Origin of the sequence: Sediminibacillus sp. JSM 1682029, from assembly GCF_041366435.1 — a bacterium.
Taxonomy (GTDB): domain Bacteria; phylum Bacillota; class Bacilli; order Bacillales; family Amphibacillaceae; genus Sediminibacillus; species Sediminibacillus terrae.
Map to the genome: position 1 here is coordinate 57672 of NZ_JBEWYY010000012.1, position 55978 is coordinate 113649.

Annotated in this window: 52 protein-coding genes (1 of these 52 running past the window's edge); all 52 read left to right on the top strand. The window is 46.9% G+C overall.

The window, feature by feature from the left end:
- On the top strand, positions 1-2439 hold the 3' portion of the coding sequence (gene icmF, locus ABVF09_RS16940) for a fused isobutyryl-CoA mutase/GTPase IcmF (RefSeq protein ID WP_371069710.1). Its footprint begins 801 nt before the window's first position; the window shows 2439 of its 3240 coding nt (coding positions 802-3240); its start codon lies off the left edge, out of view; it ends in the stop codon at positions 2437-2439.
- Between the two features lie 570 nt (positions 2440-3009).
- Complete coding sequence (gene rpoE, locus ABVF09_RS16945; RefSeq protein ID WP_153463534.1) at positions 3010-3621, top strand: DNA-directed RNA polymerase subunit delta; 612 nt, start codon at positions 3010-3012, stop codon at positions 3619-3621.
- A 509-nt stretch (positions 3622-4130) separates the two neighbouring features.
- Positions 4131-5741 carry a CTP synthase gene (locus ABVF09_RS16950; RefSeq protein ID WP_026570795.1) on the top strand — a complete coding sequence of 537 codons (1611 nt, stop codon included), beginning with the start codon at positions 4131-4133 and terminating at the stop codon, positions 5739-5741.
- Positions 5742-6409: 668 nt separating this feature from the next.
- Positions 6410-6784, top strand: coding sequence for a response regulator (locus ABVF09_RS16955; protein ID WP_153463532.1), 375 nt, complete (start codon positions 6410-6412; stop codon positions 6782-6784).
- Positions 6785-6947: 163 nt separating this feature from the next.
- On the top strand, positions 6948-7811 hold the full coding sequence (gene fba, locus ABVF09_RS16960; protein WP_026570793.1) for a class II fructose-1,6-bisphosphate aldolase: 864 nt from the start codon (positions 6948-6950) through the stop codon (positions 7809-7811).
- Positions 7812-8269: 458 nt separating this feature from the next.
- Entirely contained in the window at positions 8270-9556 is a 1287-nt protein-coding gene (locus ABVF09_RS16965) for a UDP-N-acetylglucosamine 1-carboxyvinyltransferase (RefSeq protein WP_026771888.1), read from the top strand.
- A gap of 713 nt (positions 9557-10269) precedes the next feature.
- Entirely contained in the window at positions 10270-11556 is a 1287-nt protein-coding gene (gene rho, locus ABVF09_RS16970) for a transcription termination factor Rho (protein WP_026570791.1), read from the top strand.
- A 285-nt stretch (positions 11557-11841) separates the two neighbouring features.
- A complete protein-coding gene (locus tag ABVF09_RS16975) occupies positions 11842-12087 on the top strand; it encodes a type B 50S ribosomal protein L31 (protein WP_026570790.1) in 246 nt (81 codons plus the stop codon).
- 243 nt (positions 12088-12330) lie between these two features.
- On the top strand, positions 12331-12951 hold the full coding sequence (locus tag ABVF09_RS16980) for a thymidine kinase (protein ID WP_026771887.1): 621 nt from the start codon (positions 12331-12333) through the stop codon (positions 12949-12951).
- Positions 12952-13351: 400 nt separating this feature from the next.
- Positions 13352-13753 (top strand): hypothetical protein, encoded by a 402-nt coding sequence (locus ABVF09_RS16985; RefSeq protein WP_026771886.1) that lies wholly within the window; start codon positions 13352-13354, stop codon positions 13751-13753.
- Positions 13754-13962: 209 nt separating this feature from the next.
- Positions 13963-14181: a hypothetical protein gene (locus tag ABVF09_RS16990; RefSeq protein WP_026570787.1), complete on the top strand. Its 219-nt coding sequence runs from the start codon at positions 13963-13965 to the stop codon at positions 14179-14181.
- Between the two features lie 114 nt (positions 14182-14295).
- Entirely contained in the window at positions 14296-15366 is a 1071-nt protein-coding gene (gene prfA / locus ABVF09_RS16995) for a peptide chain release factor 1 (RefSeq protein WP_026771885.1), read from the top strand.
- Position 15367: 1 nt separating this feature from the next.
- Positions 15368-16237 carry a peptide chain release factor N(5)-glutamine methyltransferase gene (gene prmC, locus ABVF09_RS17000; RefSeq protein WP_035426944.1) on the top strand — a complete coding sequence of 290 codons (870 nt, stop codon included), beginning with the start codon at positions 15368-15370 and terminating at the stop codon, positions 16235-16237.
- An 86-nt stretch (positions 16238-16323) separates the two neighbouring features.
- The gene (gene spoIIR, locus ABVF09_RS17005) at positions 16324-16932 is read left to right on the top strand and encodes a stage II sporulation protein R (protein ID WP_026570784.1); all 609 of its coding nucleotides are present in this window, start codon (positions 16324-16326) and stop codon (positions 16930-16932) included.
- Positions 16933-17028: 96 nt separating this feature from the next.
- Positions 17029-17475, top strand: a complete 447-nt coding sequence (locus ABVF09_RS17010; protein WP_371069711.1) for a hypothetical protein — start codon at positions 17029-17031, stop codon at positions 17473-17475.
- A gap of 429 nt (positions 17476-17904) precedes the next feature.
- Positions 17905-18969, top strand: coding sequence for an L-threonylcarbamoyladenylate synthase (locus ABVF09_RS17015; RefSeq protein WP_371069712.1), 1065 nt, complete (start codon positions 17905-17907; stop codon positions 18967-18969).
- 321 nt (positions 18970-19290) lie between these two features.
- The gene (locus ABVF09_RS17020; protein ID WP_026570780.1) at positions 19291-19845 is read left to right on the top strand and encodes a manganese efflux pump MntP; all 555 of its coding nucleotides are present in this window, start codon (positions 19291-19293) and stop codon (positions 19843-19845) included.
- A 394-nt stretch (positions 19846-20239) separates the two neighbouring features.
- The gene (locus ABVF09_RS17025; protein ID WP_153463524.1) at positions 20240-20848 is read left to right on the top strand and encodes a low molecular weight protein arginine phosphatase; all 609 of its coding nucleotides are present in this window, start codon (positions 20240-20242) and stop codon (positions 20846-20848) included.
- Positions 20849-20946: 98 nt separating this feature from the next.
- Positions 20947-22305, top strand: a complete 1359-nt coding sequence (locus ABVF09_RS17030; RefSeq protein ID WP_371069713.1) for a methyl-accepting chemotaxis protein — start codon at positions 20947-20949, stop codon at positions 22303-22305.
- Positions 22306-22309: 4 nt separating this feature from the next.
- The gene (gene rpiB / locus ABVF09_RS17035) at positions 22310-22759 is read left to right on the top strand and encodes a ribose 5-phosphate isomerase B (RefSeq protein WP_153463521.1); all 450 of its coding nucleotides are present in this window, start codon (positions 22310-22312) and stop codon (positions 22757-22759) included.
- Positions 22760-22817: 58 nt separating this feature from the next.
- The gene (locus ABVF09_RS17040; protein WP_152525568.1) at positions 22818-23381 is read left to right on the top strand and encodes a TIGR01440 family protein; all 564 of its coding nucleotides are present in this window, start codon (positions 22818-22820) and stop codon (positions 23379-23381) included.
- Between the two features lie 174 nt (positions 23382-23555).
- The gene (locus ABVF09_RS17045; protein ID WP_026771882.1) at positions 23556-24791 is read left to right on the top strand and encodes a serine hydroxymethyltransferase; all 1236 of its coding nucleotides are present in this window, start codon (positions 23556-23558) and stop codon (positions 24789-24791) included.
- Positions 24792-25162: 371 nt separating this feature from the next.
- On the top strand, positions 25163-25405 hold the full coding sequence (locus tag ABVF09_RS17050) for a hypothetical protein (protein WP_026570775.1): 243 nt from the start codon (positions 25163-25165) through the stop codon (positions 25403-25405).
- Between the two features lie 140 nt (positions 25406-25545).
- Positions 25546-26175, top strand: coding sequence for a uracil phosphoribosyltransferase (gene upp / locus ABVF09_RS17055; RefSeq protein ID WP_026771880.1), 630 nt, complete (start codon positions 25546-25548; stop codon positions 26173-26175).
- Between the two features lie 24 nt (positions 26176-26199).
- The gene (wecB, locus tag ABVF09_RS17060) at positions 26200-27354 is read left to right on the top strand and encodes a non-hydrolyzing UDP-N-acetylglucosamine 2-epimerase (protein WP_371069714.1); all 1155 of its coding nucleotides are present in this window, start codon (positions 26200-26202) and stop codon (positions 27352-27354) included.
- A gap of 335 nt (positions 27355-27689) precedes the next feature.
- The gene (locus ABVF09_RS17065; protein ID WP_371069715.1) at positions 27690-29882 is read left to right on the top strand and encodes a S8 family serine peptidase; all 2193 of its coding nucleotides are present in this window, start codon (positions 27690-27692) and stop codon (positions 29880-29882) included.
- A 779-nt stretch (positions 29883-30661) separates the two neighbouring features.
- A complete protein-coding gene (locus tag ABVF09_RS17070) occupies positions 30662-31030 on the top strand; it encodes an ATP synthase subunit I (RefSeq protein WP_026570772.1) in 369 nt (122 codons plus the stop codon).
- Positions 31031-31054: 24 nt separating this feature from the next.
- Positions 31055-31780 (top strand): F0F1 ATP synthase subunit A, encoded by a 726-nt coding sequence (gene atpB / locus ABVF09_RS17075; protein WP_026570771.1) that lies wholly within the window; start codon positions 31055-31057, stop codon positions 31778-31780.
- Positions 31781-31949: 169 nt separating this feature from the next.
- Positions 31950-32156, top strand: coding sequence for a F0F1 ATP synthase subunit C (gene atpE, locus ABVF09_RS17080; protein ID WP_026570770.1), 207 nt, complete (start codon positions 31950-31952; stop codon positions 32154-32156).
- 193 nt (positions 32157-32349) lie between these two features.
- Positions 32350-32814: a F0F1 ATP synthase subunit B gene (atpF, locus tag ABVF09_RS17085; protein WP_371069722.1), complete on the top strand. Its 465-nt coding sequence runs from the start codon at positions 32350-32352 to the stop codon at positions 32812-32814.
- Entirely contained in the window at positions 32811-33353 is a 543-nt protein-coding gene (locus ABVF09_RS17090; protein ID WP_026570768.1) for a F0F1 ATP synthase subunit delta, read from the top strand. Before atpF ends, ABVF09_RS17090 begins: the two co-directional genes overlap by 4 nt.
- A gap of 22 nt (positions 33354-33375) precedes the next feature.
- Positions 33376-34884, top strand: coding sequence for a F0F1 ATP synthase subunit alpha (gene atpA / locus ABVF09_RS17095; protein ID WP_026570767.1), 1509 nt, complete (start codon positions 33376-33378; stop codon positions 34882-34884).
- Between the two features lie 87 nt (positions 34885-34971).
- Positions 34972-35832 carry an ATP synthase F1 subunit gamma gene (atpG, locus tag ABVF09_RS17100; RefSeq protein ID WP_026570766.1) on the top strand — a complete coding sequence of 287 codons (861 nt, stop codon included), beginning with the start codon at positions 34972-34974 and terminating at the stop codon, positions 35830-35832.
- 30 nt (positions 35833-35862) lie between these two features.
- Positions 35863-37275, top strand: coding sequence for a F0F1 ATP synthase subunit beta (gene atpD / locus ABVF09_RS17105; RefSeq protein WP_026570765.1), 1413 nt, complete (start codon positions 35863-35865; stop codon positions 37273-37275).
- Positions 37276-37392: 117 nt separating this feature from the next.
- A complete protein-coding gene (locus ABVF09_RS17110) occupies positions 37393-37794 on the top strand; it encodes a F0F1 ATP synthase subunit epsilon (RefSeq protein WP_026570764.1) in 402 nt (133 codons plus the stop codon).
- Positions 37795-38543: 749 nt separating this feature from the next.
- Entirely contained in the window at positions 38544-38774 is a 231-nt protein-coding gene (locus ABVF09_RS17115; protein WP_200865446.1) for a DUF1146 family protein, read from the top strand.
- A 130-nt stretch (positions 38775-38904) separates the two neighbouring features.
- The gene (locus ABVF09_RS17120) at positions 38905-39618 is read left to right on the top strand and encodes a YwmB family TATA-box binding protein (RefSeq protein WP_026570762.1); all 714 of its coding nucleotides are present in this window, start codon (positions 38905-38907) and stop codon (positions 39616-39618) included.
- 33 nt (positions 39619-39651) lie between these two features.
- The gene (gene murA, locus ABVF09_RS17125; protein ID WP_153463503.1) at positions 39652-40965 is read left to right on the top strand and encodes a UDP-N-acetylglucosamine 1-carboxyvinyltransferase; all 1314 of its coding nucleotides are present in this window, start codon (positions 39652-39654) and stop codon (positions 40963-40965) included.
- Positions 40966-41570: 605 nt separating this feature from the next.
- Positions 41571-42395, top strand: a complete 825-nt coding sequence (locus ABVF09_RS17130) for a M55 family metallopeptidase (protein ID WP_026570760.1) — start codon at positions 41571-41573, stop codon at positions 42393-42395.
- A 10-nt stretch (positions 42396-42405) separates the two neighbouring features.
- Positions 42406-43338, top strand: coding sequence for an ABC transporter permease (locus ABVF09_RS17135; protein WP_026771876.1), 933 nt, complete (start codon positions 42406-42408; stop codon positions 43336-43338).
- Between the two features lies 1 nt (position 43339).
- Positions 43340-44293: an ABC transporter permease gene (locus ABVF09_RS17140; RefSeq protein WP_371069716.1), complete on the top strand. Its 954-nt coding sequence runs from the start codon at positions 43340-43342 to the stop codon at positions 44291-44293.
- 5 nt (positions 44294-44298) lie between these two features.
- On the top strand, positions 44299-45306 hold the full coding sequence (locus ABVF09_RS17145) for an ABC transporter ATP-binding protein (RefSeq protein WP_026570757.1): 1008 nt from the start codon (positions 44299-44301) through the stop codon (positions 45304-45306).
- A 21-nt stretch (positions 45307-45327) separates the two neighbouring features.
- The gene (locus ABVF09_RS17150) at positions 45328-46980 is read left to right on the top strand and encodes a peptide ABC transporter substrate-binding protein (protein ID WP_026771874.1); all 1653 of its coding nucleotides are present in this window, start codon (positions 45328-45330) and stop codon (positions 46978-46980) included.
- A gap of 189 nt (positions 46981-47169) precedes the next feature.
- Positions 47170-48090 carry a S66 peptidase family protein gene (locus ABVF09_RS17155; protein ID WP_371069717.1) on the top strand — a complete coding sequence of 307 codons (921 nt, stop codon included), beginning with the start codon at positions 47170-47172 and terminating at the stop codon, positions 48088-48090.
- A gap of 25 nt (positions 48091-48115) precedes the next feature.
- Positions 48116-49219, top strand: a complete 1104-nt coding sequence (locus tag ABVF09_RS17160; protein WP_371069718.1) for a mandelate racemase/muconate lactonizing enzyme family protein — start codon at positions 48116-48118, stop codon at positions 49217-49219.
- A 2-nt stretch (positions 49220-49221) separates the two neighbouring features.
- Entirely contained in the window at positions 49222-50157 is a 936-nt protein-coding gene (locus ABVF09_RS17165) for a C40 family peptidase (protein WP_371069719.1), read from the top strand.
- On the top strand, positions 50154-51161 hold the full coding sequence (locus ABVF09_RS17170; protein ID WP_026570752.1) for an ABC transporter ATP-binding protein: 1008 nt from the start codon (positions 50154-50156) through the stop codon (positions 51159-51161). Before ABVF09_RS17165 ends, ABVF09_RS17170 begins: the two co-directional genes overlap by 4 nt.
- A gap of 257 nt (positions 51162-51418) precedes the next feature.
- Positions 51419-51595 (top strand): hypothetical protein, encoded by a 177-nt coding sequence (locus tag ABVF09_RS17175; RefSeq protein ID WP_153463492.1) that lies wholly within the window; start codon positions 51419-51421, stop codon positions 51593-51595.
- Between the two features lie 36 nt (positions 51596-51631).
- Positions 51632-52681, top strand: a complete 1050-nt coding sequence (gene spoIID, locus ABVF09_RS17180; RefSeq protein ID WP_035426933.1) for a stage II sporulation protein D — start codon at positions 51632-51634, stop codon at positions 52679-52681.
- A gap of 418 nt (positions 52682-53099) precedes the next feature.
- Positions 53100-54005 carry a stage II sporulation protein SpoIIQ gene (gene spoIIQ, locus ABVF09_RS17185; RefSeq protein WP_371069720.1) on the top strand — a complete coding sequence of 302 codons (906 nt, stop codon included), beginning with the start codon at positions 53100-53102 and terminating at the stop codon, positions 54003-54005.
- Between the two features lie 209 nt (positions 54006-54214).
- Positions 54215-55270, top strand: a complete 1056-nt coding sequence (locus tag ABVF09_RS17190; protein ID WP_051382148.1) for an AimR family lysis-lysogeny pheromone receptor — start codon at positions 54215-54217, stop codon at positions 55268-55270.
- 235 nt (positions 55271-55505) lie between these two features.
- Positions 55506-55661 (top strand): hypothetical protein, encoded by a 156-nt coding sequence (locus ABVF09_RS17195; RefSeq protein ID WP_155911876.1) that lies wholly within the window; start codon positions 55506-55508, stop codon positions 55659-55661.
- The last annotated feature ends 317 nt before the right edge of the window (positions 55662-55978 follow it).

The window sequence follows — 55978 nt, forward strand, 5'->3', positions numbered from 1 at the left end:
ACGCGTGATTCGAGCAGCGAGTTATCCAGGTCGATCCACGACGTGATTGAAATTGCGAAAGGAGCCGGAATGGATTTGATCATCGTGGAAACGAGCGGCATCGGCCAAGGGAACGCTGCGATAACGGATGTCTGTGATTTATCCATGTATGTCATGACAGCTGAATTCGGTGCGCCATCTCAGTTGGAAAAAATCGATATGATCGATTATGCAGACTTTCTCGTCATCAACAAGTTTGAACAAAAGGGCTCGGAGGATGCACTCAACCAGGTGCGTAAGCAGTATGAACGCAGCCGCATGCTGTTTCACCAGGATAAGCAGACATTCCCTGTGTTCGGAACGATTGCCAGTCAATTTAACGATGCAGGTACCAATACATTGTTTGCGGCGATTGTCGAAAAATTGAACGAGGATTTTGAATGGGAAAATACGACTTCCTTCGCCAAATCCAAACTCGTCGAAAAACAAAATGTCATCATACCGAACGATTGCCGCCACTATTTGCGTGATATCGCCTCTATCGTGAAAAATTATCATAAAAAGGCAGAAGATCAAGCTTCTGTCGCCAGAAAAATCGAGCATTTGCAGGCAACGGTAGAGCTTGTCGAAAACGAGGAAGTGGAGAAACAGTTAAAGGACCAGATGGAGAAACACCACGCGTTGCTTGATGGAAGCAGCAAGCAGCTGCTGGAAAGTTGGGAGGTTACACGGAACCGCTATCAGGGGGAAGAAATGACCTTCCGTGTCAGAGGCAAAGACGTGAACATGGACATTAGTACCGAGAGCCTGTCCGGTCTGCGAATCCCCAAAGTAGCGTTTCCGAGTTTCACCGATTGGGGAGACCGTCTGATTTGGCTGTTGAAGGAAAATGTTCCGGGGGCTTTTCCATTTACCGCCGGTGTTTTCCCTTTTAAACGAAAAGGAGAGGACCCGAAGCGGCAATTTGCCGGGGAAGGCACACCAGAGCGAACCAACCGCCGTTTTCATTACTTATCGAAGGATGATGAGGCCAAACGGCTCAGCACAGCGTTTGATTCCGTGACCCTCTATGGCGAAAATCCGGACCCGCGGCCCGATATTTACGGAAAGGTCGGCGAAAGCGGCGTCAGCGTGTGTACGTTGGATGACATGAAAAAACTGTATGATGGATTTGATTTGATCGATCCGAAAACGTCGGTATCCATGACGATAAACGGTCCTGCTCCGATTATCCTGGCCATGTTTTTCAATACCGCCATCGATCAGCAGCTAGCTAAATTCACTAATGAGAACGGACGGGAACCGACAAGCGAAGAAGCGGCAGATATCAAGGCCAGTACGCTTGCTACTGTCCGGGGCACGGTCCAGGCGGATATTCTCAAGGAAGACCAGGGTCAGAACACCTGTATTTTTTCTACTGAATTCGCCTTGCGGATGATGGGCGACATTCAGCAATATTTCATCGATCATCAGGTCCGCAACTATTATTCCGTTTCGATTTCCGGTTACCATATCGCCGAAGCCGGAGCCAACCCGATTACCCAGTTGGCTTTCACCCTGGCGAACGGGTTTACTTATGTCGAATATTACTTGAGCAGGGGAATGGACATCGACAAATTCGCGCCGAACCTGTCCTTCTTTTTCTCCAACGGCCTTGATCCCGAATATACCGTTATCGGCCGTGTCGCCAGGAGAATTTGGGCTATCGTGATGAGGGATAAATACGGAGCGGGAGAACGCAGTCAAAAACTGAAGTATCACATTCAAACTTCTGGTCGCTCCCTGCATGCCCAGGAAATCGACTTTAACGATATCCGTACAACCTTGCAAGCGTTGATCGCGATTCAGGATAACTGCAATTCCCTCCATACCAATTCTTATGACGAAGCGATCACGACGCCGACAGAAGGGTCTGTCCGCCGGGCGATGGCAATCCAGATGATTGTCAATAAAGAGTTCGGCTTGACCAAAAACGAGAATTCTTTGCAAGGTTCATTTATCATTGACCAGCTTACCGATATGGTCGAGCAAGCAGTTTTACAGGAATTTGAACGAATCAACGATCGCGGCGGTGTACTCGGTGCGATGGAAAGGCAGTATCAACGCGGGAAAATCCAGGAGGAATCGCTGTATTATGAAGCGAAAAAACATTCCGGGGAATTACCGCTCATCGGGGTCAATACGTATTTAAACCCAAATCCGCCCGCTGCCGATTATATGGACAGCATGGAGCTGGCGCGTGCCTCGGAAGAAGAAAAACAGCATCAAATCCAAGAGTTGGAACGGTTCCACAAGGAGCATGGGGCTGAAGTGGAAGCTGCGCTTGATCGGTTGAAACAGACTGCAGCCTCTGGAGGGAATATATTCGCTGAACTGATGGAAACGGTAAAAGTGGCAAGTCTGGGGCAAATCACGAACTCTCTCTATCAAGTCGGCGGCCAATATCGACGCAACATGTAGGATGCAAAGCAAGCGCGGTGACGGTTGTTGACTCCATAGGTGGATCTCCGGATTGATTTATTGTCACATAGTGGACATAATCGTCGCGGAAAATATGTCATGTTTATGGAAAGGATGCCCTTCAGGTCAATGGGCATCTTTTCTGTGAACCGGTGCCGGGGGATGCCGGGAAAGGGAAATGGAATTTTTTCATTTTATCAGGTTTATTTCCTGCTGAAATTGTGAAAAGTAATTGGATGTGAAAGTAAAAAACACGTTAGGTATCGGCTTTAGCTGGCATAAATGTCTCGCTTGTGCGGTTATTAAGTCTTTCCCAAACATGTTGGAAAGGAAAGAGACGGAGCATCTGGAGCCATGTCTTTGGAAATATAGGCTATTATTGCAATTTGATTTTTATAACCATATAATGTATGAGAGGATTTGTTAACAGTATCGCATGCTGGTAATGTCAGGCGGCTGATACTTGAAGATCGAAACAATCTCATTGATCGAATATCAACCAGGCACAGGCAGCGGCTCCAGCTGGATACCTGTCTGTTTAATAAATTGACGTAAAGGGAGTGCTTGACCGTGAGCTTGACAAATTACAGCCACGAGGAGATTACGGGTTTATCGATGATCGAACTGGCGAGTGAAATCCTTGCTGAAGAGAAAAAAGCAAAAGATTTTAGAGAAGTATATGACCGCATTGCGGAACTGAAAGGGTTCACCGAAGCACAAAAAGATGAATACATCGCACAATTTTATACCGACTTGAACACGGACGGTCGTTTTTTGACGCTTGGATCCAACCTTTGGGGATTGAAAGAATGGTACCCGATTGAGCAGGTTGAAGAAGAAATCACGGAAGCGCCCAAAAAGAAAAAGAAGAAAAAAGCGAAAGCGAAAACAAGTAAACGGAAAAAAGAGGATATCTACGTGGAAGAGGAAATCGAAGACGATTTGGATGAATTGGAAGAAGATCTTGATTTCGACGATATCGATACGACCGACGAATTCGCCGATGACAATGATGATAAATTTGACGACGATGATACCGATAATGCGGACGACGATGATGAGTATGATGGCGATTTCCGCAGCGGCAAACTGGACGATGAAGATCAAAAGGTTGTCGAGGAAGACGTCTCTTATGTCGGCGATGAAGATGACGACGATGCGAACGATGATAATTATAATTAAGTAAACGGCGCTTGACTTTCCACAGGCAAGTGAGTAAAATTTTATTTGGGCTCTTTAAATTATTGTTCGTTTATAAAAGCGTTCCCCTGAATAGGGGAGCGCTTTTGTTGTTTTATAAGAAAAATATACGCTTTCCAAACAACGTGTTGAGTCTGGACAAGCTGCATGAGCTATATGGAAAGGAACCCTGCTTTTCACAGATGCTTTTTTCAAGATAATTATCGCGGGAGGAAAATCCGGCTGCAGGAAGCCGATTGGCTCGCTGCCAGGAATGAGAGGTGCCGGCAATATGATCGTATCGCTGAAAGCGCAGAAGGAATTCGGCATGATATATCCCGGGCGCTTTCTGTATATCACTATTTAGAAACAGCCTTCATAAAAAACAGCCGATTGGAAAAGTCTAACCGGTAAGCAAATGCTTGCTATTGATCGCTGGTTGTTATATGATGATTGTTTTTAAAAGGATCAGTTCATTCAAAGAATCATTAACATAGAAAGAGGGATTTAGGGTGACAAAGTATATTTTTGTAACAGGAGGAGTCGTCTCCTCGCTTGGAAAAGGGATAACGGCAGCATCGCTGGGACGCTTGCTGAAAAATCGGGGATTGAATGTAACCATCCAGAAATTTGATCCATACATCAATGTCGATCCTGGTACGATGAGTCCATATCAGCATGGAGAAGTTTTCGTCACGGAAGACGGAGCGGAAACAGACCTGGATTTGGGACATTATGAACGATTCATCGACATCAATCTTAATAAGTACAGCAACGTGACCACTGGTAAAATCTATTCGACGGTCATCAAGAAAGAGCGAAAAGGCGATTACCTCGGTGGAACGGTCCAAGTGATCCCTCATATTACCAACGAAATCAAAGACAAAGTATTCCGCGCCGGCCAGCAGACAAATGCCGATGTCGTCATCACGGAAATCGGCGGAACAGTAGGGGATATTGAATCCCTTCCTTTCCTGGAAGCGATCAGGCAAATCAAAAGCGATATCGGCAGGGACAATGTCATGTATCTGCACTGTACGCTTGTCCCCTACTTGAAAGCAGCCGGGGAAATGAAGACAAAGCCGACGCAGCATAGTGTCAAAGAGTTGCGTTCGCTGGGGATTCAACCGGATGTCATCGTGCTTCGTACTGAGATGGAGATCAGTCAGGATATGAAGGATAAAATCGCCTTGTTCTGCGACATTGACCCGAAGGCAGTAGTTGAAGCCGGCGATGCAGATACGCTTTACCATGTTCCGATCTCCTTGCAGGCGCAACAGCTGGATCAACTGACATGTGACCATTTCGGTCTTGATTGCGAACCGGCCGATATGACGGAGTGGAATGAATTAGTCCATAAAGTCACCAGTCTCAGCAAACGGGTGACAATCGGTTTGGTCGGAAAATACGTGGAATTGCCGGATGCTTATATCTCGGTGGTCGAAGCGTTGAAGCATGCCGGCTATCAGTACGATTCGGACATCGATATCCGCTGGATTAATTCCGAGCAGGTAACGGCCGGAAATGTGGCAGCGAAGCTGGATGGTGTGGATGGAATCTTGGTACCTGGAGGTTTTGGAGACAGAGGAATCGAAGGTAAAATCGATGCAATCCGTTATGCACGGGAAAACAAAGTCCCATTCTTGGGCATTTGCCTAGGCATGCAGTTGGCGACTGTCGAATTTGCCCGGAATGTGCTCGGACTGGATGGAGCGCATTCTGCAGAAATCGATCCCGCTACACCACATCCAATCATCGACCTGCTTCCTGAACAGAAGGATGTGTCAGACCTTGGCGGGACTTTGAGACTTGGCGTCTATCCTTGCCGCTTGAAACAAGGCACCAAAACACGGGCTGCTTACGGAGAGGAAGACGTTGTATACGAACGCCATCGTCACCGCTTTGAATTCAATAACATCTACCGGGAACAAATGGAGGCAAAAGGATTTGTTTTCTCCGGGACAAGCCCGGACGGTCGGTTGATTGAAACGATTGAGCTGGAAGACCACCCTTGGTTCGTCGCTTCCCAGTTCCACCCGGAATTCAAGTCAAGGCCGAATCGTCCGCAGCAGCTGTTCGATGGATTTATCGGTGCTTCGGCAACTCACAGAGACAATCAATAGATAACCATGTTTTAAAAGCGCAGCCGTGCGTCCCAGGACAAAACGGTGCGCTTTTTTTGTGCAGCTGTTTTTTTGTCGCAATAGATAGAACATCGACCTGCTTCAATGGCTCCTCAACTTCAGAAAAGAGTACGTGAATTCAAAAAAGAAGTACGAATGGTTGAAAAGTGTATACGCGTATCTTTCCCCGATCCCATGAGGCAATTATGGAGGAAAAGGATGCTTGGTACCAGCGCGGGCAAATCCACAGCGAAGATTAGCATAAGACCAGATTAAGATGCAAAGCTGACGAAGCATTACGCAGGCTGGTCCCGCCTCGTCTTTTCTGTTTATAACGAAGATATAGGCAAAAAGCGACAAGTTATGGCTGAAAGAGTTATGGAAGGAATGAAAAGCGAAACAAGGAGACATAATTCTTCAAATTCAGCAGGAAATCGTACCTTTATATCGAACAACTAATAGACCCGGCATCTTTACATTTCGCCAACCATGTGAAAATATGATTGATAGGCAAAAAGTATTATTCGGTTCCTGGGTAATTAGGCGGTAAGTGTCCATTCAAACGGAGAGAAATGCGCGCTGCGAAACCTGAAGGGGAAGCGGGAAAGAAATAGAAAAATGCTTACATAACATGCAATAGTTTCAAATCAGGAAGGGTTGAAGAACAAATGAAAAAAACCGTAATGATTGTCGATGACCAACCGGGGATTCGTTTGCTGCTGGAGGAAATTTTGAAAACGGAAGGGTATCAAATCAAAACAGCAGAAAATGGCAAGGAGGCACTAGATAAGATTGTCAACGAACCGCCTGATTTACTGATGGTTGACTACAAGCTGCCAATCATGGATGCCAGCGCCCTTTTGCACCGGCTCGAAGAAGAAGGCGTTACAGTGCCGGCGATTTTGATGAGCGGGCTGTCCGAAGAAATAGAAGGGAAAAAGGATCAATTTCCAATGGTGGAAGAAATCTTCGCGAAACCGTTCAATATTGATGATGCCAGAGAGAGGGTCAACCGGATATTGGCAGAAAAAAACAGCAACTGATTACATAATAATCTGAATAAATCCGGGTAAGCGGTATCTTTTCACTGTTTTGTTGCACCGAGGGGTGGTAGTTGGTATTCTTATACTGTACCCAATCAAAAATACTTATTGACTGGATATTGCATACTAAGCAAGACAACATACCCTAAGGAGGAAAAACAGCATGCCATTAGTTTCAATGAAAGAAATGCTTGAAGAAGCCAAGCAAAATAACTATGGTGTCGGCCAGTTCAACTTGAACAATCTTGAATATGCCCAAGCCGTTCTTCAAGCAGCAGAAGAAGAAAAATCCCCAGTAATCCTCGGTGTTTCTGAAGGCGCCGCAAAATATATGGGTGGTTTCAAAGTGGTTGTATCGATGGTGAAAGCGTTGATGGAGGAGTATGGTACAACTGTACCGGTCGCGATTCACTTGGATCACGGCTCCAGTTTTGAAAAATGTGTCCAAGCTATTCATGCCGGATTCACTTCCGTTATGATTGACGGTTCCCATTTCCCGTTGGAAGAAAACATTGCACTGACAAAGAAAGTGGTAGAAGTTGCCCACATTAACGGAGTTTCCGTAGAAGCTGAACTTGGCCGTATCGGCGGGCAGGAAGATGACCTGATCGTTGAAGATGCTGAAGCTGCATATGCCATCCCGGCAGAATGTGAGCGTCTTGTCAATGAGACAGGCGTTGACTGCTTCGCCCCTGCCCTTGGTTCCGTTCATGGTCCTTACAAAGGTGAACCGAACCTAGGTTTCGACCGTATGGAAGAAGTATTCAACCTGGTGAATGTACCACTAGTATTGCACGGCGGAACAGGTATCCCGACTAAAGATATTAAGCGTGCGCTTTCTCTTGGTACATCCAAAATCAACGTAAACACGGAAAATCAAATCGCCCAGGCGCAAAAAGTACGTGAAGTACTTGCAGAACAGCCAGACCAATACGATCCTCGTAAATATCTGGGACCTGGACGTGAAGCGATCAAACAAACCGTCATTGGCAAAATGCGTGAGTTTGGTTCTTCTAACCGTGCCTAATAAAGCTGCTTAAAAATGTTGAAAATAGGGAACTGTCTATACAGGCAGTTTCCTTTTCATACTATCCCACTCTCCAGCCATCATTCCTACTTACAATCAACTAAGATACATACCAAATTCATTCGCTTCATATGTTCCCCTATGGGGGCGGAGTGCGCCTGCATCTCATCGCAGGCTGCACCTGGAGAAGAGTGGTACAATCAAGTGAGACTGCTGCCGCTCTAGCAAAGTTCAAGCCATCAACCCTTTGCCGGATCGGCAGATGCAAAATTAGTATTGTTTGGCAAAAATTGTGTAGAATAAGGTTGACTAACTAGAATACTGCAGGTTGTTCGGATTGAACATCAATACTTACTCTTATTATAGTGAAGTTGCGTTTAAAGCCACAGTGACAATGAAAGCGGACAGCCGCTGTCAGTAAGCTGTTTCGAACAATCTCAGGGAGTGAGGAGTTCCAGATGCAAAAAATACTCGTAGAAGGCGGCAGACCTTTGAATGGCAAAGTAAGGATCAGCGGAGCGAAAAACAGTGCGGTTGCATTGCTGCCGGCTGCAATACTCGCAGAATCGAAAGTGATCATCGAGGGCTTGCCGAAAATATCGGATGTAGACGTGTTGGGAGATTTACTGGAGGAAATCGGCGGGGACGTTTCCTGGAAGGGACAGACGATTCATATCGATCCTAGCAATATGATCAATATGCCGCTTCCAAGCGGAAAAGTGAAAAAACTTCGTGCCTCCTACTATTTTATGGGAGCGATGCTCGGTCGATTCAAAGAAGCGGTGATCGGTTTGCCGGGAGGATGCCATCTAGGCCCTCGTCCTATTGATCAGCACATAAAAGGCTTTGAAGCGCTTGGCGCTAAAGTGACCAACGAACAAGGCGCGATTTACCTGCGGGCGGATGAATTGCGCGGTGCCCGGATTTATCTGGATGTGGTCAGTGTCGGGGCTACCATCAACATCATGCTGGCAGCAGTGAGAGCAAAAGGGAAGACAGTCATCGAAAATGCAGCCAAGGAACCGGAAATTATCGATGTCGCAACGTTGCTCACCAGCATGGGCGCGAAAATAAAGGGAGCCGGGACAGATGTTATCCGGATTGAGGGTTGTGATAACTTGACAGGCTGTATGCATACCATCATCCCAGACAGGATTGAAGCGGGGACTTATACAATCATGGCGGCTGCACAGGGAGAAAAAGTATTGATCGACAATGTCATTCCCCAGCATCTCGAGTCCTTGCTGGCTAAGCTTCGCGAAATGGGTGTGTCAATCGAAGAAGGCGATGAGCAGCTGCTTGTCCAGCCCGGAAAAGAACTGAAAAGTGTCGATATCAAAACGCTTGTCCATCCCGGGTTTCCGACCGATTTGCAGCAGCCATTCACATCTTTGCTGACCAAAGCAAAAGGTACGGGTGTCGTGACCGATACAATCTATCAGGCGAGATTGAAACATATTGACGAGCTTCGCAGAATGAACGCGCTGATCAAGGTGGAAGGTGGTTCGGCCATTGTCTCCGGACCTGTCCAACTGGAAGGTGCGAAAGTAAAGGCGAGCGACCTGCGGGCTGGTGCATCGTTGATCGCTGCCGGGCTTATGGCTGATGGCGTGACGGAAATAACCGGTTTGGAACATATAGACCGGGGATATGAACAAATTACAGAGAAGCTGTCCCAGCTTGGTGCCAAGATTTGGCGGGAAGAAATGACCGCTGAAGAAGTGGAGCAGTTTCAAAACTCTTGACCAGTGAATAGGCCCTCCGTCGAGTCGCTCGGCAGGGAATAAATAAGGAGGCGGAAAGCTGTCCGGCCCTTCTGCGGGTTGGACAAGCTTTTTTCCGTGTCCTCTGACTTGCCCTCCGTTCTTTGTTATGTTCCCTCCCTTGTAAACAAACGAGCCGAGGGATTGCCGTCAGAATATTGTAAGGGCATACAATGTTCTTGGTGGCTGCCCGATAAATTATAGTTGAATAATCGAGAAAGAAACGGTACTATGGAAGAAGTTTAATAAGTGTTTAGTTTGGTTATAATGATTGATGTACTCACGTAAAAACTTCTATTCTAGTTTTATGCTTTCCTTCAACTTCTTCTTGGATCAGCTTTTATGCTATCAGAATGTATGAGTTGCATGGATGATAGTATATAGTGAAACGCTTGCTTCGCCAACGACACTGGGCGTCCAGTTGCGTTTTTATCGTATTGTTGAAAAGAAAAGCCTTTAGTGAACACTCGCTGGCTTTCCTACTGGGTTTTCCTCCGTCAGCTAAATCTATCAAAGCTATCCAATGAGGCTCCAACCAGGAAGTGCATTACTACCCAATTCATTTATTACGATTGAAAATAAACCTGTAGCACTGCTGTGTCTTTCGGCGGTGTTGGAATCTGTCTGCCATCATGCGGAGGTTCCGATAGGTTGTGTTCGATAAAATATCAAAATTTAATAGGTGTGGTGATTTTGTGGCTGAATTGACCATTTCTCATTTAGAAACATTAACATTGAAAGAACTGTATGAAAAAGCAAAAGAATATAAAGTATCCTATTACGCAAAGCTTACCAAGCGCGAGCTTGTTTTTTCCATTTTAAAAGCCCAGGCGGAAAAGGACGGCTTTTTGTTCATGGATGGTGTTTTGGAAATCATTCCTTCGGAAGGATTCGGTTTTCTTCGTCCGATCAATTATTCTCCTAGTGCAGAAGACATCTACATTTCGGCTTCGCAAATCCGACGGTTTGATCTGCGAAATGGTGACAAGGTGTCTGGAAAAGTCCGTCCGCCGAAAGAAAACGAGCGGTATTACGGGTTGCTTCACGTGGATGCGGTAAACGGTCAAAACCCGGAAACTGCCAAAGAACGCGTTCATTTCCCTGCCCTGACGCCATTGTATCCAGACCGTTTGATGCGTTTGGAGACAGAAACAAGAAAGCTGTCGACAAGGATTATCGATCTGATGACACCGGTCGGATTCGGCCAGCGCGGATTGATTGTCGCTCCTCCAAAAGCAGGGAAAACCATGCTGTTGAAACAAATCGCCAACAGCATTTCCAAGAATCATCCCAATTCAAAACTGATTATCCTGTTGGTTGATGAACGCCCGGAAGAAGTGACGGATATCGAACGCTCTGTCCATCCGGATGTCGACGTTGTCAGCTCTACTTTTGATGAAGTGCCGGAAAACCATATTAAAGTGTCCGAGCTGGTATTGGAACGGGCGATGCGGCTGGTGGAACACAAAAAGGATGTCATTGTGCTGATGGATAGCATCACCAGATTAGCCAGGGCATATAACTTGGTCATTCCGCCAAGTGGTCGTACGCTGTCAGGCGGTATCGATCCAGCTGCCTTCCATCGTCCTAAACGATTTTTCGGTGCAGCGCGTAATATCGAAGAAGGCGGGAGCTTTACCATCCTGGCAACCGCTTTGGTGGATACGGGATCGCGTATGGATGACGTCATTTACGAAGAATTCAAAGGGACCGGCAATATGGAACTTCATCTGGATCGAAGTCTTGCTGAGCGTCGTATTTACCCGGCAATCGATATTTTGCGTTCCGGTACGAGAAAAGAAGAATTGCTTGTTTCCAAGGATCATCTCGATAAGATTTGGGCGATCAGAAAAACAATGCAAGACTCCAATGACTTTGTCGAGCGTTTCCTTCGCCGCATGAGGGCTTCGAAAAACAACGAAGAGTTTTTCCAGTCCATGGAGGAAGATATGAAGCGGAAAGGGACAGCCAGAAAGGGGTAGTTTGTTTTCTGGTAAATGGCGGAAAAATCTCCGGATATAACGTCCTTACCTCTAGTTCCCTAGCGTCGTGGAGGCGGGCGCGTCCATGTGAAGGACATCTGGATTTTTCCCAACTGTCGCTTGCAAAGGCAATTTTACACTGTTATAATCATTCTATGTGAGCTTAGAATAAATTGCTGTCCTTATTGGCGGATATTCTGACGCCTCTTTCCGGATCATATTCGGATTGTGGCCTTACAATAACTCTGTTTCCAAAGGATTCAGGGCAAAAGGAGTGGAAAGAACATGAAAGAACAAATTCATCCGGAATACAGAAAAGTAGTATTTCTTGATACTAGCTCTGACTACAAATTCCTAAGCGGTTCTACACAGTCTTCTGAAGAAACAATTGAATGGGAAGACGGCAATACTTACCCGTTGATCCGTGTGGAAATCAGCTCAGCTTCTCACCCGTTCTACACTGGTAAGCAAAAAGCGGACAAAGCTGGCGGACGTGTCGATCGATTCAAGAAAAAATATAACCTTGGTTAATTGTCCCCAGGGGATATCCCGGTGGAAAAAACCAAAGATAATCATGAAAAACAGGCAAATCGTCTAACTTTTTGCCTGTTTTTTTACTTTGTATTGTGGCAAGATGGATGCAAATCGTGAAGAATTCAAACAAAAAGAGACGTTTTTTTATAGATGAACAAGGCAATAACTATGGAAATAGAGTACAACTGCGGCAGTAACATGATCCAGCGTCTTTGCAATCTTGAAGGGAGTGTCCCGTTGATGTATGTAATGAAACAAAGTGGATGGGTAGAGCTGATTTGCGGCAGCATGTTTTCTGGTAAATCGGAGGAATTGATAAGAAGGGTGCGCCGAGCTACATATGGAAATCTATCTGTCCGGGTATTCAAACCCGCCATTGACAGTCGGTATTCTGAGGAATCGGTTGTTTCTCACAACGGAACGTCGATTTTGGCGCGTCCGGTCGACAGAGCAGCCGATATTCTTGAATATATCGATGCAGAAGTCGATGTAATCGGAATAGATGAAGTTCAGTTTTTCGATGACGAAATTGTCGGCATTGTCGATGAATTGGCCAATCATGGCCACCGGGTCATCGTTGCCGGTCTTGATACCGACTTTAGGGGTGAACCGTTCGGACCGGTTCCGGAATTGATGGCGTTGAGCGAATCGGTGACAAAGCTGAATGCGATTTGTCCGATTTGCGGGTCCCCGGCAAGCAGGACCCAGCGTCTGATCAATGACAAGCCTGCTTCCTATGATGATCCCATCATTTTGGTGGGTGCTTCTGAGTCGTACGAGCCTCGCTGCCGCCATCACCATGAAGTGCCGAACCGGCCCAGGCAAGCGCTAAACCTAAAAGCTTTTCCTACATCGAATTAATGATTTCAAGACAGGATGCCATTTCGGTATCCTGTTTTTTGATATGTGGAGAAGGTAGAGGGCGAAGTTCATGTATCAAGAATGACAGTTATCAGCCGGAGGAGGATATGATTCCTTTGACCAACTCTCTGTAAGTCTTTCCGTTTTGGTTATCTTTTTTCTGCAAAATCGAGAGTGAAATTGCAAATACTCTGAGCAGCACGAATACACGTAGACTCCTGCGGGATCAGTGACCTATGCGAGACCCCGCAGACGAAGTCGAGGAGGCTCACGGGGCACCCGCGGAAAGCGAAGTGTATTCGTGCTGCGGACCTAATCGATAAGCAAGCTGCTGGATTCCGTTCAAGCGGATATTATCGTGCTACAGAAGCATGCTAAGGAAAAAGCATGGAGGTTGGGTATGTATAGAATATTGACAGCCATCTTTTGTTTGGCAATACTGAATGCATGTGGAACCGGGAATAACGGACAGGAACAAGGGAGTATGCCGCAGGGCGAAGAAGTGGAAACAACGGAAGAAGGATATATCCAATTGCGGGGCACTCAGCCGAGGATTTTCGATGAATATGGCGATCGCGAAATCGTCCAGGACACTAGCAGAGCGGCGATCGTCCGGGCAGCCGAATCAGTGGAAGCCGTCACGGTGGAAAGTGTCGAAATGATTGATGAAGAAATCCGGATTGAAGCCGTTTTAAACGGGAAATTCAATTCGGGGGAGAAAATGGCCAAAATCAATCAAATCCGACGGTCGGTCGATGACCAGGTGAATGGGAATTACCATGTGCGGGTGGTCATTCGTTGATCTGACAGGAAGGAAGCTCGAGTTCCGGAAGGAAGTCCAGAGCTTCCTTTGTCTCGTTATACATAATAATGGATTTTTGTCTGGATTGGCGACTTCCTGTTTCCTGAACAAAACAAGCGCAATTTTAACCGGATGAGGGGCAGCAGGCCAATGCTGTTATGTTAAAATAACATAGAAAGAAGCAATATTCATGTCAAGGGGGACCAAACATGGGCCATCACTCGGAACAGGAATTGTCCGAAGAAGTAAATCGTCTTAATCGGCGATTGACCGAACTGGAACAGAAAATTGAAGAAGAACCTCGTAAGCGGCGTCATCCGCTGTGGGAGGCTATTTTATATTTGCTGGCCGGTGTTTTTCTGTTAGGACCTGCACTGGCGTTGGGGATGGGCCTGATTGAACTGCTTGACGGCTGGATGTCACGCTAAGCAGGGTGAAATCGCAAAGATTGATGACCCGCTTCAAATCGCTGCCAAGCTTTTTTTGACGGGGTTTTTCTCCTGTACTATAATTATACTGTTAAGGAGAAAGAGGTGGATGAAGTGTTAGACAGACTGCAATCCTTGGAAGACCGTTATGATAAATTGAATGAATTGCTCAGTGATCCTGAAGTAATCAGTGATACGAAAAAGCTACGTGAATATTCGAAAGAACAATCCGACCTGGAAGACGTCATCCAGGCATACCGTGAATATAAAGAAGTGACCACCCAGCTGGACGATGCCAAAGTGATGCTGGATGAGGAACAGGACCCAGAAATGCAGGACATGGTCAAGTCGGAAATCAGTGAGCTTTCTCAACGGAAAGAAGAATTGGAAGAAAAGCTGCGTATTTTGTTGTTGCCGAAGGATCCTAACGATGATAAAAACGTCATCATGGAAATCCGCGGTGCAGCTGGGGGCGATGAAGCTGCTTTGTTTGCCGGCGACCTCTATCGGATGTATTCCCGTTTTGCTGAATCGGAAGGCTGGAAGATCGACGTAATGGAAGCCAACACGACTGGTGTCGGGGGCTACAAAGAAATTATTTTTATGATTAATGGCGATGGCGCTTTTTCTAAACTGAAATTTGAAAATGGCGCTCACCGGGTGCAGCGTGTTCCGGAAACGGAATCGGGCGGCAGGATCCATACATCCACTGCCACCGTGGTTGTTATGCCGGAAGCGGAAGAAGTGGAAGTCGATGTCCATGACAAGGATATCCGTGTCGATACATTTGCATCCAGCGGTCCTGGCGGCCAGAGTGTCAACACCACGATGTCTGCTGTGCGTCTGACACATATGCCGACAGGGATCGTTGTCTCGATTCAGGACGAAAAGTCACAAATCAAAAACAAGGAAAAAGCCATGAAGGTATTGCGTGCCAGAATCTATGACAAATTCCAACAAGAAGCACAAGCGGAATACGATGAAACAAGAAAGTCGGCAGTAGGTTCAGGCGATCGATCGGAACGGATCCGCACCTACAATTTTCCTCAAAACCGGGTGACTGATCACCGAATCGGTTTGACGATCCAAAAGCTCGACCAGATTTTGGAGGGGAAAGTCGGCGAAATCATCGATGCCTTGCTGATGGAAGAACAAACCAAAAAATTGGAACAAATCGGTGAATGACATGACAGCACAACGACGCACAATCAATGAAGCCCTTCGCTGGGCTTCTCTTTTTTTACAACAGCATGACCGGGAACCGCGAGTCGCCGAAATCTTGCTGCAATATCATACTGGATTGGAACGGGCCGGGTTTTTAGCTGCTCAGCGTGAACTATTGCAGAAGGAAACAGATGATCAGTTCACTGCAGATGTGAAAGCACATGGAGAGACGGGAATACCGGTCCAACACTTGATTGGCACGGAGTCCTTCTATGGCCGGGAGTTCTACGTCGACAAGCATGTTTTGATTCCGCGTCCGGAAACCGAAGAATTGGTACTCGGTGTCCTGGAATATGCCCGGGAATTTGGGGAAAAGCCCATTCGGCTCGTCGATGCAGGAACCGGAAGCGGGGTGATCGCCATCACCCTGAAGCTGGAAAAACCATCCTGGCAGGTGGCTGCCACGGATATTTCCGAACAGGCTGTACAGGTGGCGGAACAAAATGCAGCCAGACTTGGAGCTGAAGTCCAGTTTTATCTGGGTGATTTTTTACAGCCAATAATAGACCGGCGCGAAAAGGTGGACATCATCGTTTCCAATCCACCCTATATTTCTTACCAGGACAAAGCATCTCTGGATGACACAGTGAAAAATTTTGATCCTGCATTGGCTTTGTTTGCCGAGAATGAAGGCCTTGCAGCTTATCGGCAAATCATTGATCAGGCTGGTTCTATTCTTTCCGGTCGGGGATTGATAGCTTTTGAAATCGGCCATCAACAGGGAGAGCAAGTTGCCGGATTGCTCCGCAGTAAATTCCCCGGCGCTTCCGTTGAAATAAAAAAAGACATAAATGGCAAGAATCGCATGGTGTTTGCGCAGCTTTCCGATTAGCAGCATAAAAATAATAGATTGCGAGTTTAAAAGCTTTTCTCTCTGTCCATAATGGAGCTATACAGTTAGCGAAAGGGGCAGGAGAAATGCGGAATTATCTTATCTATTTTCTTATTTTTTTAGCGTTGATCGGTTTTTTCCCGACTAAGGGACTTGGACAGTTAGGACAAACGGATGAAGCTGGGTATCAGGTCATACCGGATGAAGCGATTCGGCTCAGAATTTTGGCGAACAGTGATAGCGCTAGTGATCAGGCTTTAAAGCGTTTGATCCGCGACCGGGTCAATGCCGATATTACAAAATGGGTCGGCGATATTTCTGATATAGATGAAGCGAGAGAATTGATCCAGGACAAGCTTCCCGAGATAGAAGCTATCGTTAAGCAAGTACTGGAAGAGAAAGGTTCAAATCAAACCTATCAAGTAGAGTACGGAAGTAATGTTACGTTTCCGGATAAAGTATATGGGTCCTATGTCTACCCGGCCGGTGAGTATGAAGCAATCCTGATTACGCTCGGCGCAGGCAAAGGTGCAAACTGGTGGTGCGTATTGTTTCCGCCGTTGTGCTTTCTCGATTTTGCGGATGGTTCCACTGTCGCTGAGACAGAAGAAACGCAAGAAGAGTCGGAAAAACCGGATCCGGAGGAAGAAAAAGAAGTAAAGGTGAAGTTTTTCTTTTTAGAATGGTTCAGTTAAATCTATCATATCACTCCTCTATCACTCATAGACTAGATTAAACAGTGATTCCGGTCAGAAGAGCCGGTTTAAGAAAACGGGATAGGGAGTGTGCGGATGAAACTGATTCATACTAACAGGTTGGATGACCAGGTGTTACAGCGTTTTTTTGCCGGGTCATGGGAAGCTTTTCGCGGAAAACACAACGTGAAGGAAAATGGATTCCTGATAGAAGTAAAAGGGGAATATAAGGCTTTTTTCGCCTTGCTTCCTATGGAGGATCAGGTTTTTTGGCTGAAAAGCTTGTATATTAAAGAAGGAGTGCCATCTTCTTTTCCATGGACTGTATTGGAGACAGCGATGACATTGGCTGGAGAGAAAGCAGCTGATTGTGTGTACATTTACAGCCATCAAGCAGCACTCGATACGTTGCTGGTGCTATTGCAGTTTGAACAGGCTGCTTTTCCATCGTTTGCCGAAGGTCATGCACTGCCAGAGGGGACCTGGTGGAAGAGTTCTTTTGAGAAAGAAGAACAGTCTGTCGATATCCAGGGTTTGAAATGAACGGAATTAACGTGCACGGACTCAGTGAAATCGACTTGGGGATAAACACAGTAGTTATTAACAATCTCTGTGATATAACAGAAGTTATCCACACCTGTGCACAACAACTGTTTATAATTTGTGGAGAGTAGAGGATAACTGTCGGGAATAGGTCATTCGTACGGATTGAGTGTATAAGACAGGGGCTTTGAGTGGGTATTTATTCCTTGTCCTTTCCATATTCATTGGCAAAACAATCCCTTTATCGTATGTTTTCGGCAGGGATTGTTTTGCTTTTGACTGGTTTCAGGGGAGTTATACACAGCATCTTGCAGAATTGCCAGAAAAATTTCATAATGTGGATAAATTGTTGATAAGCGGATTTGCGAAAGGGAATAGTACTTGAATAGCACATATCAAACGTTTGATTAATTAAAGGAGTTAGTAACCGTGAAGGATACAAAAGTGTGGAAAATCGAGCAAACAACCAGTGCAACCGACCTGGCAATCAGGGAAGCGTCAGCCTTGCTGGAACAAAACGAGGTAGTGGCTTTCCCGACAGAAACTGTCTACGGTCTGGGTGCAAATGCTAAAGAAGCGGATGCCGTGGATAAAATATTCCGGGCAAAAGGACGTCCATCCGATAATCCGTTGATTGTCCATATAGCGGACCGCGTTCAAGTCGATGATTACGTTGCAGAGGTTCCAGAGGTGGCCGAAAAGCTGTTGGCAGCCTTTACTCCTGGACCGCTGACCCTGATTTTGAAAAGCAACGGCACGATTGCGGATAACGTAACGGCCGGACTACCATCAGTCGGGGTGCGCATTCCGGATCATCCAGTAGCTCAGGCGCTCCTTCGCGCATGCCGGCTTCCGCTGGCGGCACCGAGTGCCAACAAGTCCGGCCGGCCCAGCCCGACTACAGCCGATCATGTATATGAAGACCTGCAAGGGAGGATCGCCGGGCTCCTTGACGGCGGACCGACAGGAGTTGGCGTAGAATCCACGGTGGTAGATTGTACCGGCGAAATGCCGATTATTTTACGTCCTGGCGGTATCACCCGGGAGCAGCTTGAAGAAGTCGTGGGAAGAATCATGGTTGATCCGGCGCTCGCGGCGGCAAACGGGAAGCTTCCGGAGAACGGAGATGTGGAGAAACCTCGGGCGCCAGGTATGAAATATACACACTATGCACCTGACGCACCTTTGTGGCTGGTGGACGGCGCCCCATCCTTCATGCAGACGCAAATCGATGCCCAGCTTCAGGTTGGGGATAAAATCGGGATAATCGCCAGCAAAGAGCTGGCAGCCGAGTTGGACGCCGACAATATCAATATATGCGGATCGCGGAACAATTTAAGTGAGGTGGCTGCCCATTTATACGATGCGCTGCGCTCGTTCAAAAAATCAGATGTCGACATCATACTCTGTGAAACATTCCCGGAAACAGGCGTCGGTCAGGCAATCATGAACCGCCTCCATAAAGCAGCAACCAAAAAAATCAACCAATTTTAAGCGGGGGTCAGTCCCTCCCTAGGTACCAGCGGGGGACAGTCCCCAGACAGGTCCGGATAGCCAATTGTTTTGGTGAGTTCCTTGATAATTCAAGGTTTTTCTCCTGGAGGGACAGTCCCCCGTATAAAGCTTGCCCATCAAATCAGCCGTTTTGGGGTCAGTCCCCAACCGGGAGGTAATATCAGAGGTTGGCTGTGGGGACTGACCCTGGTCTGGGACCCTGGTCTAGACTTTGGCTTATCCGGTCTTGTCCGATTCCGGTAATATAACTTGTCTCTTGGGCATATAGTGGAATAGCATGTCCGGAGAGGGGTTGGCGGGATGGCTGGTGTGAATATCGGCGAGTATATTTCGTTGATTTTTATGGCTGCGGCGCTAGGGATGGATGCATTTTCTGTCGGTCTTGGTATGGGAATGCAGGCTCTGAGGCTGAAGCGGATTTTTATTATCGGCTTAACAGTCGGCCTGTTTCATATGTTGATGCCGTTTATGGGTATTGCAGTGGGCAAATTTATTTCCACCAAAATCGAGGGCTTCGCAATTTTAGGGAGTGGACTATTATTGTTCGCGCTTGGTGTACAGATGCTTTTATCGTCTTTTAATCGGGAAGATAAAAAGTTGATCAGGCCGATTGGTGCAGGGCTTATTCTGTTTTCAATCAGTGTCAGTCTGGATAGTTTTTCTGTTGGTCTCAGCTTGGGGATGTCGGGTGTCCGCACTTTTTTGGCCATTGTCTTGTTCGGCTGGTTCAGCGCGTTCCTAACTTGGTCGGGACTGCTGCTTGGAAGGAAAGCTAGAGGGCTGATCGGTGTTTACAGCGAACTGTTGGGCGGAAGTATCCTATGTGCATTTGGGTTGAAAATTATTTTTGGCTAGTCCGATCGATGCGGGCTGTCTGCTGATTCAACGGCAGACGGCTTTTTTGTATTCTGGAAAATCTTAAAAGAAACTGCCTGTGGATGATTATGTGCTGGAACAGGCTCGTCCAGCTCCGGCACCTCTCTATCGTAATTTTCTAGCCAGCCAATATCTGTGACAAAAACGGCGCCTCCAGGCCTATCGCAAACATGGCGATGGCGCACGCGATAGGGTTTATGCAGGCATTGTGCAGAACGTGACGAATTTAGCCTGTTATTCTTTATAAAAAGTTTTCGGTAGGGAATATCGGGCTAAATGATATAATGGAGCAAGAAAAAGGAATGATAGCAGTAGTAACTATGGAAAGACAGCTGCCGGAATGCCTGTTCCTTTCCTATTTGGAGGTAAAAAGATGAAAATACTGTTCGTTTGCACGGGAAATACATGCAGGAGCCCGATGGCCGAAGCACTTCTGCGGAACAAGCTGCCGAGTGTCGAGGTTCAGTCTGCCGGGATTTTTGCCGGATCTGGACAGCAGGCGTCCCACAGTACGATCGAGGTATTGGGGAATAAGAACATCAATCTGAATCACCAATCACAGCCTGTGACAGTACAGCTGCTCAACTGGGCAGACCTGGTCCTGACCATGACGTCTCAGCACAAACAATCCCTTGCTATGCAATACCCATCCTTCAGCGAAAAGCTGTACACCCTGAAGGAATATGTATTGGAGGGTGACGGGGATGCCTGGGACCAGCTCAAAAAAGCCTATGCCGATTTAGAGGAAAAACGGGCACGGTTCATGAAAGAGAATGGCAAAACCATGGATCCGCACAAGCTTGATAAAGAGCTTCATACCCAGTTGAGACAAGAAATCAATCATATCCAGCAGCTGGAGGCAAGCCTGCCGGATTTCGACATATCCGACCCTTTTGGCGGAAATTTGAACACATATCAAGAAACTTTGCAGGAAATCGAAAAGTATATTGAACTACTGGCCAAAAAGATAGACAATAGATAAAGAAGCTAGTATTAAGGTGCGTCAACCAGGAGAACCCGACTAGTGTCACAGGGGAAACCTGTTTTGGTTTGTGCATCGGAAAAGTGGAGGGAATGTGAATGGAAGAAAAGACGAGAAAAGGCAGTTTGCGCTGGAAATTGGTTTTGTTTACTACTTTGCTTGCCCTGATCACCTATTCAATCAGCGCCGTATTCATGTATCTTTTATATGATTACATTCAAACCTTTATCCCTATTTCAGAATTTTGGTTTGTCATGGCCACCTTGGCCCTTGGAATCATATGGTCCGGCATTTTGGCCTATGCAGCGGCCGGTTTTATCACTCGCCCGTTGACGAGACTGGAATCTGTAGCTGCTGAAGCAGCGCAAGGGAATCTGACGAAGGAAGTGGAGCTTCCGAACTCCAAGGATGAAATCCATTCACTGTCCCTTGCTTTCAATACCATGCTGGGCAGTTTGAAACAGATCATTCATAAAATTGAAAACAACTTCGATAAAACGAACGATAAAGTAGAACAAATCAAAACGGTTTCTTCGCGTGCTGCAGCGCAAACGAAAGAAATCAATGAGGCGATTCAGCATATTTCCGCCGGGGCGGAGAATTCATCCAATTCGATTCAAAACACGGCTGAGTCGATTGAAGCGGCTACAAGACTGGCCCAGCAGGTTCAGGAAAAAGCCGGCCAATCCCGGCAGAATTCACAAGACATGGTTGCCAAGTTAAGTGATAGTAAAGCGGTCATACATAGACTTGTTTCAGGCATTCAATCATTGGCCCAGGAGCAGGAAAATTCTTTGGAAGATGTCACCCGTCTTGAAAAGAATGCCCGGGAAGTCGAGAATATTATCGGCATGGTTGGGGATATTTCTGAACAGACGAATCTGCTTGCTTTGAATGCATCAATCGAAGCAGCGCGAGCCGGGGAACATGGAAAAGGGTTCGCGGTGGTGGCGGAGGAAGTGAGGAAGCTTGCCGACCAGAGCACACAGGCTGTCCAGGGAATATCGGAGCTTATCACCAACATTCAGAAGGATGTACAACAGGTTGTCAATCAAATCACCGAGCAGGTTTCTTTTGCCCGGACAGAAGCAGAAAAAGGCGAAGAAACCAATGCAGCCATCAATACGATGTCTGTATCGATTAATGAGGTTGCTTCCGCCATCGAGGGGATTTCCCAATTGGTGGATGAACAGCTGCAGGCTATTCAAAAAACGTCAGTGGAATCCCAAGAGGTTTCGGCCATAGCCGAGGAAACTTCTGCCAGTGCAGAGGAAATGACGGCGATCATCAATGAGCAATCCACGGTCATCGCGAGTGTCGAGCAGCTTGCAGCTTCACTCGAAGATCAAGCCAACGTATTGAAAAAAGAAATCCACCAATTCAAGATAAAAGAAGAAGAAGTCGTCCCTCTGAAGCAACCAGTACGATTGAACGCAACGATGGAGAAGGGAGCGTAATAAAATGAAAGTGATTGTAGCCTCTGACCACGGGGGAGTGAACCTGCGCAAGGAAATCTGTTCACTTCTCGAGGAAATGAAAATCGAATTCGAAGACATCGGCTGTGACTGCGAGGATTCCGTTGATTATCCGGATTATGGGATTCCTGCTGCCGAGCGGGTCGCCAGCGGGGAATTCGATAAAGGCATCCTTATTTGCGGCACGGGGATCGGTATGTCGATATCTGCTAACAAAGTGAAGGGCATCCGGGCTGCGCTCGTCCACGATGTTTTCAGTGCCAAGGCGACCCGGGAACACAATGATTCGAATATGATCACGATGGGGGAGCGGGTGATAGGCGCCGGACTCGCCAGGGAAATCGTCAAAACATGGCTGGAGACAGAATTTCAAGCCGGACGTCACGCCAACAGGATCGGAAAAATCACGGACTATGAATCCAACGAAACAGTTTAGTACGCTGAACTGACGGGGGACAGTCCCCTTTTATAGACAGGAGGCTGGGTATAACATGGTGGATCGGTTAAAACAGGAGATACATGCGATTGTCGATGAGTGGCTGGATTCCGGTTACTTGCGGAAGGGACAGTTGTTTGTTGTCGGCTGTTCTACAAGCGAGGTGGCCGGGAAACGTATCGGCACATCAGGAAGTGAAGAAGTGGCCGCGGTCATTTTTGCGGGGATGCAACGACTGCAACGGGAGACAGGGATTCAGTTGGCTTTTCAATGCTGTGAGCATTTGAATCGCTCACTTGTTGTAGAACAAGAAACGTTGATCCAACGTGGTTACCAACAAGTGACAGCAGTTCCCGTCCCGAAAGCGGGTGGTTCTATGGCGGCATATGCATACAAGCATATGAACCAGCCTGTCCTCGCAGAAACGATTTCCGCCGATGCCGGTCTCGATATCGGAGAAACGATGATCGGCATGCATTTACGGCGGGTGGCGATTCCCTTGCGCTTCAAACAACGTGCTGCCGGAAACGCGAGGGTGACGATGGCACGTACCCGGCCAAAGCTTATCGGTGGTCACCGGGCAGTCTATCCGCAAGATGATTCAGGTGTATTCTGCGACTGATTAATGTTACTATTTTGATAGATTGGTGACGAGCGGAAAATGGTCGTTGGTTGTGAGAAGGAATCTTGCTGGGATTGTAAAGAGGAACCAGACATTTCTCTTATTTACTCATAGACCGCAAGCTCGAGAACCCACTTCAAATAATCTTCAAAAATCCAAAGGGGGAATACGGCAATGCAACATGTGAAACAAAAGGATCAGGAGCTTTTTCAAGCGATTGAAAACGAAAGAATGCGGCAAAATGACAAAATTGAGTTGATTGCATCGGAGAATTTCGTCTCGGAAGCGGTAATGGAGGCGCAAGGATCTGTATTGACCAACAAATATGCGGAAGGGTATCCGGGCCGTCGCTACTATGGTGGTTGTGAATATGTCGATGTTGCAGAAAATCTTGCCCGCGACCGCGCCAAGCAGCTATTCGGTGCCGACCATGCGAATGTTCAGCCGCATTCCGGTGCTCAGGCCAACATGGCCGTATATTTTTCGGTCTTGGAAATCGGTGACACCGTGCTGGGAATGAACCTTAGCCATGGCGGCCATCTTACACATGGCAGCCCCGTCAATTTTAGTGGTAAGCTTTACAAATTTGAAGAATATGGGGTCGACAAAGAAACGGAACAAATCGACTACGAAAATGTTCTTGCCAAAGCGAAAGAACTAAAGCCGAAATTGATTGTTGCCGGTGCCAGCGCTTATTCTCGCACGATTGATTTCGCGAAGTTCCGTGAAATCGCGGACGAAGTCGGCGCTTACTTAATGGTCGACATGGCGCATATTGCCGGCCTGGTCGCAACAGGACTTCACCCCAATCCAGTTCCTTATGCCGACTTTGTTACCACCACAACGCACAAAACTTTGCGAGGCCCTCGCGGCGGGATGATTCTTTGCAAAGAAGAATATGCCAAAAAAATCGATAAGTCCGTCTTCCCGGGTATGCAGGGCGGCCCTCTGATGCATGTCATTGCGGCAAAAGCAATGGCATTCAAAGAAGCGCTGCAAGATGATTTCAAAACGTATTCCCGACAAATCATCGATAATGCAAAACGGCTCGGAGAAGCGTTGCAAAAAGAAGACATCAGAATTGTCTCCGGTGGTACGGATAACCATTTGCTGCTGTTGGATGTCCGCGGTCTGGAATTGACAGGGAAAGTCGCCGAGGAAGCGTTGGATAACGTGGGATTGACGACCAACAAAAATACGATTCCATTTGATCCAGAAAGTCCGTTCGTGACTTCCGGTGTCCGGATCGGAACAGCAGCTGTTACAAGCCGCGGGTTCGGCCTGGAAGAAATGGATGAATTAGGCTCCATCATCGCTTTTACACTAAAGCATCATGACGATGAAGCGAAGCTGAAGGAAGCCAAAGATCGAGTAAAAGCATTGACCGATAAGTTCCCGCTCTATCAATAATAGACAAGAAAACAAGCTGTCCGTTTGGAGAGACCTGACTAAAATGTGACAGCATAAAAGCACTTAAACTGCCTTTCCCCGTTCCATTCAGGGCAAAGGCGGTATAGGTGCTTTTTCTTTTTATGCTTGGCCGGTCCAGTTGGAAATGTCGCCCAGGGAAAAGCATGTTTGCTGCTGCCGATAGTCGAGTGGAGAGTCACGCGCTTGGGCAGTACAAAGCAGGGAGAATCGTAGGAGCTTCCCCGGCGTTATTATACGCAGAGGGGAAACGGAGCCCTTTAAAAATCGAAACCACTTGGAAATAAACACCTGAAAAACGCACTTTTAAATATGGCCTGATTAGGGTATACCCTAACCAGGAGGGTTTCACCATGAATGAAAAAAACGTTGTATCGATAGGTGGAGTAATTGAGACAGCAGATGGCTACAACCTGCATATTAAAGGATACGACGCTGCACAGCACCGAGAATTCAACGATTTATTCACGTATGACGGATTTCTGGTCCGCGGTCGGCATATCGATCCCCGCCAAGATCCGCTATCTGCCGAGTGCAGGCTTGAAATAAAACAAAAAATAATGGAAGTCGTCCATGAAAAAGAAACACAACTGTAACCGATCCATCATCCTGCGTGGTGATGGATTTTGTATGAAAGCAGAAAAACTTCGACACGGAATGACATGTCCCCTTGAAAGCAGGCTGTTTTTTCAGTACAATTTTAAGGATGCAAAAATACCAAAGGAGTGATCGGAACGTGGGAAATGTATATGTACTGGATCATCCATTGATCCAACACAAGTTAACCTACATACGTAAAAATAGCACAGGGACAAAAGAATTTCGCGAACTGGTAGACGAAGTGGCCGGGTTAATGGCTTTTGAAATTACCAGAGATTTGCCTGTAGAAGAAATTACGATTGATACTCCTGTAACCAAAGCCAAAGCAAAAACGTTAAGCGGTAAGAAAATCGGCTTGGTTCCGATTCTCCGTGCAGGGCTGGGGATGGTCGACGGGATTCTCCGTTTGATCCCTGCTGCGAAAGTAGGACACGTTGGACTGTATCGTGATCCGGAAACATTGATGCCGGTAGAATATTATATCAAGCTCCCATCCGATATCGAAGAGCGTGAACTGATTGTCATCGATCCAATGCTGGCCACTGGCGGGTCCGCAAACGATGCAATTCACTCCTTGAAAAAGCGCGGAGCGAAAAATATAAAACTAATGTGCCTGATTGCTGCCCCGGAAGGTGTGGAGGTCATTAAGAAGGAGCATCCTGATGTCGATATCTACCTGGCTGCTCTGGATGAGAAACTGGATGAAAAAGGCTACATCGTCCCAGGTTTAGGGGATGCCGGTGACCGCCTGTTTGGTACTAAATAAATCCGGAAGGCAGGAGGATCGACTATGACGAAACCGATCAAGGTAATGACGATTTTCGGTACCCGGCCGGAAGCGATCAAAATGGCGCCACTTGTCCTGGAGCTGAACAAGCGTCCTGATCAGTTCGAAACAATCGTGACCGTGACGGCCCAGCACAGGGAAATGCTGGATCAGGTTCTGGACATTTTCGATATTACGCCGGACTTTGATTTGAATATCATGAAATCACGGCAAACGCTGGCTCAAATAACGACTAGAGCGCTGGAAGGCCTGGACGAGGTCATCAAACAGACCAATCCGGATATCGTACTCGTGCATGGAGACACGACTACGACCTTCGCCGCATCCTTGGCTGCTTATTATAATCAAACGGCGGTAGGCCATGTGGAAGCAGGGCTTCGGACATGGAACAAATACTCTCCTTATCCAGAAGAGATGAACAGGCAATTGACAGGGGTCATGGCCGACTTGCATTTTTCCCCGACTGAACAAGCGAAACAAAACCTGCTCCGGGAAAACAAGCCGGAAGAAAGGGTGTTTGTTACAGGGAATACAGCAATCGATGCTTTGAAAACAACGATTGCAGATGATTATAAGAGTCCGATTCTAGAGGAACTCGACGGGAAACGGTTAGTGCTTTTGACTGCCCACCGGCGGGAAAACCTCGGGAGTAATATGCGGCAAATGTTCCGTGCCATCAAGCGGCTTGTCGAAGCGCATGACGATATTCAGGTTGTCTATCCTGTCCACTTGAACCCGGTAGTCCGGGAAACGGCCGTCGAAATACTCGGAAATGATGATCGTGTAAAACTGATTGAACCGCTCGGTGTAGTCGACTTTCATAATTTTGCGGCGCATGCCCATCTGATATTAACGGATTCCGGCGGAGTCCAGGAAGAAGCGCCTTCTCTCGGTGTTCCGGTTTTGGTCCTGCGCAATACAACCGAACGTCCGGAAGGTATCCAAGCCGGAACATTGAAGCTCGCCGGAACTGATGAAGACAACATCTTCCGTCTTGCCAATGAACTTTTATCAGATGAGAAATCCCATGCTGTGATGGCCAAAGCTTCCAATCCTTATGGAGATGGACAAGGCTCGGCCAGAATAGCCGAAGCGATTCGTTATTATTTTGGACAAACAACGGAGCGGCCAGCATCGTTCCGGACAATAACAAAGTGACACAGTAAAAACCGAACGATCAATCGAAATCGTTCGGTTTTTTGCATTGGTGAAAAAGGAGTGAATGGCGGTTTACTGACAAGAACAGGATCCTTCTGCGGGAAAAGCATGCGAGTTGAAAAGCCGCATCTAAGCATTTTTGCACTCTGAATGGATGAAATCATGCCTGTGGAAAGCGCTGTATCCTGTCCTGTCGATGAGTAGCGAAGAAAGTTTATCTGACTCATTTTATCTTCCTTTTGATCAGGTACACGCTAAGCTTCTGGCGCGGAATTTTTCCGATGCATGATTCTGTCGGAATGGCGGATACTAAGGGAAAAAGAGGAGAATTATTCATGGTCAAACATATCGTGTGCGTTCTTGTCCTCGCTATCCTGCTGACATTTACCCCCTCTGCACAATCCTCCGCAGAAATAGAAGAATCCCAATCCCTCATCGTCGAGGTTGATGGCGACCCTCATGCATACAAGGAATTCATCGAAAAATATCATCCTTTTATTGAAGTCTTGCAAGTGTATGATACCCTTTTTACCGGCCTGGCCGTTCGCGGAAAAGCACACCAGCTGGAAAAAATCGAAACCGAAGACTTTGTCCGCAAAAGCTACCCCGTACAGACCTATCAAGCCACTGCAGAGAACAGTGTGGAGTTTTTGAAACAGGGGGCTTTTTTTCAATCGGAGGCTGGCAGTGAATACACCGGAAAAGGTGTGAAAGTAGGGGTAATCGATACTGGCATCGATTACACGCATCCTGACCTGGCTGCAAGCTACCAAGGCGGATTCGATGTTGTCGACTTGGATGATGACCCGATGGAAACCCAAGTGGACCAAGGGATGCCGACCATCCATGGCAGTCATGTCGCTGGGATAATTGCTGCCCGTGGCAAAATGAAGGGGGTAGCACCGGAAGCTGAGCTCTATGGCTATCGTGCTCTCGGTCCGGGCGGAATGGGAACGTCTGTCCAGGTGATAGCGGCATTGGAAAAAGCTGTGAAGGACGGCATGGATATTATCAACATGTCACTTGGCAGCTCGGTGAACGGTCCTGATTGGCCGACGAGTGCCGCCGTCAATCAAGCCATTGAAAAAGGGGTCTCGGTGGTGGTGGCTAACGGGAACGAAGGACCGGAAAACTGGACAGTGGGATCGCCGGCCACTTCAGACAAAGCCATTTCGGTCGGTGCTTCCACGCCCCCTATGACCACCCCCTCTTTATATGACCAGCTGCACGATAAAACCATCGATTTGAATTTGTTCATGGGGTCAGTCCCCTGGGATCTCGAAAAAAAATACCCGATTGTCCATCGGAAGCTGGAGAACGGTAAAATCGAGGATGCCAGGGGAAGAATCGTGCTGATCGAACGGGGGACAGTCCCCTTTGCCGATAAGGCCCGGGCGGCCGAGAAGGCAGGGGCTGAAGCTGTGGTGATTTATAACAACGAAAAAGGCAGCTTTGCTGGTTCTATCGATGATGGAAACGAGCCGATAGCCATTCCGGTTGTGTCCGTTTCAGAGAAGGACGGTCAATGGCTCAAAAAAAATGCCGCCGTCAAGGAGACCTGGCTGGAAACAAATTATCAAAAGGAACAGGATTTAATGGCGCCCTTCAGTTCGAGAGGGCCGGTCACGGTCAATTGGGAAATCAAGCCCGAAATTGTGGCGCCTGGAGCAGCCATTACCAGCACAGTTCCCGGCGGTTACCAGGAGTTGCAGGGTACAAGTATGGCAGCCCCTCACGTTGCCGGCGGACTTGCTCTGGTGAAACAGGCCCATCCAGACTGGAGCCACGAGCAACTGAAAGGAGCACTGCTGACGACAGCCTTGCCGGTAAACGATGAAAAGGGAAACCGATATGATCCGATTGTCCAGGGAATGGGGCGGATGCGGATTGATGCCGCTATTAACACGGATACAATCCTGTTTAATCCGCTTATATCTTTTGGGAAAATAGAGGAGAGAAAACAGACCGGCACCTATGAACTGTTGGTAGAAAACATATCCGACCGGCCGCAGGAGTTCCGGTTTGATATCCCGAAGCAGCAGCGCGGCTTGAGATGGGAACTGCCAAAGGCTGTCACGGTAGAGGCGGGGGAGAAGAAAGAGATTCCGATTACCTTGTCGGTTACAAATACCATGTTGGAAGACGGAATACATCAAGGCTGGCTTACACTGCAACGTGATAGCGGTGAGGAAGCCTATCGACTTCCTTATTTATTTGTCGTTAACGAAGCCGAGTATCCGAAAGCGATGGGGGTTGAATTCGCCATAAAGCCATTCACCGATGATCAATACCAGTATCGTATGTACCTTCCTGAAGGGGCGGAAAAACTGACCATCGACCTTTATAACCCATCGACCCTTCGATATGACCGCACCATACTGGAGTTACAAAATCAAGAACCAGGCCTGGTCGAAGGAGTGCTGGAAAAACGCAATATCGGAAAAAAAGGCCAATACCTGGCCAACATCATCATCAAAACCGATAAAGAACACCAATATAGTTATCCCACCACCCTGCAAATCGAATGACAGAGGAACCAATGACCGGAGAACCGGGGGAACCGGGGTCAGTCCCTCTTCCGGCTAAGTAAGGTTAACGAGGTTGGCGGAGGGACTGACCCCAAAACGGCCGAAAAATCCATGGATCCCACCAACAAACCCTTTATTACAGGGTTTTTGTCATCAAAGGTGTGTCCCCAACCGGCAAATGTTAATGAGGGTCAGTCCCCACAACCGGCGATTTTCGGAAATTAGGTGTCTTCGACTTTCTCTGGGGACTGACCCCTATTTTTGACCCCTGCTTCGTTTCAAACTTCGAGACTCTAATTAATTGTCACAAATTTGTCGCTTTTGTGTTTGTTTTCCTTCTTATATAATAAAGGGGAGTGTACTGGTGAACAGTGTTTTCGTGGAAGGTTTTCCAATATCTACTTTCTCCGTGAAACCGATTGACATTGGACTACCCCTATTGTATGCTAATCTAGTGTGGAATGATAAGGGTTTCATAAGCTTCTTTTCCTGATAAGCTTATTCCTTGTTTAAAACCTGTACAGCTTGTAAGATGAGTACAAACCTGACCTGGTGAACAGGGCAGGTGTGAAAAAGTTTTGCCGGATTCGACAAAATTTTTTTGCGTTTTAATCGGTTTGATGCAATCCCGTCTTCTGAAAGAGAGATAAAAACCAAGCTGATTTTCCACAAGTTCCGACAATCGTTCAATGGGTTGAATTGGCCTTGAATTGGAGCCGGTACATAAAGAAGCATCCATTTAAAATATATCAAGCATCTTCATTACGGGGGAACAAAGCATGCAACAATACGAATATATGATAACCCGTCAGCGCAAATGGATGTTCTACCTTCTCGCACTATTGGTACTAGGATCGGCTTTCACACCGTATCCACGTATCTTCCTCGGACTTCTCCTTGGAACAGTGATAGGCTTTTACAACCTATGGCTTATGCAAAGAAAGATCCAGCAGCTCGGCAAGGCCGCAGCTGAACAACGTTCTACCAAAGGTATTGGCACCTTTTCCCGATTGGCAGCAGCCGCAGCGGCTGTGCTTATCGCCCTTCAGTTCGAAGAATATTTCCATCTTATCGGTGTGTTAATTGGATTAATGACAGTTTACGTTGTCATTATGATAGATTTTGCAATATTTAGAGTCAAAGACTAGCGCTGGGAAGAGAGGTGAAGAAATTTGGATCATAAAAAACCCTTACTCGAGGACGTTTTTGGAATCTCATGGCTTGATTTCAACTTGTCCAACGTTTTGATGATCGCGATCGCATCCACCCTTGTTTTCATCCTGGGGGTCGCCGCATCAAGAAAGCTTCAGATGAAGCCAACCGGTCTCCAAAATTTCATGGAATGGGTCATAGATTTCGTGAAAGGAATTGTCGGAGATACGATGGATTGGAAAACGGGGAAGACATTCCTTCCGTTAGGCCTGACGCTGATCACCTACATTTTTGTCAGCAACCTTCTCGGTGTCGCTTTCATGGCTGTAGACTCAGAACACCATCTTTGGTGGAAGTCTCCGACATCGGATGCAGGCATCACACTGACACTGTCGACCATGGTAATCGTGTTGACGCACTACTATGGAATCAAGATGAGGGGTGTGAAGGAATACGGAAAAGATTACTTCCGTCCTTTGCCATTCTTATTCCCGATTAAACTGCTGGAAGAATTCTCGAATACGTTGACGCTTGGTCTTCGTCTTTTCGGAAATATTTATGCAGGGGAAATCTTGCTTGGATTGCTGGCGGGTCTTACCGCTTCTGGTGCAGTAGGATTCCTTGGAGGGGCAATCCCGATGTTGGCATGGCAAGGATTCAGTTTGTTTATTGGAGCTATCCAGGCCTTCATTTTCACTATGTTGACAATGGTCTATATGTCTCACAAAGTGAGCTCGGATCATTAAAAATTATATATTAAGGGTATTCCCGCTGCTTGCCTATTCAAACAGGCAGAGAGGAACCCGGGTCAGTTTTTGTGAACGGGGAGTTACGGAAGTACCGGACACCTGCTTATGAAATACTGAAAAATCAGGAATTAACTAAATTCATATATTCTAGAGGAGGATTTTTATTATGGGAGCTTTAGCAGCTGCAATCGCAGTAGGACTAGCCGCACTAGGCGCAGGTATTGGTAACGGTTTGATTGTAAGTCGTACAGTAGAAGGGATCGCTCGTCAGCCAGAATTGCGCAGCGCCCTGCAGACAACCATGTTCATTGGTGTAGGTCTAGTTGAGGCAATGCCGATCATCGCGGTAGTAATCGCGCTTATCGTCATGTAACAAAACATTGAGATAAAACTTAAATACATTGGCGAAGTTCATTGATTTGAACTTTCGCCTTTCCTTTACGCTTGAAGAAACATAGCAATGTTGACGAATAAACCGGTTACCGACGATGAAAGGAGTGAATGCTGTGCAATACACAGGTTGGCTGATCATTAATGCTGGGCCGGGCGGTCTCCTAGTGGGGGACATGTTAACCCAGTTGTTTTTCTTTATTGTATTATTGCTCCTCTTGCGCAAGTTTGCATGGGGCCCGTTGATGAATGTCATGAAGCAAAGGGAAGACCATATAGCAAGTGAAATCGAGACGGCGGAAAAGAACCGTGCCGAAGCAGAGCGTGCATCACGCGAAGCTGCTGAAGAGCTGAAGAACACCCGGCAGGAAGCGCAATCTATTATCGAAGATGCGAAAAAAGCCGGACAGAAGCAAGAACAGCAAATCATCGAAGCAGCCCGCGAAACAGCAGAGCGCATCAAAATTTCCGCTCAGGAAGACATTGAGCAGGAAAAAGAAAAAGCGATCAAAGCATTGCAAGATCAAGTTGCTACCTTGTCCGTGCAAATCGCCAGCAAGGTGATTGAAAAAGAAATCAATACGCAAGACCAAGAGCAACTGATCAATGAATATATCAAAGAGGTAGGAGAAGAGCGATGAGTGAAGCCATAGTTGCCAAACGATACGCAGATGCTCTTTTTCAACTGGCGGAAGAAAAAAAAGCCGTCGACCAGCTTGAACAACAGTTTCACATTTTACAAGAAGTGTTTCAAAACAATAAAGAATTACTACCTTTCCTGAAGCATCCAAGAGTTAATAATGATAAAAAGAAACAACTCATCCGTGAGACGTTTCAAGACTTTTCTTCCGATGTGGTCAATACACTGTCATTGCTTGTTGACCGCCACCGCGAAGAACTCATTCCATCCATAATTAGTCACTTTATCGAATTAGTGCATGATGCGAAAGGGATAGCGGAAGCAACCGTTTATTCTGTTCGGGAACTGACCGAAGCGGAGCAGGAACAGCTTTCTCAAGTTTTTGCAAAAAAACTCGCTAAAAATGAGTTGAAGATCACCAATATCGTCGATCCGTCGATTCTCGGCGGAGTCAGACTGAAGATTGGCAACACGATCTATGATGGAACCATCAGTGGCAAGCTCGAGCGAATCGAACGAAATATCGTATCCGCGAAATAATTGATGATAGGGGTGAAATGGCATGAGCATTAAAGCTGAAGAAATCAGTGCGCTGATCAAACAGCAAATTGAGAACTATCAATCTGATATAGAAGTCAACGATGTAGGGACAGTAATTGAAATCGGGGACGGTATTGCCCGTGCTCATGGTCTTGATGACGTTATGGCTGGAGAACTTGTCGAGTTTTCCAACGGTGTCATGGGAATGGCACAAAACCTGGAAGAAAGCAATGTAGGTATCGTCATTTTGGGACCATATCAAGATATCCGTGAGGGAGACGAAGTACGTCGTACCGGACGGATTATGCAGGTGCCAGTAGGAGATGAATTGCTGGGACGCGTCGTCAATCCGCTGGGTCAGCCGGTAGACGGAAAAGGACCGATTGAAACAGGAAAAACCCGTCCGATCGAATCTCCGGCACCTGGAGTAATGGATCGTAAGTCCGTTCATGAACCACTTCAAACGGGTATCAAAGCAATCGACGCCCTTGTACCGATCGGACGCGGCCAGCGTGAACTGATCATCGGGGACCGTCAAACAGGTAAAACGACCGTCGCAATCGACGCGATTTTGAATCAGAAAGATCAAGATATGATTTGTATTTATGTAGCCATCGGACAAAAGGATTCGACCGTACGCGGAACTGTAGAGACCCTTCGCCGCTATGGCGCATTGGATTATACGATTGTCGTGTCTGCTGGAGCATCTGAACCAGCACCGCTTCTATACCTGGCACCATATGCAGGTGTTACCATGGGTGAAGAATTCATGTACAACGGCAAGCATGTTCTGGTCGTTTACGATGACTTGTCCAAACAGGCAGCTGCTTATCGTGAACTTTCCCTCTTGCTTCGCCGTCCGCCAGGCCGTGAAGCATTCCCGGGGGATGTTTTCTACTTGCACTCCCGTCTGTTGGAACGTGCTGCCAAGCTAAGCGACGACAAAGGCGCTGGTTCGTTGACCGCACTGCCTTTCGTTGAAACACAGGCAGGGGATATCTCAGCCTACATTCCGACAAACGTCATCTCCATCACAGATGGGCAGATTTTCTTGCAGTCGGACTTGTTCTTCTCCGGTGTACGTCCGGCAATCAACCCGGGTCTATCGGTATCCCGTGTCGGCGGATCTGCACAAATCAAAGCAATGAAAAAGGTAGCCGGTACACTGCGTCTTGACTTGGCGTCCTACCGTGAACTGGAATCTTTCGCTCAATTCGGGTCCGACTTGGATAAAGCGACTCAAGCAAAACTGAACCGTGGTGCACGGACAGTAGAGGTATTGAAGCAGGGATTGCACAAGCCATTGAAAGTGGAAAATCAGGTCATGATCATTTACGCTTTGACTCAAGGATATCTCGATGATATTCCAGTGGAAGATATTACGCGCTTCGAAGGTGAGTTCCACGAATGGCTGCGCAACAATAAAGCTGAATTGCTGAAAACAATCCGCGAAACAGGAAAACTTGCGGAAACGGAAGATATGAACAATGCTGTCGAAGAGTTCAAAAAGAGCTTTGTAGTATCTGCATAAGCTCATGAGAAAGAAGGCAGGAGGACGTTGGGAATCAGACAGGATCTATTCCGGCGTGAACCTTTGAAGAAAGGGTGGTGAGACAGCGTGGCTTCATTAAGAGATATCCAAACCCGGATAAACTCGACCAAGAAAACGAAGCAAATCACCAACGCGATGCAAATGGTATCTGCTTCGAAAATGAATAAAGCAGAGCAAAACGCAAGATCGTTCGTGCCATATAGCGAAAAGATCCAGGAAGTGGTCGCAAGCATCGCAAATGGCGGCGATGTAGCCAACCATCCGATGCTGCAGGCGCGGGAAGTGAAAAAGACTGCTTATTTCGTCATCACTTCGGACCGTGGCCTGGCGGGGGCATACAACAGCAGTATCTTGCGGACAGTTTATCGTGATATTCAGGCAAGGCATCAGTCGAAAGATGAGTATATCGTAATCGCTGTCGGCCGTGTGGGAAGAGATTTCTTTGCGAAACGGGACATGCCGATCGCCAGGGAAATCACCGGGCTGGCCGACCAGCCGAATTTTGCTGACATAAAAGATCTGACTTCTGAGACGGTACAGATGTACATCGATGAAGAAATTGACGAATTGAACATTTATTATAACCATTATGTAAGTGCGATTTCGCAAGAGGTATCGACAACAAAACTGCTTCCTTTGACGAATATCGGTACGGAAGGCAAGCAGTTGAGCAGCTATGAGTACGAGCCGAACCAGGAAGAAATCCTAGAGGTTCTGCTGCCGCAATATGCGGAGAGCGTGCTTTACGGTGCCTTGTTGGACGGAAAAGCAAGTGAACATGCTGCCCGGATGACTGCCATGCAAAGTGCTACGGACAATGCCAATGATCTGATCGATGATCTTTCGTTGTCTTACAACCGTGCACGTCAGGCAGCCATCACCCAGGAAATCACAGAAATCGTTGGTGGAGCAGCGGCACAAGAATAGCTCCATTATAGTAAGTTAGGAGGGAAATCGATGAGCAAAGGACGCGTTACCCAAATCATGGGACCTGTCGTGGACGTAAAATTCGAAAGCGGACAGCTTCCGGAAATTTATAACGCATTACGCGTGCAATATGCCTCACAAGATGAAAATGAATCCAGCAGCGAACTCGTTTTAGAAGTCGCACTGCACTTGGGCGATGACAGTGTTCGTACAATTGCCATGTCATCGACAGAAGGGGTTCAGCGTGGTACAGAAGTAGTGGATACAGGTGCACCGATCTCCGTGCCCGTAGGCGATGTCACACTCGGCCGGGTGTTCAACGTGCTGGGTGGAAAAATCGACTTGGACGAACCGTTGGCCGAAGGGGTGCGACGTGACCCGATTCACCGTCAGTCGCCTAAGTTCGAAAACCTTGCAACAGAAACAGAAATCCTGGAAACAGGAATCAAGGTCGTTGACTTGCTCGCTCCATATATCAAAGGTGGTAAAATTGGTTTGTTCGGGGGTGCAGGTGTTGGTAAAACCGTACTGATCCAGGAACTGATCAACAACATCGCCCAGGAGCACGGCGGCATTTCTGTATTCGCCGGTGTAGGGGAACGTACGCGTGAAGGAAACGACTTGTATTATGAAATGAAAGACTCAGGCGTTATCAGCAAAACAGCGATGGTTTTCGGTCAGATGAACGAGCCGCCGGGAGCACGTATGCGTGTTGCCCTGACAGGCTTGACCATGGCGGAATACTTCCGTGATGAGCAAGGCCAGGACGTGTTGCTGTTTATCGATAATATTTTCCGATTCACCCAAGCAGGTTCGGAAGTATCTGCATTGCTTGGCCGTATGCCTTCTGCTGTTGGTTATCAGCCAACATTGGCAACAGAGATGGGGCAACTGCAAGAACGGATCACCTCGACGGATAAAGGATCGGTTACATCCATCCAGGCCATTTACGTGCCTGCCGATGACTATACCGACCCGGCTCCGGCAACAACGTTTGCCCACTTGGATGCAACGACCAACCTGGATCGTAAGTTATCGGAACAGGGTATCTATCCTGCCGTGGACCCACTGGCGTCCACTTCCCGTGCACTGGATCCGGAAGTAGTCGGAGAAGAGCATTATGAAGTCGCCCGTGAGGTGCAACGTACCTTGCAACGTTATAAAGAATTACAGGATATCATCGCCATCCTTGGTATGGATGAACTGACGGACGAGGATAAACTGACAGTTTCCAGAGCCCGCCGCATTCAGTTCTTCCTGTCTCAAAACTTCCACGTAGCAGAACAGTTTACGGGCCAAAAAGGTTCCTATGTACCTGTTCAGGAAACTGTAAAAGGCTTCCGGGAAATTTTGGACGGAAAACATGATGATGTACCGGAAGATGCATTCCGTTTGGTTGGCCGTATCGAGGAAGTAGTCGAGAAAGCTCAACAAATGGCGTAAATTCTAAGGCCGGTCAAGGCTGGTAAAAGCAGATGACAGCTTTACCGGCCTTCTTCTGGCATTTTTAAAGAAACGGCTGTTGAATGTAGCCATATTCCAGCCCGAGGAGGGGTTTCATTGAAAACACTAATGGTGAGTGTTGTCACTCCTGATGGCCCTGTAATGGAAGATGCTTTCGAAATGGTTAGTTTAAAGGCGGAAAACGGTGAACTCGGTATTTTGCATGGTCACATTCCATTGGTTGCTCCGTTATCGATCGGTGCTGTGCGTTTGAAAGGGCAGGACGACACGAAAAAGCTGGCGGTGAATGGCGGATTTGTCGAAGTACGACCTGATAAGGTCACTATCTTGGCACAATCGGCGGAAAAACCGACCGAAATCGATGTGGAACGTGCCCGCAAAGCAAAAGAACGGGCCGAAAGACGTCTGCAGACTAAGCAGGACGATATCGACTTCAGAAGGGCTGAAAATGCGCTTAGACGTGCAATCAACCGTCTGGACGTAGTGGAAAATCGATAAGCACACTTAACGAAAAAAAGACTTTAATTGCTGCAAAAGCATTAAAGTCTTTTTTATCGTTTGAGCCTTCTAAGCAACCTGGCCGTAAATACCAGCAGCTAAAATTCCACATCGCTGATTTAATGTTCTTTTGATGTTTGACCCCGCTGGGGAAGCATGGATAGTGATCAGTTTTCCATAGTTAACCCCCCGCGCCCCGTCTGAGTCTATGTAAGCTATATATTTCTAAAATTATCAAGGATTGCTCTGGTGAAAGCTATTATTCTGAGGCAATGGCAATAACCTGAATAACCGTTCGATGACAGGTATTGTAACTCGATGCCATGGCTTAGCGAAGAGAGCTTTCGAGAGAGCCTGGATAAAATCCCCCTGCTAGCAGACGCAAGTCCGTGCCCTCCCCCAATTCAATCTTCCCCATTTTTAAACAATAATGGCAGAACGCTGTCTTAAAAACCAAAAGATGCTGATTCAATGCAAGAAAAGAAAAGCCAGTGTCGATATTCCCCGGGAAATAACAGTCATATTCGGCCGAATTCAGACAAACAGAAGGCCCGACCCTCTCCCCATCTGTAGTAATTCGAATAGCCTATCCGCCCGCCTTGTCCATTTTTACGTTTAGGTAATTTGAAATAAAGGTATTACACTACCAGAATCAAACAATCACCCGTTGACATTTCTTTTTGTCCGTGGCAATGTTTTACTAGTAAACAAACGATGCGACAACAAAAAGAAAAGGTGTGATCCAATTGATGCAATCACTTGGCCAAGAAGCGCTTATCAGTATGATTTCTCACTTGATTTTTATCATTATCACGTGGAGGGTGCTGCAAGGCATTAATTTAGAACCTCTTATTAAAAAAGGACGCATAATGGAAGCCAATATTTTGTTGATATTTATCACAATTGCAATTGGCACGACTGTAAGCAGGTTCTTTTTGGACTTCTTGCAATGGTCCCAGCAGCTAATCTTTCTTTTTTGACGCGAAGTTCACGAAAACGTGAACCGGATGTCAAATCATGACGAGAAAAGAACCGTATTTTTTTTGCTCTCCGGTCAATACTTGTGAAAGAGTCCAAGCACTCATTCATAAGCTGAGGGAGAGAATATAAATGAAAATCCGGTTCATTCTCGTGATAACAATAGGTATCATGGTTTCATTGCAATCATTCGTTCATGCATCCATACAAAAAGAACCAATCGAGCAATTGATCCAATTGGCAGAACAGGAGCAACTCCCGCTGGAAAAGTGGCAGATAGTCATGAAAGATGAACTGGACAGAAACCGTGCCCACGAGATTGCTAGAAAACTAGAAAGCTATTTCCCTGCGTCCGACATTAATAGAGAGGAAACGAGCCAGGCAGAAAAATGGACTGCCAGCAACCTCCATAAAAAAACGCAATCGACCGAAACCTTTATCATGATTGTGCCTAAAAATGAACAAGGTGGTATCCAAATCAGCTATTCACTTACGGGTGAAAGGTGGAATGAACAGACAGAGTCTTACTACCATGCTAAATCGGAGAGTGTGACTAAAGCATTATTTACTACAAATGTAAAAAAATTTGCTTGTCTGACACTACTGTCAGATGATAAAATGAATAAGGTTTATTTTTTTGAAAAATTTGTAGAAAAATTGAATGTTCAAGCACTAGATCGCATACAGGAAAAAGATTTCACCGTTCTGTCGGGTTATACCCCTTATTGGGAACAAACCATCCCCGGCAAGGACAGCCTAATGAATATCCAGCTAGCTGCTCGTGAAGATGCGAGTGGCAATACTACCATGACAATAGGAACACCTATCATAATTACTGAATATTAATATAGTGAAATTGGACGCAGAGGAGAATGAGCAGTGGAAAAAATCATCGTCCGTGGTGGGAGGCAGCTAAATGGTACCGTGAAAGTAGAAGGTGCCAAAAATGCCGTACTGCCTGTCATCGCAGCAAGTATAATTGCAAGCGAAGGAACCAGCACGATTCATGAAGTACCAGCACTAGCAGATGTTAACACGATAAAAGAAGTACTAAGCAATATGAATGCAGATATCAGCATTTCAAATAACACCGTTACAGTAGACGCAACGAAACCACTTAAGACGGAAGCCCCATTCGAATTCGTCAGAAAAATGAGAGCCTCTGTCCTTGTGTTAGGACCACTTTTGGCCAGATACGGCCATGCTAAAGTAGCGATGCCGGGGGGCTGTGCCATTGGTTCCCGGCCGATTGACTTGCATTTAAAAGGTTTTGAAGCGATGGGGGCAAAAGTCCATGTAGGCAATGGCTTTGTCGAAGTCCATTCACAAGGCAGGCTGCAAGGCGCAAAAATTTATTTGGATGTGCCAAGCGTCGGAGCTACCGAAAACATCATGATGGCTGCAGCACTTGCGGAAGGTAAAACAATATTGGAAAACTGTGCCAAAGAACCGGAAATTGTCGATCTTGCTAATTTCCTAAATAAAATGGGTGCCAAAGTAATCGGTGCAGGAACGGAAACAATCCGTATCGAAGGAGTTTCCACCTTGCACGGAGTCGAGCATACGATCATTCCCGATCGGATCGAAGCAGGAACCTTTATGGTCGGCGCTGCGATTACCGGCGGTAACGTTTTAGTAAGAGGTGCAGAAGCGGACCATTTGCGCTCACTGGTTTCCAAAATGGAGGAAATGGGTGTATATATCAAAGAAGAGGAAGACGGTCTGCGTGTCATCGGCCCGGAAAAGCTGAAGGCTACCGACATCAAGACACTTCCGCATCCAGGTTTTCCGACAGACATGCAATCGCAAATGATGGCCCTGATGTTAAGAGCAGAAGGCACCAGTGTGATTACCGAAACAGTGTTTGAGAATCGTTTTATGCACGTAGAAGAATTCCGTCGCATGAATGCGAAATTGAAAATCGAAGGCAGAAGCGTCATTGTGGAAGGTCCTGTCGAGCTACAGGGGGCAGAAGTGGCTGCAACCGATTTACGTGCAGGTGCCGCTCTCATACTAGCCGGTTTGACAGCAGAAGGTTATACGCGCGTTACCGAATTGAAGCATATCGATCGTGGCTATGTCAACTTGGCTGAAAAGTTCGCTTCGTTGGGAGCGGATATCGAACGTGTCACTGACGATGGCGAAGTGATTGTCAGTGCCGATCAACAGCATCAAACCTCTGTATCATCCTAACTAATAGAATGAAAGAGCGATTCTGAAAGGAACTGCTGTGTTGTTCAATGAACGATTCAGCGGGCTATCCGGACAGGATCGCTTTTTTTGTGTCCGGAAAGGACGAGCGTTCTAAACGAGTTTTAACATGGCGATATTACCGTGGAAATAACATGCTTTATGTGGTGAAAATTTTATCCTTAAGAAAGGAGGCAGAACTGTCCTCGTAGTAATATTGCGCTTTCTTCGGTCGGTTTCTGTGCCTCCTCCGGTTAACGCTCTGTGGGTCTCTTTGAGGCATCTCCTCTTGCATGAGTCTTCGGGTATTCCTTCTGGTCTGCTTTTTTGGTTATTAGAACGCCCTTAGTGGGTTTTTCACAATCAAGAAGTCTCTTTCCTTAAGTGAATGTTCACTATGCGAGTGTGCTGTGATAAAACGTCTTAACGCCCTCCAGGATTCCATTTATTCCCCAAAAGGCGAATTTTTGCAGCTATCCAAAAATAAACAAGCCCCTTGACAGAAGAATCGAAAGAATTGTTTAAATTTTTATAAAATTGTGTTAAAATCATGTCTATGTAAGGATTTCCATTTCTATGCTTTTACACCAAAAGAAGGAGCAGGGTAAATGAAACTTTTCTTATCAGTGGATATGGAGGGAATAACCGGGCTGCCGGATCAAACCTTCGTTGACTCAGACAAGCACAATTATGAACGCGCCCGCAAAATCATGACAGAAGAAGCCAACCATGTAATCGAAGCTGCAAGTGAATTTGGCTGTGACGAAATAGTAGTCAATGACAGCCACTCCAAAATGAACAACCTCTTAATTGACGCAATCCATCCAGAAGCATCACTCATAACAGGCGATGTAAAACCCTTTTCTATGGTACAAAATTTAGATGACAGTTACATAGGAGCAATGTTTCTCGGCTATCACGCCCGTGCAGGACAAAGAGGCGTGATGTCTCATTCGATGACGTTCGGAGTCCGCAATTTCTTCATCAACGACCAGCCTGTCGGCGAACTGGGATTCAATGCCTTTGTGGCGGGATACTACGGCGTGCCAGTTTTAATGGTGGCAGGAGATGACTGTGCCTGCCAAGAAGCAGAGCAGCTTATCCCGAACATTGTCACAGCCCCGGTCAAAACAACAATCTCCCGGTCTGCGGTCAAAACCCTTTCCCCGAAAAAGGCGGGAGAGCTGCTGCAAAGGCAGGCGGGCGCAGCCCTGGAAAACCGACAGAATGTCAAGCCGCTCACACCTCCGGACAATCCGGTGCTGCGGATCGAATTCACCAATTATGGCCAGGCGGAATGGGCCAACTTGATGCCTGGGACAGAAATCGAACCTGGAACTACTACCGTCAGATTTCCGGCCAAAAGCATCCTCGAAGCGTATCAGGCGATGCTGGTCATGACCGAACTGGCGATGCGCACGACGTTCAGTTAGGAGGGAAGCCATGCTGCGATACATAGCGAAACGATTTCTGATCATGCTGGTCACCATTTTAATCATCGTCACCTTGACGTTTGTTTTGATGCATGCGATTCCCGGTTCTCCGTTCAACCAGGAGAGGGGGACGAGTGAAGCGGTGCAGGCCAATTTGGAGGCTCACTACCATCTGGATGAACCAATGTATATCCAATACCTGCTTTACTTAAAATCGATTGTCACCTTTGATTTTGGACCATCGATCAAGCAGCCGACTTCAACGGTCAATGATTTGCTCGGCAGAGGTTTTCCGATTTCCCTGGAACTTGGATTGGTATCCGTGATCGTGGCGATTATTTCCGGAATATTGCTCGGAATCATCGCGGCCCTCCGCCATAACGGGATCATTGATTATGCTGCAATGGCGATTGCCGTGCTCGGAATCTCGATTCCCAATTTTATTTTGGCCACCCAGCTGATTCAATCGTTTGCCGTGACGTGGAAAATCCTCCCGGCGGCCACCTGGAGCAGCCCGAAGCACATGATTCTTCCGGTAATCGCCTTGGCGACGGGGCCGATGGCTATCATCGCCCGGTTGACCAGGTCGAGCATGCTCGAAGTGCTGACACAGGATTATATCAAAATGGCCAGAGCAAAAGGGTTGTCACCGTATAAAATCGTCTTTAAGCATGCTTTAAAAAATGCCTTGATGCCTGTCGTGACGATTTTGGGCACGTTATTGGCGGGTATTTTGACGGGTACCTTTGTCTTGGAGAAAATTTTCGCGATTCCCGGAATGGGCAAGTATTTTGTCGAAAGTATCAATAATCGGGACTACCCGGTGATTATGGGGACAACCGTATTTTACAGTGCTTTCCTGATCATCATGCTTTTCCTCGTGGATATTGCTTACGGTATTTTGGATCCAAGGATCAAACTGCATAAAAAGGAGGCGGAATGACATGAGTCTGGCGGAAAAACCAAAAGAACCGCAGTCTGCAGCTATCCCGGACGAATGGTTTCGCCCGCTTGATAAAAATGGGCAAGATGCAGAGAAGGTCTCCCGACCGTCGCTGTCATACTGGAGTGATGCCTGGCAGCGACTCGTCAAAAACAAGCTTGCCATGGGAGGATTGATCTTTTTGATTTTCCTCGCCCTGCTGGCAATTTTCGGACCGATTTTTTCCCCTTATTCTGTAAGGGAAATCAATCCTCCAAATCAGAATATGGCTCCATCCGCGGAGCACTGGTTCGGTACTGATGAACTGGGGCGTGATGTTTTTACCAGAACCTGGTACGGGGCGAGGATTTCCTTGTTTGTCGGACTGATGGCAGCCCTGATTGATTTCTTCATTGGGGTCGTTTACGGCGGGATATCTGGTTACAAAGGCGGCCGTGCCGATAACATTATGATGCGGATCATTGAAATTCTTTATGGTTTGCCGTATTTGCTGGTCGTCATTTTGTTGCTTGTTGTCATGGGGCCAAGTCTGGCAACGATCATCGTTGCATTGAGTGTCACCGGATGGGTCGGCATGGCCCGGATCGTAAGGGGACAGGTACTGCAACTGAAAAACCACGAGTTTGTACTGGCTTCCCAGTCGTTCGGTGCCAAATCATGGCGGATCATCCGCAAAAACCTTTTGCCTAACACGATGGGACCGATTATTGTCCAGATGACGTTGACCGTGCCGACGGCTATATTTGCAGAAGCATTTTTAAGCTTTTTGGGACTGGGAATCCAGGCGCCGTACGCCAGTTGGGGAGTGATGGCGAATGATGCCCTGTCCACCATTCTGTCAGGAGACTGGTGGCGCCTGTTCTTTCCGGCGTTATTTATCTCATTGACGATGTTTGCTTTTAATGTGTTAGGAGACGGACTTCAGGATGCCCTGGATCCGAAACTCAGGGAGTGACAACAATGGATAAAATACTAGAGGTAAAAGACTTGCATGTAACCTTCAAAACATACGGTGGGGAAGTAAAGGCGGTCCGTGGTGTCAATTTCGATTTGAAAAAAGGGGAGACTTTGGCCATTGTCGGCGAATCCGGCTGTGGAAAAAGTGTAACATCCAACAGCATCATGCGCTTGATTCCTACGCCACCCGGGAGAATCGCGAATGGTTCGATTGTTTACCGGGGCCGAGACTTGACTACTGTTTCTGAAAAAGAAATGCGGACAATACGCGGTGTCGATATTTCGATGATTTTCCAAGACCCTATGACGGCACTTAATCCGACACTGACCATCGGCAATCAGCTGACGGAAGGGTTGAAGCAGCATAAGGATATATCCGGACGGGAGGCAAAAGAGCGGGCGTTGGAAATGATGAACCTTGTCGGGATTCCGAGTCCTGAAGAGCGGCTGAAGCAATATCCGCATCAGTTCAGCGGAGGTATGCGGCAACGGGTAGTCATTGCCATGGCGTTGATTTGTGACCCTGATTTGTTGATAGCCGACGAACCGACGACTGCGCTTGACGTCACAATACAAGCGCAAATTTTGGAGTTGTTCGGGAAAATCCAGGAACGGACAGGAGTATCGATTATTCTAATCACCCATGACCTCGGGGTGGTTGCCAAAATCGCCGACAGGATTGCTGTCATGTATGCAGGTAAAATAATCGAAGTCGGAACCAAGCGGGAAATATTTTATGAACCCCAGCATCCATATACAAAAGGATTGCTAAATTCCGTTCCACGGTTGGATATAGAAGAAGATGATCTTATTCCGATCGACGGAACACCACCTGATTTATTCTCACCCCCGCAAGGATGCCCTTTTACTGCAAGGTGTCCGTTTGCGATGGAGGTGTGTGATAAAGTGTATCCCGATTCAGCGTCACTCAGCAGTACGCATGATGTGGACTGCTGGCTGCAGGATCAAAGGGCACAGCTAGTCTCTACCATGGCAGGGACAAGAAAGTAACCAAAAAAAAGGGGGATTTACATGAAGAAGGGCTTGTCGATTTTATTTGTATTGCTGGCAGTGTTCGTTTTGGCCGCTTGTACGGCCAATGAAAGCGCAGGCGAAGAGGATCAGGATTCAGGAGATCAGACAGGGACGACAGAAGAAGGAACAAGTGAAAACAGCGGAGACAAGGTGCTTCGTCTGAACAACGGGGTGGAACCGACATCCTTCGATCCGCCGGAAGGATTCGACGCAGCCTCTTGGCAGTCATTGAACAACCTGATGGAAGGACTCACCCGATTGGGTCAGGACCATAAGCCACAAGCGGCAACAGCGGAATCCTGGGATATCTCTGATGATGGATTAGAATATACCTTCCATATCCGGGACAACGCCAAGTGGTCGAATGGCGATGACGTGACGGCCGATGACTTTGTTTACGCATGGACCCGGCTGCTTGATCCGGAGGAAGGCTTTTCTTCTGCATTTCTCGGATATTTCATCAAAGGGGGAGAAGCGTTCAACAGTGGGGAAGGAAGCGCTGATGACTTAGGATTGGAAGCAGTGGACGAGAAGACATTCAAAGTGACACTGGAAGCACCGACAGGCTTTTTCCTTAATGTCATTTCCAACCCGGCGTTTTTCCCTGTCAACAAGGCTGTGGCAGAAGAAAATCCGGAATGGTATGCAGAAGCGGACACATTTGTCGCCAACGGACCGTTCAAACTGAGTGAGTGGAACCATGATAGCGACTTTACCATGGTGAAAAACGACCAGTACTGGGATAAAGACACCGTCAAACTGGATGAAGTACATTGGGCCATGGTAAATGAAACAAACACGGAATATCAAATGTTTGAAAGCGGCGATTTGGACACCTCGGAGATACCGGCTGATTTGGCTGAAGATCTGCTCGACAGCGATCAAGTGGTAATCGACCCGCAGGCTGGCACACAGTTCTACCGGTTCAATGTCAACAAGGAACCGTTCCAGAATGTAAAAATCCGTAAAGCCCTGGCCATGGCGGTCAACCAGGATGAAATTGTTGAATACGTTACGAAAAAAGGGGAAAAACCGGCTCGCGGTTTTGTTTCATACGGATTTGAAGATCCTTCCGGAAATGATTTCCGTGAAACAAATGGTGACTTGGTAGAATATGACCCGGAACAAGCGAAAAAGCTGTTGGAAGAAGGAATGGAAGAAGAAGGCTATGATGAACTTCCCCCGATTACATTGACTTATAACACAAGCGATGACAACAAGAAAATAGCAGAAACCGTCCAGCAGCGCTTCCAACAGGATCTTGGAATTGAAATCACTCTGGAAAATGCTGAATGGAACGTGTTCCTTCAAGACCAAAAGGATTTGAAACACCAGCTTTCCCGCAGTTCCTTCCTGGCTGACTATGGAGACCCGATCAACTTCCTGGAAAGCTTCGTCACAGATTCTTCGATGAACCGGACCGGTTGGTCAAATGAAAAATACGACGATTTGATTGCCCGGGCCAAGGAGGAAGCAGACGAAGAAAAACGTTGGGAGTTGATGTACGAAGCGGAAAAAGTATTGTTTGAGGAAATGCCGATTGTACCGGTCAATTTCTACAATCAAGTGTTCTTGCATAAAGATAATGTATCCGGAATTGTCCGTCACCCTGTAGGTTATATGGAACTGAAGTGGGCTGACAAAAACTAACGGATATCCTTATAGCTAATGAGATTTGGCTCAATACTGCCCGGCCTGGAATAAAGGGATTCGATCATCCGCCAGGCTGGCCGGTATGGGCCTTTTCTTGCAACAAGGTAAAGAATGGTTTGACAACAACCGTACGGTGAGATGCTCGGGAAGCTTCAGCAGTGTCCGCTGGTGGAAGAGGAGGAAGTCATGAAGTTACCAAACCGTTTGAAGGCAGGCGATACCGTAGGCCTGATCGCTCCAGCCAGTCCACCCAACCCGGCCAATCTCGAAAAAGGCATAGCCTTTATTGAATCATTGGGATTGAACGTGAAAATTGGAGAACACAGCAATGATAGATACGGTTATCTGGCAGGGACAGATGCAAATCGCCTGACAGAATTACATGAGATGTTCAGAGACCCGCGAATAGCCGGTATCATATGTATGTGCGGAGGTTACGGGACGGCGAGAATCGCCGACAAAATCGATTATCAGCTGATCGCCGCCAATCCCAAGGTGTTTTGGGGCTATAGTGATATTACTTTTTTACATACTGCATTTCAACAATGTTCCGATATGGTCACCTTTCACGGACCGATGGTTAGCTCAGATATCGGGGAAGCAGAATTTGACCCCCTCTCCCGGCAAATGTTCAACCAGCTTTTTGAACCAACAAAGATTTTGTATTCAGAGGAAATCGCCCCGTTAGAAGTGATTGCGGAGGGAGAGGCTCAGGGCGAACTTACAGGGGGGAACTTAAGTTTGCTGTGCAGCACGTTAGGAACACCGTATGAAATCGAGACGGCTGGAAAATTGCTGTTGATCGAAGATATCGATGAGGAACCATACCGGATTGACGGCATGCTCAACCAGCTGCGATTGGCCGGGAAGTTAGAGCAGGCGGCCGGTATCGTGGTCGGGGATTTCAAAAATGCTGTACCAAAAAAACGGAAAAACGCTTTGACGCTAGAACAAGTACTGAATGATTATTTAGCCGATTTGGGGATTCCAGTCGTAAAAGGATTCCGAATAGGTCACTGTCAGCCGCATGTGGCAGTTCCACTGGGGGTCCAGGCGAATTTATCCTCCAGTGGCAAGACGCTGGCCATCGAACCGGGAGTACGATGATTATGGGGAGGGAGGTATCAACCAAATGAATATACAATCGATTAAGACGGCGAGCGTAGCCGTTCCCTTGAAAAAACCGTTTAAGACAGCGTTAAGGACCGTCACCATTGCCGAATCAATCTATGTCAAAGTGACTTGTTCAGACGGCACGACAGGATGGGGGGAAGCGCCGCCCACCCACGTGATTACGGGAGACAGTCTTGCTGGGATTCAGTATGCAGTCGAAAAAGTCATTGCGCCTGCGCTTATCGGCAAGTCGCTATTGGCCATGGAAGATGTTTTTCAAACGCTTGATCAATGTATGGTAGGCAATACGAGTGCCAAAGCAGCCGTGGATATGGCGGTCTATGATTGTTTTTCCAGACACTGCGGTTTGCCGCTTTATCAATTGCTCGGCGGATACCGCAATCAATTGGAAACGGACTATACAGTCAGTGTCAATACACCGGAAGAAATGGCAGAAGATGCGGCACGTTACATCGCACAGGGGTTCACCTGTCTGAAAGTGAAAGTCGGGAAGGATGATATCGAAACCGACATCCGGCGAATCCAGTCGATTCGTGACCGTGTTGGATACAGCATTCTGATCAGGCTCGACGCCAATCAAGGATGGCGTGCAAAAGAGGCAGTCACAGCAATCCGGAAAATGGAAGAAGGAGGGCTCGATATTGAACTGGTCGAACAGCCAGTGAAAGCGGGAGATATTGTCGGGCTCAAGTTCGTCACAGACCATGTGGACACACCGATCATGGCGGATGAAAGTGTTTTTTCTCCGGAAGATGCCAGGGAAATATTGTCGTCACACTGCGCCGACCTGATCAACATTAAACTGATGAAGGCAGGCGGTATTCATAACGGGTTGAAAATTGCCAAGCTGGCTGCATCCTATGGAATGGAATGCATGATCGGCAGTATGATCGAGACAAAATTGGGTATTACGGCAGCGGCCCATTTGGCGGCAAGTCAACCGAATATCACCCGTTTCGATTTTGACGCGCCTTTGATGTTGGAGCATGATGCCGTCACCGGAGGGATTGAATATGATGGGAAAATCATTCGATTACCAGAAGAGACAGGATTGGGCATTCAACAGGTGAAACTGGCAAAGGAAAGCGAGGAGGTGCGTTAATCATGCAACAAGACAGGTGGATAATCAATGTGCCGGTGGCTACTTTATGGACAAATCCGGAAGCGCCGCGTGAGGTGGATGAACCAGGTATCCGCAATCCGGTAGATTTGCCAGCCTGGCTGACTCGTTTGAGCTACCAGACACGGCTTGACTTGTGTGAACAAAATTTGGTTCAATCCCAATTGCTATACGGAGAAGAAGTAATCGTGCTGGAGGAGAAACAGGATTGGCTGCGGGTGATCATACCGACTCAGCCATCAAAAAAAGATTCCCGAGGTTATCCCGGCTGGATACCAGCTTGTCAGGCTCAACCGCAACCAAATGCAAGACAGGTGAAAGGAAAGGCGATTGTTTCCGGCAAACTGGTCCCTTTATATGATGAAAAAGAGAATTTCCTGCTGGAACTGAGTTATTTGACGGCACTGCCGCTCCTCGGATTGACAGACTCTCAAGCAAAAGTCCTGCTGCCGGATGCGACCGCAGGATATTTGGACAAATCGGATGTGGAAATCATACCGGATGAAAAAGGAGTGATACAAGGTAGCGGCAGCGACATTGTCAGGACCGGAGAAGCTTTTATCGGATTGGAATACTTGTGGGGCGGAATGAGCGCCTATGGCTATGATTGCTCCGGCTTTAGCTACAATATGCATAAGGCCAATGGATACCAAATCCCCAGAGACGCTTCAGACCAGGCCGCACTAGGAGGAGAGGAAATCGCAGTCGATCACTTGCTGCCAGGAGATTTGTTGTTTTTCGCATACGAAGAAGGTAAAGGCGCCCTGCACCATGTCGGGATTTATTATGGCAACGGCAAAATGATCCATTCTCCGACGACTGGAAAGTCCATCGAAATCACAACTTTGGCCGGCACCGTCTATGAAAAAGAGCTATGCGGGGCCCGACGGTATTGGAAAAAGACGGAGGGGACACTATGAAACAAACCAAAAAGCTGCAAGTGAACAAGCTGAAAAAATATTTTCAAGTCGGAAAGGATGAAACCTTGAAGGCGGTCGACGATGTCAGTTTTGATGTGATTGAAGGAGAAACATTCGGCCTTGTCGGCGAGTCGGGCTGTGGCAAATCGACTATCGGCCGTACCATCATGGGACTGTATGACCGTACGGCCGGAGAAGTTGTGTTCAACGAAAAAAACGTTCATGAGTTGAAAGATACCGAAACCTTCGACTTCCATCGCAGCATGCAAATGATTTTCCAGGATCCATATGCTTCGTTGAATCCCCGATCCACCGTCAAAGAAATCATTTCCGAGCCGATGGAGATTCATGGATTATACCCGGACAAGAAAGAGCGGCTAGACCGGGTGTATCAGCTTCTGGAGGAAGTGGGACTCAGCCGGGACCATGCCAACCGTTATCCCCATGAGTTCAGTGGTGGGCAGCGACAGCGAATCGGCATTGCCAGGGCCCTGGCCCTTGATCCTGAATTCATCATTGCCGATGAGCCGATTTCCGCTCTCGACGTTTCCGTACAGGCTCAGGTCGTCAACCTTCTCCGCAAGCTGCAAAAGGAAAAAGGGCTGACGTATTTGTTTATTGCCCACGACCTGTCGATGGTCAAGCATATTTCCGACCGGATCGGCGTTATGTATTTAGGCAATATGGTCGAATTGACCAAAGCAAGCGACTTATATAAGCGTCCGCTTCACCCCTATACACAAGCGTTGCTTTCTGCAATCCCGATTCCCGATCCCGACGTGGAAGAAGGACGTGAACGGATGATCCTGGAAGGAGAACTCCCGAGCCCCATCAATCCGCCGAGTGGCTGTGTATTCCGGACCCGATGCCCGTTTGCCATGGAAGCTTGCGCCAAAATCGATCCAGTTTGGCAGGAAATCGAAGAAAATCATTATGTTGCCTGCCATTTATATAACGAAGACATCAAGAATAAAACACCGATAAAAGAAACGGTGCTGCAATAAGAACCCGCAAAACCCCGTCTGATCAGAGACGGGGTTTTGCTGTGAAACCATTATCGGTAAATGATTTGTATGACTCCAGCCCATCTCCCGTCTACTTGGGGGAAAGGCATTCATCTGCTTGTGAACAGCGAACTGGGCACTGAAGTGCAAAGCCCAGAGGAGAAAGCAAGAGACGTTCCTCTAGTCATTTAAAAAAGGTCTGGCGATTGGCAGTCCAGCCACCGGTATTCGCGATAAAACACTGGAAAGCATTATTTATGAAGAATCACCACTTTAAGTCCAACCATGAGTTACAGGTACCATACTGGTTTCAACAGTACAGTCTGATCGCCAAAATCATTCTCGGCTACTCTCCTTCCATCGAAATAGGACAATCTATCAGTATGACCGCAAGCGGCAAAAAAATAGTTCTATTGTTTTTCCTTCCTGTATAGATTAGTTAGTAGACAAACTAGAAAAGGAGGCCGCCAATGAAGAAATCAAAGCAAGCATCGACCATCAAATGGAGAGGTCCTAGCATGATTGTAGCAGCCAGCCTGATCACTATCATCTTAGTGGTGCCGACGTTAATTGTAGCTCCGTTTATCCAGGCTGGCGGTACAGCAAAACAATCCATCGACAAACAACCTGAAGCAGAACAGGTTAGCCTTAAGAAAGAGGATTCCCCGTTTGCGGTGAAGGTGTACCGCTCCAACACAGAAGAGGTAGAAACCGTTCCGCTTGAAGAGTATGTCACCCGCGTAGTGGCATCGGAAATGCCGGCAGAATTTGAACTGGAAGCGTTAAAAGCGCAAGCGTTGGCAGCAAGAACGTATATCGTCAACCACTTGACGCTTGACCCGGATGAAAACCCGAAAGGTGCCGATGTTACGGATACTGTTCAGCATCAAGTGTACAAAAGTGAAGAAGAACTGCGTGAAGTTTGGAGTTCCGATTACACATGGAAGATGGAAAAAATCACCGAGGCAGTCGCGGCAACCAAAGGTGAAATCGTCACCTATGAAGACCAGCCGATTACACCAGCCTTTTTCTCGACCAGCAATGGTTACACCGAAGACTCGGAAAACTACTGGGAAGGTGAGCTCCCTTATTTACGAAGCGTCGCCAGTCCATGGGATAAAGAGTCACCAAAGTATCTAGATCAGCAAATCTTCACTACTCAGGAAGTGGAACAAGCACTTGGTATCAAGATAGACAGCAATGCGGCAGCTGCAGCTGAAATCGAAAGGACAGAGAGCCATCGAGTCGCCTCGATTACGATCGGGGGAGAATCGTTCTCTGGAAGAGAGGTCCGTGAAAAACTCGCACTCCGTTCTAGCGACTTTGAAGTCGAGCAAAAGAAAGACCATTTGATTTTCACCACCAAAGGGTATGGACATGGCATCGGAATGAGTCAATACGGTGCCAACGGCATGGCCAAAGAAGGCAAAACCTATAAACAAATCCTGCAATACTATTACAAAGGCGCAGACATCAACAACATCGACCAAACCGCCCCGCAACTCGCATCCAACTCTTGAAAATTCTGGATAGGGTTTCATAGGGGCGGCATAGGGGTCAGTCCCTCCGAACGTGAAAATCAAGAGAAATATAGTAATAAGAGAAAACCGGGGACTGACCCCATTCCGAGTAAAACCTAAGCGGCAACCATTTTGGGGACAGTCCCCACAAAACCGAAAATGCTGCCATTCCGGCCACAAGTTGCCAATCGCCGACTGAAATAGACACTAAAACTCTTTGAGGGGACTGTCCCCCCAACCACCGCTTCCCGGCTGGAATACGGAATTGGGGTCAGTCCCCCTCCCCCCTTTTCTATCCCCTTATTTCCTGTTTGATGTATAATATCTGGAATTTGTCGAACATTAATTACTAAAAAATTTTTTAAAAATGTATATATCTCTCATTTTCTGCTCAGAATGGTAGCTGAGGTGATGATCAATGAGAGAGGAAAACAAGAACGTTTCAAAAAATGGATGGAAACGTATCTTTCGAAAGAAATGGTTTTTCCCGGCACTTTACTTGACGATGGCTGCCTTGCTTTTAACAGGAGTTTTATGGTATCAAAGTCTGGAAACCCCTGAGCAGGCAGAAAATGATTCTGAGATGGACAGCATTTCCGAGAATCCATTTGACATGGGCGAAGATGCCGAACCAGTGTTGGAGCAGCAGGAAGTGATAAAAATGCCGGTGCAGGAAGAAGCACAAGCCGAGATTGTAACGAAGTTTTATGACTATAGTGCAGATAGTGAAGATCAAGAAAAAGCACTTGTACTATACAACAATAAGTACTATCAAAGCACCGGTGTCGATATTACTGCAGCAGAAGGAGAAAGCTTCGATGTTACTGCTTCCCTGAGCGGAGAGGTTGTGGAGGTCAAAGAAGACCCGCTTTTGGGTAACGTAGTCAAGCTTTCCCACGAGAACGAAGTCACTACCTACTATGCTAGTCTGGAAGAGGTGGCAGTAGAAGCAGGAGCCAAGGTCCAACAAGGCGACGTTATCGGAAAAGCCGGTAAAAACCTGTTCGGCCAGGCAAGCGGTACACATGTACACTTTGAACTGCGGCAGGGTGATACTCCGGTCAATCCGGAATCGTACTTCAACCGCCAGCTTAATGAGCTGAAAGCTGAGTCTGCTGAAGACAGCACGAAAGAAAGTGATGCTTCTGCAGACGAAGAAACTGACAATGAGCAGGATGCTTCGACAGACGAAAGTGAAAATACTCCGTCTGATGAACAAGAGACAGATTCGGAGCAAGACAAGGAAAATAACGACGACAGCAGCGCAACGGAAGAGTCATCGGCGGGAGATCGTGAATCTTCCGCAGCGATGGCCAACGCATAAAGTGAAAACCCCGGAAAAATCCCCGGGGTTTTTTTCTGCGTAAAAAGACCTATCTGTAATTGTAGAAAAAGTCAGAAATTTGTAATATTTTGTAATATAATGTCGAACTAATGTTCGTATTTTCCTGTTGAAAAACGTAATATTTATGCGATAATTAAATAAAGATGACAAGTTAACTCACATCTTGAAAGGAAAGAAGGAGGTATGCCATGACGGGAAGCCCTTCCCGAAGTAAATTTATTGAAAGGGTCGTTGAGAAACCCATGTTAAACAAACACATGACCATAGAAGACTATGTAAATACTATCCGTATGGATTACACGGAAGACGAGGTCGTTCATATGACGAAGCTTTTTTGCATGGGTTCGACATCCGACTATGTGAAAAGGACTGGCATGGAATTTCTTTATATGAATGGTTTCTTTCAGGAACTGGACATTTTACTTCTACAAAATAAACAAAGCGTTAATCCAATTAATCGGAAATGGGCCTACCTCTATGAACTCTTCGTCCTTCGCAAGCAAAGTGCAAAGCCGAAACATGAGCTGCTGGAAGAAGTACATCATTTGAAAACGAACATAGCGGAACTGAACTGTTTAGTTGGCTTTATGAAAATCTATCTCTACTATGACTTAAATGAATTTGAAAAACTGGGTGATTATCTTGACCACCAGTCTGAACTCATCAGCGAGATAGAAGATCCCTTTTTAACCTCACTCTTTTTCGTCCGCCTCAATGAGACCTTATTTACATACTACTGGAAAAGAAACGAGTTAATTTTGGCAAGAAAGTATGCATTCCAAGTTTTAACTTATCCTTATTGCCAGGAAAGAAAAGCGAATATTCACATGCATCTTGGCTTGAGTTACTTATATGAAAACTATCTCCAATGTATCTATCACTTGGAGGAAGCTAAACGAATCGCCACTCTCTATAACAAAACCACTCTTATCAGGGCAATAGAACAACAAAACTACCCATTCATTTCGGCTCATTTTGGAGTTGTTGATGGAGTCACCACTACAGATCCAAGTGAACAAGCTCATTTGGCAATTGCCAGAGGAGACATGGATGAAGCAAAAAGAATCCTTAAACGCATTTCCTTGGAATCTCCCTTCCGAAAATACTACCTGGGTTTGGCAGAACAAGACAAAGGGATACTGCTTCGTGCCTATAACGACTTTATTGTTAAAAGAAGCGACTATTTTTTCTCACGCCTTCCCTTGTTGGCGATAAATAACAGTCGATTTAAAAACGATGCTTGAAATCTGTCGTTGAAAAGGAAGACAAGCAAGGTATTATTCGCCTATAGGGAACAAGATACATCCCGAGGCGGTTAAACCGGGTTATTCCCGGATAAAAAAGCATCATTCAGGATTTGTTCCAAATTTGGTAAGAGGATTGCTTTTTCCAGAATGGCTTCCCTGAAATCTACATAACTACCCTTTTCTGGATCGAACAATCTTTTTATAAATAAAATTTTTTAGGAGGGTTTTATTTATGGTAAAAAGATTAGTTGCATTGTTTGTGTTGGTGGTAGGTTTCGCATTGGTACAACCGGGAGCTGCCTTCCTGGCAGATGGTAAGGACAAGGCACCGGTGGATGACAAGCCGATTGTTCTTCATTACGATCCAGATTACGGTGAAATCGGTTAATACCGACTAAACTGAACAGCGCATTTTCACTGCAGGGAACATGCAGAGTAAAGATATACAAAAAAATAGCATCCCAGATGCTTCCCTCTTAACTGAACACGCTAAAAAATCTATCCCCTTGGTTTTTTAAATAGAAAAGCACCCATCTAGAGTGGGTGTTTTTTTCTTGCAAAATATGAAGGGGGACAGTCCCACTAGCGTTGCATTAATGGGTTATCTTTACTTTAATGAAAGAATATGTAATCTGTTTACAAAAATAAAAATTGCTCCTATTGTAGAAGAAGACCTAACTAGTTCCCAAATCTTCTACAAAGGAG

Bases quoted from the DNA above. Each gene is read 5' to 3' on its own strand.
- ABVF09_RS16955 (WP_153463532.1), top strand. From the start codon at position 6,410: ATGAAAAAAACCGTAATGATTGTCGATGACCAACCGGGGATTCGTTTG.
- fba (WP_026570793.1), top strand. From the start codon at position 6,948: ATGCCATTAGTTTCAATGAAAGAAATGCTTGAAGAAGCCAAGCAAAAT.
- ABVF09_RS16965 (WP_026771888.1), top strand. From the start codon at position 8,270: ATGCAAAAAATACTCGTAGAAGGCGGCAGACCTTTGAATGGCAAAGTA.
- ABVF09_RS16975 (WP_026570790.1), top strand. From the start codon at position 11,842: ATGAAAGAACAAATTCATCCGGAATACAGAAAAGTAGTATTTCTTGAT.
- ABVF09_RS16980 (WP_026771887.1), top strand. From the start codon at position 12,331: ATGTATGTAATGAAACAAAGTGGATGGGTAGAGCTGATTTGCGGCAGC.
- ABVF09_RS16985 (WP_026771886.1), top strand. From the start codon at position 13,352: ATGTATAGAATATTGACAGCCATCTTTTGTTTGGCAATACTGAATGCA.
- ABVF09_RS16990 (WP_026570787.1), top strand. From the start codon at position 13,963: ATGGGCCATCACTCGGAACAGGAATTGTCCGAAGAAGTAAATCGTCTT.
- prmC (WP_035426944.1), top strand. From the start codon at position 15,368: ATGACAGCACAACGACGCACAATCAATGAAGCCCTTCGCTGGGCTTCT.
- spoIIR (WP_026570784.1), top strand. From the start codon at position 16,324: ATGCGGAATTATCTTATCTATTTTCTTATTTTTTTAGCGTTGATCGGT.
- ABVF09_RS17010 (WP_371069711.1), top strand. From the start codon at position 17,029: ATGAAACTGATTCATACTAACAGGTTGGATGACCAGGTGTTACAGCGT.
- ABVF09_RS17020 (WP_026570780.1), top strand. From the start codon at position 19,291: ATGGCTGGTGTGAATATCGGCGAGTATATTTCGTTGATTTTTATGGCT.
- ABVF09_RS17025 (WP_153463524.1), top strand. From the start codon at position 20,240: ATGAAAATACTGTTCGTTTGCACGGGAAATACATGCAGGAGCCCGATG.
- ABVF09_RS17030 (WP_371069713.1), top strand. From the start codon at position 20,947: ATGGAAGAAAAGACGAGAAAAGGCAGTTTGCGCTGGAAATTGGTTTTG.
- rpiB (WP_153463521.1), top strand. From the start codon at position 22,310: ATGAAAGTGATTGTAGCCTCTGACCACGGGGGAGTGAACCTGCGCAAG.
- ABVF09_RS17045 (WP_026771882.1), top strand. From the start codon at position 23,556: ATGCAACATGTGAAACAAAAGGATCAGGAGCTTTTTCAAGCGATTGAA.
- ABVF09_RS17050 (WP_026570775.1), top strand. From the start codon at position 25,163: ATGAATGAAAAAAACGTTGTATCGATAGGTGGAGTAATTGAGACAGCA.
- wecB (WP_371069714.1), top strand. From the start codon at position 26,200: ATGACGAAACCGATCAAGGTAATGACGATTTTCGGTACCCGGCCGGAA.
- ABVF09_RS17065 (WP_371069715.1), top strand. From the start codon at position 27,690: ATGGTCAAACATATCGTGTGCGTTCTTGTCCTCGCTATCCTGCTGACA.
- ABVF09_RS17070 (WP_026570772.1), top strand. From the start codon at position 30,662: ATGCAACAATACGAATATATGATAACCCGTCAGCGCAAATGGATGTTC.
- atpE (WP_026570770.1), top strand. From the start codon at position 31,950: ATGGGAGCTTTAGCAGCTGCAATCGCAGTAGGACTAGCCGCACTAGGC.
- atpF (WP_371069722.1), top strand. From the start codon at position 32,350: ATGTTAACCCAGTTGTTTTTCTTTATTGTATTATTGCTCCTCTTGCGC.
- ABVF09_RS17090 (WP_026570768.1), top strand. From the start codon at position 32,811: ATGAGTGAAGCCATAGTTGCCAAACGATACGCAGATGCTCTTTTTCAA.
- atpA (WP_026570767.1), top strand. From the start codon at position 33,376: ATGAGCATTAAAGCTGAAGAAATCAGTGCGCTGATCAAACAGCAAATT.
- atpD (WP_026570765.1), top strand. From the start codon at position 35,863: ATGAGCAAAGGACGCGTTACCCAAATCATGGGACCTGTCGTGGACGTA.
- ABVF09_RS17115 (WP_200865446.1), top strand. From the start codon at position 38,544: ATGCAATCACTTGGCCAAGAAGCGCTTATCAGTATGATTTCTCACTTG.
- ABVF09_RS17120 (WP_026570762.1), top strand. From the start codon at position 38,905: ATGAAAATCCGGTTCATTCTCGTGATAACAATAGGTATCATGGTTTCA.
- ABVF09_RS17130 (WP_026570760.1), top strand. From the start codon at position 41,571: ATGAAACTTTTCTTATCAGTGGATATGGAGGGAATAACCGGGCTGCCG.
- ABVF09_RS17135 (WP_026771876.1), top strand. From the start codon at position 42,406: ATGCTGCGATACATAGCGAAACGATTTCTGATCATGCTGGTCACCATT.
- ABVF09_RS17140 (WP_371069716.1), top strand. From the start codon at position 43,340: ATGAGTCTGGCGGAAAAACCAAAAGAACCGCAGTCTGCAGCTATCCCG.
- ABVF09_RS17145 (WP_026570757.1), top strand. From the start codon at position 44,299: ATGGATAAAATACTAGAGGTAAAAGACTTGCATGTAACCTTCAAAACA.
- ABVF09_RS17150 (WP_026771874.1), top strand. From the start codon at position 45,328: ATGAAGAAGGGCTTGTCGATTTTATTTGTATTGCTGGCAGTGTTCGTT.
- ABVF09_RS17155 (WP_371069717.1), top strand. From the start codon at position 47,170: ATGAAGTTACCAAACCGTTTGAAGGCAGGCGATACCGTAGGCCTGATC.
- ABVF09_RS17160 (WP_371069718.1), top strand. From the start codon at position 48,116: ATGAATATACAATCGATTAAGACGGCGAGCGTAGCCGTTCCCTTGAAA.
- ABVF09_RS17165 (WP_371069719.1), top strand. From the start codon at position 49,222: ATGCAACAAGACAGGTGGATAATCAATGTGCCGGTGGCTACTTTATGG.
- ABVF09_RS17170 (WP_026570752.1), top strand. From the start codon at position 50,154: ATGAAACAAACCAAAAAGCTGCAAGTGAACAAGCTGAAAAAATATTTT.
- ABVF09_RS17175 (WP_153463492.1), top strand. From the start codon at position 51,419: ATGAAGAATCACCACTTTAAGTCCAACCATGAGTTACAGGTACCATAC.
- spoIID (WP_035426933.1), top strand. From the start codon at position 51,632: ATGAAGAAATCAAAGCAAGCATCGACCATCAAATGGAGAGGTCCTAGC.
- spoIIQ (WP_371069720.1), top strand. From the start codon at position 53,100: ATGAGAGAGGAAAACAAGAACGTTTCAAAAAATGGATGGAAACGTATC.
- ABVF09_RS17190 (WP_051382148.1), top strand. From the start codon at position 54,215: ATGACGGGAAGCCCTTCCCGAAGTAAATTTATTGAAAGGGTCGTTGAG.
- ABVF09_RS17195 (WP_155911876.1), top strand. From the start codon at position 55,506: ATGGTAAAAAGATTAGTTGCATTGTTTGTGTTGGTGGTAGGTTTCGCA.